This is a genomic window from Enterococcus sp. PF1-24 (assembly GCF_029893325.1).
GTDB lineage: Bacteria > Bacillota > Bacilli > Lactobacillales > Enterococcaceae > HY326.
In genome coordinates this window covers 1-42,098 of sequence record NZ_JARXWL010000026.1, presented here as the reverse complement: position 1 = coordinate 42,098, position 42,098 = coordinate 1, and the positions used below count along the sequence as shown (strand labels likewise).

General features: G+C 36.2%; 39 protein-coding genes. 11 read left to right on the top strand and 28 right to left on the bottom strand.

Annotated elements, in window-relative coordinates; genetic code table 11:
• Nucleotides 1-256 precede the first annotated feature (256 nt).
• The 6 genes from M2139_RS11240 to M2139_RS11215 all read right to left on the bottom strand — a co-directional run bounded on the left by M2139_RS11240 (nt 257) and on the right by M2139_RS11215 (nt 6,256).
• Complete coding sequence (locus M2139_RS11240; RefSeq protein WP_280738947.1) at nt 257-1,735, bottom strand: HAMP domain-containing histidine kinase; 1,479 nt, start codon at nt 1,733-1,735, stop codon at nt 257-259.
• Complete coding sequence (locus M2139_RS11235; RefSeq protein ID WP_280738946.1) at nt 1,732-2,418, bottom strand: response regulator transcription factor; 687 nt, start codon at nt 2,416-2,418, stop codon at nt 1,732-1,734. Before M2139_RS11235 ends, M2139_RS11240 begins: the two co-directional genes overlap by 4 nt.
• Before the next feature lie 112 nt (nt 2,419-2,530).
• A complete protein-coding gene (gene gndA, locus M2139_RS11230; RefSeq protein WP_280738944.1) occupies nt 2,531-3,955 on the bottom strand; it encodes an NADP-dependent phosphogluconate dehydrogenase in 1,425 nt (474 codons plus the stop codon).
• A gap of 261 nt (nt 3,956-4,216) precedes the next feature.
• Complete coding sequence (rpmF, locus tag M2139_RS11225) at nt 4,217-4,396, bottom strand: 50S ribosomal protein L32 (protein WP_280738943.1); 180 nt, start codon at nt 4,394-4,396, stop codon at nt 4,217-4,219.
• 65 nt (nt 4,397-4,461) lie between these two features.
• Nucleotides 4,462-5,019 (bottom strand): YceD family protein, encoded by a 558-nt coding sequence (locus M2139_RS11220; protein ID WP_280738941.1) that lies wholly within the window; start codon nt 5,017-5,019, stop codon nt 4,462-4,464.
• Between the two features lie 169 nt (nt 5,020-5,188).
• Entirely contained in the window at nt 5,189-6,256 is a 1,068-nt protein-coding gene (locus tag M2139_RS11215; protein WP_280738939.1) for a zinc-binding dehydrogenase, read from the bottom strand.
• 205 nt (nt 6,257-6,461) lie between these two features.
• Between M2139_RS11215 and M2139_RS11210 the strand changes: the two genes are divergently transcribed.
• Nucleotides 6,462-7,244: an ABC transporter ATP-binding protein gene (locus M2139_RS11210; RefSeq protein WP_280738938.1), complete on the top strand. Its 783-nt coding sequence runs from the start codon at nt 6,462-6,464 to the stop codon at nt 7,242-7,244.
• Between the two features lie 55 nt (nt 7,245-7,299).
• Here the strand turns inward: M2139_RS11210 and pyk are convergent, their stop codons facing one another.
• The 3 genes from pyk to dnaE form a co-directional block, all read right to left on the bottom strand.
• On the bottom strand, nt 7,300-9,066 hold the full coding sequence (gene pyk / locus M2139_RS11205) for a pyruvate kinase (protein WP_280738937.1): 1,767 nt from the start codon (nt 9,064-9,066) through the stop codon (nt 7,300-7,302).
• A gap of 62 nt (nt 9,067-9,128) precedes the next feature.
• Nucleotides 9,129-10,091 carry a 6-phosphofructokinase gene (gene pfkA / locus M2139_RS11200; protein WP_280738936.1) on the bottom strand — a complete coding sequence of 321 codons (963 nt, stop codon included), beginning with the start codon at nt 10,089-10,091 and terminating at the stop codon, nt 9,129-9,131.
• Between the two features lie 150 nt (nt 10,092-10,241).
• Entirely contained in the window at nt 10,242-13,577 is a 3,336-nt protein-coding gene (dnaE, locus tag M2139_RS11195; RefSeq protein WP_280738935.1) for a DNA polymerase III subunit alpha, read from the bottom strand.
• Nucleotides 13,578-13,766: 189 nt separating this feature from the next.
• Here dnaE and M2139_RS11190 point away from each other — a divergent pair, with 189 nt between their 5' ends.
• Nucleotides 13,767-13,961, top strand: coding sequence for a YjzD family protein (locus M2139_RS11190; RefSeq protein ID WP_280738934.1), 195 nt, complete (start codon nt 13,767-13,769; stop codon nt 13,959-13,961).
• 62 nt (nt 13,962-14,023) lie between these two features.
• Here the strand turns inward: M2139_RS11190 and M2139_RS11185 are convergent, their stop codons facing one another.
• From M2139_RS11185 to M2139_RS11175, 3 genes are all read right to left on the bottom strand, one after another.
• Nucleotides 14,024-15,232, bottom strand: coding sequence for a multidrug efflux MFS transporter (locus M2139_RS11185; RefSeq protein ID WP_280738933.1), 1,209 nt, complete (start codon nt 15,230-15,232; stop codon nt 14,024-14,026).
• Nucleotides 15,233-15,402: 170 nt separating this feature from the next.
• On the bottom strand, nt 15,403-16,839 hold the full coding sequence (locus M2139_RS11180; RefSeq protein WP_280738932.1) for an NCS2 family permease: 1,437 nt from the start codon (nt 16,837-16,839) through the stop codon (nt 15,403-15,405).
• 333 nt (nt 16,840-17,172) lie between these two features.
• The gene (locus tag M2139_RS11175) at nt 17,173-17,940 is read right to left on the bottom strand and encodes a MurR/RpiR family transcriptional regulator (RefSeq protein WP_280738931.1); all 768 of its coding nucleotides are present in this window, start codon (nt 17,938-17,940) and stop codon (nt 17,173-17,175) included.
• Between the two features lie 222 nt (nt 17,941-18,162).
• Here M2139_RS11175 and M2139_RS11170 point away from each other — a divergent pair, with 222 nt between their 5' ends.
• From M2139_RS11170 to M2139_RS11155, 4 genes are all read left to right on the top strand, one after another.
• Entirely contained in the window at nt 18,163-19,545 is a 1,383-nt protein-coding gene (locus tag M2139_RS11170) for a glycoside hydrolase family 1 protein (RefSeq protein WP_280738930.1), read from the top strand.
• Nucleotides 19,546-19,706: 161 nt separating this feature from the next.
• Entirely contained in the window at nt 19,707-21,014 is a 1,308-nt protein-coding gene (locus M2139_RS11165) for a PTS transporter subunit EIIC (protein WP_280738951.1), read from the top strand.
• Nucleotides 21,015-21,041: 27 nt separating this feature from the next.
• On the top strand, nt 21,042-21,278 hold the full coding sequence (locus M2139_RS11160; protein WP_280738929.1) for a hypothetical protein: 237 nt from the start codon (nt 21,042-21,044) through the stop codon (nt 21,276-21,278).
• Between the two features lie 227 nt (nt 21,279-21,505).
• Nucleotides 21,506-22,309 (top strand): Cof-type HAD-IIB family hydrolase, encoded by an 804-nt coding sequence (locus M2139_RS11155; protein WP_280738927.1) that lies wholly within the window; start codon nt 21,506-21,508, stop codon nt 22,307-22,309.
• Between the two features lie 58 nt (nt 22,310-22,367).
• Here the strand turns inward: M2139_RS11155 and M2139_RS11150 are convergent, their stop codons facing one another.
• From M2139_RS11150 to M2139_RS11130, 5 genes are all read right to left on the bottom strand, one after another.
• Entirely contained in the window at nt 22,368-22,964 is a 597-nt protein-coding gene (locus M2139_RS11150) for a DUF5052 family protein (RefSeq protein ID WP_280738926.1), read from the bottom strand.
• A 37-nt stretch (nt 22,965-23,001) separates the two neighbouring features.
• Nucleotides 23,002-23,739, bottom strand: coding sequence for a nucleotide disphospho-sugar-binding domain-containing protein (locus M2139_RS11145; protein ID WP_280738925.1), 738 nt, complete (start codon nt 23,737-23,739; stop codon nt 23,002-23,004).
• Between the two features lie 14 nt (nt 23,740-23,753).
• Complete coding sequence (locus M2139_RS11140) at nt 23,754-24,236, bottom strand: hypothetical protein (RefSeq protein ID WP_280738924.1); 483 nt, start codon at nt 24,234-24,236, stop codon at nt 23,754-23,756.
• Between the two features lie 172 nt (nt 24,237-24,408).
• Entirely contained in the window at nt 24,409-26,061 is a 1,653-nt protein-coding gene (locus M2139_RS11135; protein ID WP_280738923.1) for a peptide ABC transporter substrate-binding protein, read from the bottom strand.
• 50 nt (nt 26,062-26,111) lie between these two features.
• Entirely contained in the window at nt 26,112-26,429 is a 318-nt protein-coding gene (locus tag M2139_RS11130) for a cupin domain-containing protein (RefSeq protein ID WP_280738922.1), read from the bottom strand.
• A 288-nt stretch (nt 26,430-26,717) separates the two neighbouring features.
• Here M2139_RS11130 and M2139_RS11125 point away from each other — a divergent pair, with 288 nt between their 5' ends.
• The 3 genes from M2139_RS11125 to M2139_RS11115 all read left to right on the top strand — a co-directional run bounded on the left by M2139_RS11125 (nt 26,718) and on the right by M2139_RS11115 (nt 29,159).
• Nucleotides 26,718-28,016 (top strand): DUF1576 domain-containing protein, encoded by a 1,299-nt coding sequence (locus M2139_RS11125; protein WP_280738921.1) that lies wholly within the window; start codon nt 26,718-26,720, stop codon nt 28,014-28,016.
• A gap of 27 nt (nt 28,017-28,043) precedes the next feature.
• Entirely contained in the window at nt 28,044-28,382 is a 339-nt protein-coding gene (locus tag M2139_RS11120; protein ID WP_280738920.1) for a hypothetical protein, read from the top strand.
• Nucleotides 28,383-28,562: 180 nt separating this feature from the next.
• The gene (locus tag M2139_RS11115) at nt 28,563-29,159 is read left to right on the top strand and encodes a TVP38/TMEM64 family protein (protein WP_280738919.1); all 597 of its coding nucleotides are present in this window, start codon (nt 28,563-28,565) and stop codon (nt 29,157-29,159) included.
• A 67-nt stretch (nt 29,160-29,226) separates the two neighbouring features.
• On the opposite strand, the gene M2139_RS11110 is transcribed toward M2139_RS11115, so the two are convergent.
• Together M2139_RS11110 and M2139_RS11105 are read right to left on the bottom strand one after the other, a co-directional pair.
• The gene (locus M2139_RS11110; RefSeq protein WP_280738918.1) at nt 29,227-29,460 is read right to left on the bottom strand and encodes a hypothetical protein; all 234 of its coding nucleotides are present in this window, start codon (nt 29,458-29,460) and stop codon (nt 29,227-29,229) included.
• A 336-nt stretch (nt 29,461-29,796) separates the two neighbouring features.
• Nucleotides 29,797-31,143 (bottom strand): glucose-6-phosphate isomerase, encoded by a 1,347-nt coding sequence (locus M2139_RS11105; RefSeq protein ID WP_280738917.1) that lies wholly within the window; start codon nt 31,141-31,143, stop codon nt 29,797-29,799.
• A 234-nt stretch (nt 31,144-31,377) separates the two neighbouring features.
• On the opposite strand from M2139_RS11105, the gene M2139_RS11100 reads away from it, so the two are divergent.
• Nucleotides 31,378-32,625, top strand: coding sequence for an NAD(P)/FAD-dependent oxidoreductase (locus M2139_RS11100; protein WP_280738950.1), 1,248 nt, complete (start codon nt 31,378-31,380; stop codon nt 32,623-32,625).
• 206 nt (nt 32,626-32,831) lie between these two features.
• On the opposite strand, the gene ybaK is transcribed toward M2139_RS11100, so the two are convergent.
• Nucleotides 32,832-33,308 (bottom strand): Cys-tRNA(Pro) deacylase, encoded by a 477-nt coding sequence (gene ybaK, locus M2139_RS11095; protein WP_280738916.1) that lies wholly within the window; start codon nt 33,306-33,308, stop codon nt 32,832-32,834.
• A gap of 44 nt (nt 33,309-33,352) precedes the next feature.
• A complete protein-coding gene (locus M2139_RS11090; protein ID WP_280738915.1) occupies nt 33,353-34,525 on the bottom strand; it encodes a class I SAM-dependent rRNA methyltransferase in 1,173 nt (390 codons plus the stop codon).
• Between the two features lie 293 nt (nt 34,526-34,818).
• Here M2139_RS11090 and M2139_RS11085 point away from each other — a divergent pair, with 293 nt between their 5' ends.
• Nucleotides 34,819-36,990 (top strand): LTA synthase family protein, encoded by a 2,172-nt coding sequence (locus tag M2139_RS11085; protein ID WP_280738949.1) that lies wholly within the window; start codon nt 34,819-34,821, stop codon nt 36,988-36,990.
• Between the two features lie 134 nt (nt 36,991-37,124).
• On the opposite strand, the gene M2139_RS11080 is transcribed toward M2139_RS11085, so the two are convergent.
• The 7 genes from M2139_RS11080 to M2139_RS11050 all read right to left on the bottom strand — a co-directional run bounded on the left by M2139_RS11080 (nt 37,125) and on the right by M2139_RS11050 (nt 41,581).
• The gene (locus M2139_RS11080; protein WP_280738914.1) at nt 37,125-37,862 is read right to left on the bottom strand and encodes a class I SAM-dependent methyltransferase; all 738 of its coding nucleotides are present in this window, start codon (nt 37,860-37,862) and stop codon (nt 37,125-37,127) included.
• 1 nt (nt 37,863) lies between these two features.
• The gene (gene rsfS / locus M2139_RS11075) at nt 37,864-38,202 is read right to left on the bottom strand and encodes a ribosome silencing factor (RefSeq protein ID WP_280738948.1); all 339 of its coding nucleotides are present in this window, start codon (nt 38,200-38,202) and stop codon (nt 37,864-37,866) included.
• 154 nt (nt 38,203-38,356) lie between these two features.
• A complete protein-coding gene (yqeK, locus tag M2139_RS11070) occupies nt 38,357-38,938 on the bottom strand; it encodes a bis(5'-nucleosyl)-tetraphosphatase (symmetrical) YqeK (protein WP_280738913.1) in 582 nt (193 codons plus the stop codon).
• Nucleotides 38,931-39,572, bottom strand: coding sequence for a nicotinate-nucleotide adenylyltransferase (locus M2139_RS11065; protein WP_280738912.1), 642 nt, complete (start codon nt 39,570-39,572; stop codon nt 38,931-38,933). Before M2139_RS11065 ends, yqeK begins: the two co-directional genes overlap by 8 nt.
• Nucleotides 39,573-39,611: 39 nt before the next feature.
• Nucleotides 39,612-39,923, bottom strand: coding sequence for a ribosome assembly RNA-binding protein YhbY (gene yhbY, locus M2139_RS11060; protein WP_280738911.1), 312 nt, complete (start codon nt 39,921-39,923; stop codon nt 39,612-39,614).
• 24 nt (nt 39,924-39,947) lie between these two features.
• A complete protein-coding gene (gene yqeH / locus M2139_RS11055; protein WP_280738910.1) occupies nt 39,948-41,057 on the bottom strand; it encodes a ribosome biogenesis GTPase YqeH in 1,110 nt (369 codons plus the stop codon).
• Nucleotides 41,054-41,581, bottom strand: coding sequence for a YqeG family HAD IIIA-type phosphatase (locus tag M2139_RS11050; protein WP_280738909.1), 528 nt, complete (start codon nt 41,579-41,581; stop codon nt 41,054-41,056). The genes yqeH and M2139_RS11050 overlap by 4 nt, the downstream gene beginning before the upstream one ends.
• Between the last annotated feature and the right edge of the window lie 517 nt (nt 41,582-42,098).

The window sequence follows — 42,098 nt, the reverse complement described above, 5'->3', positions numbered from 1 at the left end:
GCGTCTCAAGCACAGGTAATAATATAACAAGTATAATGGGAGATTGCAAGTTGTTTTTGTGATTTTTCTGAAGTTTTTTTGATTGGTGAACTCTTTACTTATTGACTAGTAATAACGTTCGTAATTTATGGTTATTTTCTGTTAAAATCACTACAAATGTTTGATCATCTTTCGCAGTAAAATACCTATTCATTTCCTTATTAATAAAAGCAGCTAGTTTCAACTTAAAATGCAAATTGAAACTAGCTGCTTTATTTTATTCCGCAACAATTGGAATGAAGATTCTAAAAATCGTGCCTTGGCCTAAAGAACTTTCTACTGAAATTCGGCCTTTGTAATTTTCTACTAGTTGTTTAGCGATTGATAAGCCTAAACCGTTACCGCCTTTATTACGTGCCCGGGCTTTATCCACGCGATAAAATCGGTTGAAAACTTTTTGCACTTCTTCTTCGGCAATCCCTTCACCAAAATCTTGAATCGCAATTTCAAATTGATTATGAGATTTAGAAATTGAAATATGAACTTCTTTGCGTTTGGTTGAATATTTCACCGCATTATCTAAAATGATAATAATCAACTGTTCAAAATGGTTCCGGTAAATTTGCACTTGTTCTTCTTTAGGTAAATCATCATCAATCGTGAAAACAAATTCTGGATAGAGAATTTTAAAATTGTTAAAGACTTGATAAATGACTTCTTTACCGTTAGAAATTTCATTTTTGTACATAATCTCTGATTGTTCTGCTCTGGAAAGATCAAGCATTTCTTGAACAAGGCTTTTCATACGACTAATTTCTTGCAAACTAGCTAAAATTGATTCATCCAAAATTTCCGGATCGTCTTTCCCCCAGCGATTAAGCATATTTAGATGCCCTTCGATTACTGCCACTGGTGTTCGTAATTCGTGAGAGACGTCCTCAACGAAATGCTCTTGGCTTTCAATGTAAAGTCGCATCCGATCCAACATTTCATTAAAAATTTCTGCCAAATCAGCCAGTTCATCATTACTGCTGATTTTCGGCACATGAACGGTTGATTGCGGATTTTTGCGAATAACTTCCATAGTATCCCGTAAAACTTTTAATGGTTTCAAGAAGTAGCTGGATAAAATAAAACCTAAGCCGCTTGATAATACTAATGAAACAATTTCTAAAATAATCAAAGTTGATAGCAAACGATTGCGAATTTCGTAAAAATTATTCAGTTTATAAAAAACTTGGCCGTAACCTAATAATTCTTTAGTTTTACTGGAATATAAGGGCTTTGACATTAAAAAGCCAGCTTCATCATTAATCGTTGTTATCTCAGCAGCGGTTTCTTCTCGTGAAGATAAAGCTAAGTTTTGGTCTTCTGTTTTGAAAATCGTTTGACCGTAAACATCATAGACGTATAAACTTGATAAGCGCTGTCCTAATTCAGCAATCAGCGGATCAATTTCATAGAGATTTTCATTGTCGCCATAATCGTTAGCTTTAATCGGATCAGCAATTAAATAATTGACAATATTGCCCGCATCAAAGGCTTCTTCAGCCACCGCTAAACGCAACTCTGTATCCCGCATCATTTGTTGGGCGTTACTTTTTTCTCTAGCTACAATTAAATTGACGGTGCTCTTATAAGTAATCACAGCGAAAATGGTAAATACCACAAATATAAAGAAAGAACTCGCAAAGGCCCACTTCAGTGTTAAAGAAGGCCCTTTAAGTTCTCGTTGTTGCTTGACTTTTTTTCTCATGAACGCATCACGTAACCAGTTCCGCGAACCGTTTGAATGTAACTTTCTTCGCCAGGAACATCAATTTTGTTACGTAAATAACGCACGTAAACATCGACTACGTTGGTTTCCACTTCAATTTCATAGCCCCAAACTTTATTTAACAAGACATCTCTTGCTAAAACAGAATTGATGCTTTCCATTAAAGTTAAAAGTAATTCGTATTCCCGTTTGGTTAATTCAATCACTTCATCGCCGCGACGCACTACCCGGTTTTCTTTTTCAATTGTTAAATCACGGAAAGTCAGGGTTGTTTGCTTAGTGATATTTTTGTCGCCTTCAATATCAATTCGACGTAATAACGCCCGCAAACGTGCCAATAACTCTTCAATCGCAAAAGGTTTTACGATATAATCATCTGCGCCGTGATCTAAACCAGAAACGCGGTCAATTACTGAATCTCTCGCAGTCATCATAATAATTGGGGTATTTTTAGTTTGACGAATGCGTCGACAAACTTCTAAACCGTTCAATTCTGGCAACATTAAATCAAGTAAAATCGCATCCCATTCGCCATTCAAAGCCGCCTCTAAACCAGTTCGACCATTGTAATGAACATCTGTATGATAGCCTTCATGTTTTAATTCCAACTCAACAAACCGCGCTAAATTTTTTTCATCTTCAATGATTAGAATACTACTCATCTAAATTTCCTTTCTGTTCGTTTAACAAAAACATTTTATTTTTAACCCGAAACAAAACTGAAAAGCAATTAGCCAAAACTAACTCCTCTTCAGTTTGTCAGTAATCTAACCTTTATTTGTCTTCATTATACCAAGCATAATGATAAATGCCTTCTTTATCTGTTCTTTGATAAGTGTGGGCACCAAAATAATCTCTTTGGGCTTGGATAATATTAGCAGGTAAGCGTTCTGCTCGATAAGAATCGTAGTAAGCAATTGCTGAAGAGAAAGTTGGCACAGGTACGCCAGCTTGAACAGCCATCGCCACAACATCACGAACAGATTGCTGATATTTTTTAGTAATTTCAATGAAGTACTCATCTAACAACAAGTTTTCCAAATCATTATTTTTATCGTAAGCATCAGTAATTTTTTGTAAAAATTGAGCGCGAATAATACAGCCTGCTCGCCAAATTTTTGCAATTTCACCAAAAGGTAAATCCCATTGGTATTCTTTAGAAGCTGATCTCAATTGAGCAAAGCCTTGAGCATAACTCATGATTTTGCTAAAGTATAATGCTTCACGGATTTTTTCAACCATAGCAGCTTTGTCACCAGTAAAAGCAACGGCTTCAGGTTTTGGTAAAATTTTGCTAGCATTTACTCGTTCTTCTTTGTAAGCCGAAATGTAACGTGCGAAAACTGATTCGGTAATTAATGGTAGCGGCACACCTAAATCTAAGGCGCTTTGGCTAGTCCATTTACCTGTGCCTTTATTGCCCGCTGCATCTAAGATGACATCAACGATTGGTTGACCAGTGCCTTGATCATCTTTACGAGTTAAAATATCAGCGGTAATTTCCACTAAATAGCTATCTAATTCCCCTTGATTCCATTGGTTAAAGATTTCAGCCATTTCATCAACAGATAAACCTAAGATATTTTTCATTAAATCATATGATTCTGCAATTAATTGCATATCGCCATATTCAATACCGTTATGAACCATTTTTACATAGTGACCTGCACCATTTGGGCCAATGTAAGTAACACAAGGTGTTCCATCTTCTGTTTTAGCAGAAATTTCTTCTAAAATTGGTGCTACAAGTTCGTAAGCTTCTCTTTGTCCGCCAGGCATGATTGATGGGCCTTTTAGAGCGCCCTCTTCTCCACCAGAAACACCCGTACCGATAAAGTTAATGCCTGAGTTTGCTAACTCTTCATTACGACGAATAGTATCTTGGAAGAAAGTATTCCCGCCATCAATTAAAATATCGCCTTTATCTAAATGCGGCAACAAAGATTGAATGGTTGCATCAGTACCTGCACCTGCTTGAACCATTAGTAAAATACGGCGCGGTTTTTCAATTGATTGTACAAATTCTTCAATTGTATACGCTGCTTTAAAATTCCTATCAGGGTGTTCAGCAATTACTTCTTCCGTTTTCGCTGCAGTTCGATTATAAATTGCTACAGAGTAGCCACGGCTTTCAATGTTTAAAGCTAGGTTTTTACCCATTACGGCCATGCCGACGACTCCAATTTGCTGTTTTGTCATTTACTCTACATCCTCCTATTTACAACAGTCTGCCTTATTTAGAAATCATTAGTAAGGTTAGACCAGTGAGAGAAAACTCTCTAATCTCTCTCATTATATCCTAAGAATGTCAGAATGAAAACAAAATAGTCGCGGAAATCCACTGAATTACCGAAAAAATCCTCTCACACAAGAAAAAGCGTTTTCTTTCGATTCCATAGGAAAACCCCGAGTCTCCATGGTTAGACTCGGGGTTTTCAAACATTTTCTATAAAAATGTTTTTATGCTTCTTTAGCCATAACATCTTTGCCGTCGTAATGACCACAGCTTGGACAAACGTGGTGGCTTTTTTTCATTTCGCCACAGTTTGAACATTCATTCAAACCTTTGATAGTTAATTTGTAATGTGTGCGACGTTTTGCTTTTTTAGCTTTTGAAGTTCTTCTAGCTGGTACTGCCATTGTCAAATGCACCTCCTTGTAAAAACCTACATTATAAAAATGCGGATATATTCCAATCTTAGCTATTATTCTGAATCCTCTTCCGGAGAAAATAATTCGGATAATTTCGCAAGACGCGGATCAATCGTATCGGCTGCCTGTTCTTTTTGCTGATGATAATCTGCTTCAGATAAAACTTGCCAACCGCTCCCTTTCGGTAAATCAGTGGCGGTTTCTTCTTCGGCGGTGAAGATTTGCACCGGGATTGCTAATAAAATATTATCAGCTACCGAAATATCCAAATCAATCGTATCCGCTTCTAAAAGAATAATATCTTCTTCAGGAATTAAATCATTTCGTTGACGATACTGTTCCGTAGTCATAAAGACTTCATCGACAGTTAACTGCAACGGATATTCAACAGGTGTTAAAGAACGACTTGATGGTAAAGTTAATGTTGTTGAAATTGTGTAGTGAACAATATATTCACCTTTACTCACAGTTACTAAGCCATCAACGACAACAGGTTGAACGTCTAGAATAGTTGCATCACGATTCATTAGATTTTCTTTCAAATCAATTGTTTCAGCAAAAGTAAGGGGTTCTTCTTGAAACTTCCTTAACTCTAATAAAGACCATTTCATTTTTTCATCACCTCTAAGCAACAAAAGTTATTATACAGGGGGAAGAAATCTTTGTCAATGAAATTTTCTTGACAGCTTTCATAAAATTGCTAATAATCCCCTTACAAAAAACAAGTTTCTTCTATTTAATAAAGCTAAATTTTCATTTCTTTTTAACAAGCTATTTTTGTTATTCTTTATCCCAATCAATAAAAATGACTGGCTTGATTAAATCAGCCGGTTTTTCGTCCATCATTTTAAAGGCATCTTCAATCGCGGCAAAGCCATAAAAGCGATGCGTAACTAATTTGGTAGTATCAATCCGCCCATATTTAATCATGTTTAACATTCTTTCAATTCTGCGTGCTCCACCAGGACAGAAACCACCACGAATATCTTTATTTGCCAACCCCAAGCCCCATAAATAAGCCGGCATCGCCAAAGTTTCCGTCACATCAAAAAAATTGACATTGGAGATGACGCCACACTCCCGCGTCAATGCGATGGCTTGGGTGAAAGTTTCTTGATTGCCACCAGCAATAATTGTTTTATCAGCACCGCCACCAGTCATAGCGACAATTTGTTCAACAATATCCCCTTCTTTATAGCTTACGATATCGGTGGCACCATATTCTTTTGCGATTTTCACACAATTAGGCCGAGTACCTACGGCGATAATTCGGGCTGCCCCTTTTAATTTCGCCCCAGCGACAGCCATTAAGCCCACTGGCCCAATTCCGATGACAACTACAGTATCGCCAAATTCAACTTCCGCCAGTTCGATGCCATGAAAACCAGTTGACATCATATCCACCGTCATCAAGGCCGCTTCCATTGAAACGCCCTCTGGTAAAAGCACTAAGTTGGCATCCGCATTATTTACATGGAAAAACTCAGCCATAGTGCCGTCTTTTTGCGCTAAAAATTTGAAACTGCCCATTAACCCGCTGTCGTGAGCGTTAGAGCGAGGATTTTGCACGCCTTTTTCTTCCCAGTTAGGCGTTACACAAGGAACAACTACAATATCTCCCACTTTAAATTTGCTGACTAATGCGCCAACTTCCATCACTTCACCAATTGCTTCATGCCCTAGAATTGTATCGACTTTTTCACCTGAACCACCATGCAACGTGTGGGTGTCAGAAGAACAAGGCGCCAACGCTAGCGGTCGTAAAATTGCATCCATTGGTCCGGCTGTCGGTTTTACCTTTTCTAACCAGCTCGCTTCATTCACTGATTTCATTCCATAGCCTTTCATCAATAAAAACCTCCTAATATATTAATTTAAACTATAATTTAAAACGCTTACTTGCCAACTCAATCTTAGTTAAAGTTGCTGCAAAAGTCAAAAGTTTTAAAAATATTTCCCGCCATTTTCCCTGATGAAACTTTATAAAAATAGCAACGATTAAACTTGCAACTTATGCTAAAATGAAAATAAAAACTGAAGGAAGTTATTTGTTATGAAAATTTTATCTTTTGAAGGTGTTTCGCTCCAACGCGAGCAGAAAACGTTATTGAAAAATATCAATTGGGAGATTGAAGCAAATGAACACTGGGGAATTTTAGGTTTAAACGGTGCGGGAAAAACTTTATTACTACAATTAATTACTGGGAGTTATTGGCCTTCTGCCGGCCGTTTAGAAGTGTTGGGAGAAGTTTTTGGTAGAACTTCCATTCCTGAATTACAAAAGCGCATCGGTTGGGTCAGCACCGCTTTGCAATATCGGATTCGTCCTTCTGAACTATCCGAAATGATTGTTTTATCAGGGAAATTTGCCAGCATCGGCATTTATCAAAAATATACGCCACAGGAATTGGCACAAGCCAAAGAATTATTGGTGAATTTTCAAGCTGAAGATTTAATTGGCAAACCTTATCAGTTGCTTTCACAAGGGGAACGGCAAATCGTTTTAATCGCACGGGCTTTAATGGCCAAGCCAGAAATGTTGATTTTAGATGAACCTTGTAACGGTTTAGATTTATTTGCTAGAGAACAGCTATTAACTACCATTGAAAAATTAGCCAAAGATAAAAATGCTCCGACTTTACTTTTCGTCACCCATCATACAGAAGAATTGCTACCGATTTTTGATAAATTATTAATGATTAAAGACGGCAGCGTTTTTGCCCAAGGAAATCGAGCAGAACTTTTTACAAAAGAAAAATTGGCGGCTTTTTACGAAAAGCCAATTACTTTTTACCCGATTAATCAACAACGTTTAATGGTTTTACCAGCTGAATAACCGCAAAAAAAGGCTTGCTCCAATTGAGCAAGCCTTTCACTTTTAAAGATAGTGTTTAGATGGCTGTTGTTTCACCACGGTATACAATACCACGACGAGGGTCAACAGTTAATAATTCACCATTTTCAATTGTTGTTCTAGCAGATTTAGCGCCCACAACAACTGGTAAGTTTTTCGCAATGCCGACAACCGCAGCATGAGAAGTTAAACCACCATCTTCAACGATTAAAGCAGCAGCTTTTTCGATTGCTGGCATATATTCTTTATCAGTTGTAGGTACAACTAAAATCATGCCGTCTTTCGCGTTAGCAATTGCTTCTTCAGCGCTGTTAGCTACAACTGCATGACCGACAACCGCTTTTTCACCAACACCTTGAGCTTCTAATAATTTAGAACCTACCATTTGAATTTTCATTACGTTAGTTGTACCGCGTTCACCAACTGGTACACCGGCAGTGATTAAAATCAAGTCGCCTTCTTTAGCGAAACCTAATTCAACTGCTTTTTGTGTTGCTAATTCAAACATTTCATCAGTTGTTGTTGGTTTTTCAGCAACCGTTGGGAAAACACCCCAGTTTAACATCAAACCACGTTTTGTACGATCGTCAAAAGTTACGGCTAAAATATCAGCATCTGGACGATATTTTGAAATCATTTTAGCTGTGTAGCCTGATTCAGTCGCAGCAACGATTGTTTTAACACCTAAGTTTTTAGCAGCCCGGGCTACAGATAAACCAATTGTTTCAGTTACGTCAGCTTTGTTGAATTGATTGATTTGGTAAGTGCCCATTTCAGACAATGCTTCTTCAGCTTCCATATCAATACGAGCCATTGTAGCTACAGATGCTACTGGGTAATCACCATTTGCTGATTCCCCTGATAACATTGTTGCATCAGTTCCGTCAAATACGGCATTGGCAACGTCAGAAGCTTCCGCACGTGTTGGACGAGGATTTTTTTGCATAGATTCTAACATTTGTGTTGCAGTAATTACGCTCTTACCAGCTAAATTACATTTTTTGATAATACGTTTTTGTGCTAATGGTACTAATTCAGCAGGGATTTCTACCCCCATGTCACCACGAGCCACCATGATACCGTCAGAAACTTTGATAATTTCATCAATGTTTTCGATACCTTCTTGTGATTCAATTTTAGAAATAATTTGAACGTGAGTCATTTCTGTTTCTTCTAAGATTTCACGGATTTCTAAAACGTCTTGCGCTTTACGAACAAAGCTGGCAGCAATAAAGTCAATATCATTTGCTAAACCAAAACGAATATCATCAGCATCTTTTTCAGTAATACCAGGTAAGCTAATAGAAACGCCTGGTGCGTTAACACCTTTACGAGAGCCTAAAACACCAGCATTTTGAACTTCAGTTACTAATTCGCGAGTCGCTGCATCTTTTTCAATGATTTTCATATCGATTAAGCCATCATCGAATAACACATGACCACCGATTTTTACATCATCATATAAACCTGGGTAAGTTACCCCAATTTTTTCTTGACTACCAACATGGTTTTCATCCATTGAAATACGTACGATATCACCGATTGAAAATTCGATTTTACCAGATTCAGTACCTTGAACAGTTGTCCGGATTTCAGCACCTTTAGTATCTAGTAAGATAGCAACACCTTTACCAGTTTGTCTTTCTGCTTCACGAACCATATTCATACGGCCTAATTGTTCTTCGTGATCTCCATGAGAGAAGTTAAAACGGAAAACATTGGCACCAGATTCAATTAACTGGGCAATAATTTCGACTGAATTACTTGCTGGACCTAACGTACTGACGATTTTAGTTTTTTTCATTACAAATAAACGCTCCTATTCAAATTTTGTCTATTCTTAGCTATAAAGCTTAACTAACGAGATTAAAAAGATAATGATTGATTTAATTCATGTAGAGATAAATCAGGTTTATGGCGATTGTTTTCAAGCGTAGCAACAATATCTGCTGCGACAACTTTATTTTCTAACATGCCGATACATAAGCCGCCTTTACCTTCCATTAATAATTCAACAGCATAGCTACCGAATTTGCTGGCTAAAACGCGGTCGCGAGCAGTTGGTGAACCACCACGAACAACGTGTCCTAAAATAGATACGCGGGTATGGAAATCACCATATTTAGATAATTCTTCAGCGAATTCATTACCACCCATCACACCTTCAGCTAAAACGATTAGGCAATGTTTTTTGCCACGTTCACGGCCGTTTTGGATGCGTTTAGCAACTTCAGCCATATCAAAAGTGTGTTCTGGAATAATAATTTCATCTGCACCACCGGCAACACCAGACCATAAAGCGATATCACCAGCATCGCGACCCATTACTTCAATGACAAAAGTCCGTACATGAGAAGTTGCAGTATCACGAATTCTATCTAATGACTCTAAAACAGTATTAATCGCTGTATCAAAACCAATTGTAAAATCAGTTCCAGGAATATCATTATCAATTGTTCCGGGAACGCCGATTGCTGGATATCCACGTTTAGTTAACGCCATTGCGCCATGGTAAGAACCATCGCCACCAATTACGACTAACCCTTCGATTCCAAATTTTTTCAGTTGTTCAATCCCTTTTAATTGCCCTTCTTCTGTGGCAAATTCAGGGTAACGAGCAGAATAAAGGAACGTTCCACCACGTTGAATTTTATCGCCGACATCAGCAACATCTAAGCGATGAATATCGCCAGCCACTAAACCTGCATAACCATAATTAATTCCGTATACTTCTATTCCTTCATGAATCGCTTTGCGTACTACCGCACGAATCGCAGCATTCATCCCTGGAGCGTCGCCGCCACTTGTTAAAATACCAATCCGTTTCATTATTATTTTCACCTCATTAATATACTTACCTGAAATTCAGGATTTTTCACTTAAAATTTACCATGAGTCCTATTTTACCACCATTGCCAAAAAAAGTCTTGGTCAGAATGCCCAAAAATGAAAATATCATAGAAATAATTCTTGAAAACATCATTTTTTTTCAAAGACGACGTTTTCATCTCCTAAAATTTGTTTTAATTGCTGTTGCAACTGCTGACTATCGGTTACCCAATACTCCTCAGCCAATTGAACCTTGCGGCGATCTTTTTCAAATAAAACAATAATCGGAATAGGTCCAGGAGAATCTTTCATGATTTGTAAAATATTTTGTAAAACTTCCGGTTGCTCTTGCTCAGTTACCACCTTTAAATAGCAAATTTGATCGGTTAACTGGGATTCCAACAAACTAGCGTCAGCAACTTGTTCGGCTAACAGCTGCAATTCCTGATTATAATTGCTTTCTTCAATTTTACCTTCAACATAGCAAACACTATTTAACTGAATCGAGCCACGAACTTGTCGATATAATTTAGGGAATATCGTCACGGAAATTTCACCACTGCTATCAGAACCTTTTAAAAAGGCCATCTGTTCGCCTTTTTTCGTACGAATTTCGCGAATGTCTTTAATATATAGCAGTAACTTAGTTTTTTCCCCTTTTAAAAGATCTGCTACGGTTGCCACTTGTTTGGTGCGGCGCAGTTTAGGATAACTTTCGCTAGGATGCCCTGATAAATAAACCCCTAAATACTGTTCTTCCAGTGCCAAACGTTCCTCTAAAGCATAATCAGCCATCTCTTCACTTTTTAAAGTCATAATATCCAGCAAATCCATACTGCCACCACTGTATAAGACATTTTGAATTTTGCCATCTAAATCCAGCATTAACTGGCGACGATTAGGCGTTAACTCATCAAAAACACCAATCGCAATTAATGGTTCAATATTTTCCCTTTTCAACCAACGATTGTGAATACGAATCAGAAATTGATCAAAAGAACGATAAGGCCCTTCTGCTTGGCGTTCATCAATAATTTCTTTAATGAAATCACGGCGAATGCCTTTTAATGAACTGAAACCAAACAGCAATTGATCTTTGCCAACAATTTTAAAACTATAACTACTGCGATTAATTGCTGGCGGTAGAATGGTGATTTTATTTTTGCGTGCTTCGCTGACATATTCTTTAATTTTCGTAGGATTATGCCGTACCGAATGTAAAACCGCCGTATAAAATGGCGCTGGGAAATGCACTTTCAAATAGGCCATTTGAAAACCGACAAAAGAATAAGCGAAAGCGTGGGAACGGTTGAAACCATAGTTCGCAAAGCGGTCAATATAGTCGTAAACCTCATTGGCACGCTTTTCAGAGTGACCATTAGTTAAAGCCCCCGCTACAAACAGCTTACGTTGTTCATCTAACACTGACTTTTTCTTTTTACTCATAGCTCTTCGTAAAATATCGGCTTGCCCATAACTAAAGCCCGCCATCTGCGAAGCCACTTGCATAACTTGCTCTTGATAAACAATTACTCCATATGTATTGGCTAAAATTCCTTGTAAACTATCATCAGGATAACGAATCGCTTCTAAGCCTTTTTTTCTACGAATAAAAGTATCAATATTTTGCATCGGACCCGGACGATAAAGGGCGTTCACGGCCGCAATATCTTCAATATTATTTGGCTCTAAGCGCCGTAAAACATTACGAATCCCAGCTGATTCAAATTGAAAGACACCACTGGTTTCTCCTCGCTGGAAAAGTTGTAAGGTCGCTGGATCATCTAGCGGAATTTTTTTGAAATCAAAGCTTTGTTGATAGACTTTTTTTATGCCTTGTAGCGTATTATCAATAATTGATAAATTACGCAAACCTAAAAAGTCCATTTTTAACAAGCCGACAGCTTCCACGTCGTTCATGGTAAACTGCGTTAATAAAATATCATCAGAGCCCGCTTGCAAAGGAATAAAATTCAACAAATCCTGATCGCTAATCACTACCCCAGCGGCATGAGTGGAAACATGTCGGGGCAAACCTTCCAATTGTAAAGCCGTTTGAAACAATAAGCGATATTTTTCCGATTGCTCCGTTAGCTGTTTTAATTGATTAGATTCAGTAACCGCTTCGGCTAAGGTAATCTTCAAACGATTAGGAATCGCTTTAGACCAGAGGTTTGCTTCACTTTGTGAGAGTCCGAAAACTCGCGCAACATCTCGTAAAACCATTTTGGCTGCCATTGTACCAAAAGTTGCGATTTGCGCCATATGGTATTTACCATATTTCTCTTGCACATATTTTAAAATGACCTCCCGCTTGTTATCAGGAATGTCGATATCAATATCGGGCATTGTATAACGTTCTGGATTTAAAAAACGTTCAAATAACAAACCATACTGCAAAGGGTCCACGTCAGTAATTGATAAAACGTAAGCCACTAAAGAACCGGCAGCTGAGCCTCGCCCCGCCCCAGTGACAATTTGATTTTGGTGAGCGTAATCTAACACATCCCAAACAATCAGAAAATAATCGTCAAAGCCCATTTTATGAATAATTTCCAATTCATAATTCAAGCGTTGTTGATATTCTTCTGTTAGATTTTCAACCCGTTGTGGCAAACAGCTTTGGCACAGACGTTGTAAATATGCTCCTGAGCTTTCTTCTGTTGGCACAGGATAATGAGGTAACAACTGTTGATTTAAAGGCAGTTCAAATTGACAATTAGCCACTAGCGCTTCTGCATTTTTTAAAGCCGTGACTTGCTGTTGCTTAAATAAATCTGCAATAATTGCTTCATTACGCAAATAATTTTCTCCACGAAGTTCTCCCAGACTATTTAAATCTTCTTCGAAAACTGTGCCATCTTGAATATGACGTAATACCCGCAAGCTGAAATCTTCTTCCGCCTCTAAATAACTAACATTTTGCAAAGCTAAAAGGGGCAGCTGATTTTCTTGTAAAAAATGCAACCAAGGAGCCGCGCTTTTTTCAAAATGAGATAGACTCAAACCGATAAAAAAGGAATTTTCTTCAAATAAAGCTGCTAACGTGCGATATTCAGCTAAAACTTCCGCTGCGTCAGTCGTTGCAAATCTATGCTGCAATTGATTTTCTTCAGGTAAAACGCCATATAAATGGTTCAGTTGATTTGCTTGTTCCAATAAAAACAACGGCTCTTTGTGAGTCATATTATAGGAAGACAACTGAATTAAATTGCGGTAGCCGATTTCATCTTTGGCATATAATAAAATAGTAAGCGGTTCGGCAAAATCTTCAACTTGATAATCAAGCTGTAAGCCAATGACTGGTTGGATTTGATTTTTTTTGCAAGCCTGATAAAATTCTAAAACACCAGAAAGGACATTTCGGTCAGTAATCCCCAGACTCTGATAACCTCGCGTTTTAGCCGTTTCAACAAATTGCGGAATCCGCAAGGTACTTTGCAAAAGGGTATAATTAGTAGTTGTATATAATTGCGGAAATGCCATTTTGCTTCCTTTCTAGCTACAAGAGCATTAATTTTTATAATATCTATAATACTGAAATTTATTTTTTTAAAATTTTATGAAAACTTTTTGTAAATCTTTTTCATTTTTTGCTGATTTGTGCTAAACTAAGTTAGAAAAATGATAGTAAGCAAGCTATTGGCTTTACTATTGGAAAAGAGGTGTAGACTAATGCGTTATCTTACAACAATCTTTTGGGCCTTATTGTTAGGACAAATCGTTGGCTATTTAGGCGGTGCTTTAACTTCCAGTACTTACACCCCTGCTACGACAGCTGTTGTTTCTTTAATTTTAGGCATCGTCGTGATTTTAATTGGCGAAGTCGCTAAACCTAGTTCGAAAAAAACTTCATCTAAGCACCTTTAAATATAAAGCAAAATGACTTTTCTTTCAATGAAAAGCAGTTAAATTAAAGAGACTGAGGAAAATTAATTTCCGACAGTCTCTTTTTTTCTTAATAATCCTCTAAAATTGAAGAGTGATAATAATATATTGCAAAGCACACAGCCACTAGTTACTAAAAAGACAGCAGGATAACCCATTTGATGAGCGACTGTCGAACCGACTAAAGGCCCTAAAACTTGCCCAAAATTACTAAACATTTGATTATAGCTATAAATCCGACTAACTCCCTCAGTTGGCGTCAACTGACCAATTAAATTATTAATAGACGGCATCAGCGCGCCAGTTGAAAAACCTAAAAGAAAACGCAAAACGCCTAATTGAAAAGGTGTTTTTACAAAAGTCATCGGCAAATAACAGAAAAACGCCATCACTAAACCCGCTAAAAGAATCTTATGACTCCCAAAACGATCCCCTAATTCCCCTAACAAAGGGGAAGAAAAAACAGCCGAAATCCCTGCCACCGAAACAATCAGACCACTGACAAATAAAATATTATTAGTCGCTCCTTGCAAACTACGAATATATAAAGTTAAAATCGGGCTGATACTGGTAATGCCTAGTTGTAAAATTAAAGTAGTTACAAATAAACCGATTAAAACGGGTAGCTGTTCAATTTTGCCAAAAAGTTCTTTAACCGAAAGTAATTCATGCTTTTCAACCGGTTGAAAATCTTCTTTCACCAAAACAATCGTTAAAATTGTGGTAATAAATAAAACCACCCCAGTAATAATAAAAACATTCTCTATACCAAAAGTTTCTGCTAAAGCGCCACCTAATAAAGGTCCGATTAAAGAACCCGCCAGCGAACCGGTTGATAAAGTTCCTAAGGCCCAACCGCTTTTTTCCCTTGGTGCTTGCGAAGCAATCATCGCAGTCGCATTAGGGATATAGCCAGAGAGAATCCCTGTGAAAAAGCGCATAATCAACAGCCAATAAACATTAGGGACAAAAGCTAACGAGCCCATCGTAATCGTCATCCCCGCAGCTGCTCGGATCATCATCATTTTACGACCTTTGCGATCAGCTAAACTCCCCCAAACTGGTGAAATAAGTGCCGCCGCTAAAGCCGTAACCGAAATCGCCAAACCTGAAAATAATTCCACCTGCTCCTTAGGGGTTCCCAATTGTTCAATATAAACAGGAATAAAAGGCATCACCAAACTAAAACTACTTCCTGTAAAAAAACAGCCTACCCACGAAATCCATAAATTCTTACGCCAATTTACCTTCAAAATTTTTTCAGCCCTTTCCAGACTACACTTCACCTTTTTCCTAATCCCTTTTTATTTCATTATTAATAGTTTAAAACGTTTAAGGGATGCTGACAAGATTTTTTCATAAAAAAATAAAAAACTTCTCCATCAATAGCTTCAGCCAGTGATAGAGAAGTTAACTATTTTTATTATAAAATCGCTAAAATGACAAAGTTTAAAATAAACAGACCGTCAACCACCCAAAGAATCGGTGAAATTTCCTTCGCTTTACCTTTAGCAATTTTGACAATCGCAAAGAAGATAAAACCGGCTGCAATTCCGTATGAAATGCTATAACACAAGCCCATAAAGATTGAAGCAAAGAAAGCTGGAATCGCTTCTTCTAAATCCGCCCAGTCAATGTCTTTGAAAGAAGCCATCATCATCACGCCGACCATCACTAAAACAGGCGCTGTTGCTTGGTTAGGAACAATTGCAATTAGTGGTGAAAACAAACTACTTAAAGCAAATAAACCTGCTACAACCACAGAAGTTAACCCTGTTCGACCACCAGCACCAATTCCGGCTGCTGATTCAACATACGTTGTCGTGTTAGAAGTTCCGAAAATCGCCCCTACAGAAGTTGCGATAGCATCCGCAAACAAAGCTTTATCCATTTTTGTTGAAAAACCTTTGCTGTTATCCAAAGCATCTTCATCTTCTTTAGAGAAAATACCTGTACGACGACCTGTGCCGATGAAAGTTCCGATTGTATCAAAAGTATCTGATAAACTAAATGCAATAATCGTCATTAATACTTGTGGGATTTTAGAAGAATCACTAAATAAAGAAACCATCCCTTCAGGCCCAAAAGCTGCACCAAAAGTTGTACCTAATTCTTTAAATGAGCTACCAATTGAATTATCCACCCAATTAATCGCGCTTAAATCAACTACACCCATTAAAATCCCAATCACAGTTGTGCCGATAATAGAAATTAAAATCCCACCACGAACATTTAAAACAACTAAGGTTGCTGTTAAAGCCATGCCGATTACCGCCAATAAAATCGGTGCATTGTCAAAGTTAGCTAACGCCGGCACAATGCCGCCATTCATATTAACACTAACAATTTCTTCACCAACAATTGTTGAACTGGTAATTGCTGAAGAATCTGCACTAAAAGCTAATAAACCTGCATTTTTCAAACCAACATAAGCCACGAAAATCCCAATTCCGCCACCAATTGCATGTTGTAAACTATCAGGAATCGCATGAATAATTATTTTACGAATTTTTGTAACAGTAATTAAAATATTAATCATGCCACAAATGAAAACCATCGCTAAAGCTTGTTGCCAAGTGTAACCTAAACCAAATACAACTGTAAAGGTAAAGAAAGCATTTAAGCCCATCCCTGGTGCTAAGGCATAAGGAACATTAGCAAATAGCCCCATCACTAAAGTACCGATAACAGAAGCAATAATAGTTGCTAAGAAGACTGCCTGAAATGGCATACCTGCTTGTGATAAAATGCTAGGGTTTACAAATAAAATATAACTCATTGCAAAAAATGTCGTTAACCCTGCCATAAATTCTGTTGAAACTGTTGTGTTGTTCTCTTTCAAATGAAAGAACTTCTCCATGATGCTTTTTTCCTCCTCATACACCATTTCCCTGAAACTTTAGCTAGTGAAAATGGTCTCCTTTTGTCTAATCACAGGCTTTTAAGCCATTTTTTAATAAAGTGAAAATAAAAGAATAAATGCAATTAGTTATTTTCCACCTCACAAACATAAATTATAAGAAAAGAACAGACAAAACACAACCATTAAACAAACAAAAACTATATTTAATTAGTCAATGTTCGTGTTTTTTTGATAGGTATTTCTCACCTTACAAAAATAGGCAGAAATACATTTGTCTAAAAATGCATTTCTGCCCATTCGGCCATTATTTATTTTTTTGCTTTGTACTCATTAAATATTTCTTCTTAACCGCAAACGTTTGGCTATTTTTTCAATCAGAAAAAGAGCTGGTAGTTGTGACGTAAGTTCAATAGTTTTATCGTGGTTATCACTTGTTTTGTAAATTGTTTCACGGTTAATCGTATAAGGAATATTTAAATCCGACATCCGACTAATAGTGGAACTATCACTGTTAGTAATTGAAATGATTGAACATTTTTTAGTGTTTAAACGCTTAATATAATGAATAATTTCTTTGGTTTCACCAGTTACTGATAATGCAATCACACAAGTGTTGGCAAGCACATCGTCAGGAAACCATTCAATTGGATAGTTAGAAGGATCTTCAATGCGCAACGCTGTTTGTGATAAATTAGTAAAATAAAGTGTTCCATAACCTGCAATCATCTCAGATGACCCAGACCCTAAAAATAAGACCAAGCCTTTATCAGTTAAAATATCTACTGCTTTTTCAATTTTATCCCTTAAAAAAGGTTCGTTGATTCGTTCAAGAAAATGAATGTATTGCGTTTCATCAACATCAGCAACTTGCGCTTTTTGAAGAGAATCTGCATATAATTGCAATTTTACTTTAAATTCAGAAAAGCCATTACATTCAAATTTATGACAGAAGCGTTGGATACTAGCGGTGCTAGTATGAGTTCCTTCCGCCAAATCTCTAATGCGCATAAAAGAAACTGTCTTTAAATTATTCGCAACATAATGATAAATTTCATACTCTAGTGGATTTAATTCAGGAATATAATCTAAAAAAAGCATAGCGAGCCTCCCCAGTCACAAGCTGTGACAATTTTGTCAAAAATATCAATCTAACGACACAATTAACAACCTCTTGTAAGCGTATAACATTGTGAAATTGATGATGCTATACTCCATTATAGAGGGCGGCTGATAAATCTGCAACACTATTACTATTTTGTCAGTCGAGTGATACCTGTAGTAAAAAAGAAGACTATAAAATGAAAGAAAAGGAGGAAATATATGAACATTCAATTTCCAAAAGATTTCTTCTGGGGAGCAGCTAGTAGCGCAACACAAGCCGAAGGAAGACAAAAAAATGATGGCAAAGGAGAAAATATCTGGGATTATTCATCAAAAGAATATAACTTTCGTTTTTTTGACGGTGTTACAACAGAAAACACGTCATATTTTTATCAAGATTACCAAGAAGATATTCAACGAATGAAGGCCATCGGTTTTAATTCTTTTCGAACCTCAATCTCTTGGTCAAGGCTTTTTCCAAACGGAACTGGAGAAATTAATCAAAAAGGGGTAGATTTTTACAGCAATATGATTAATGAACTACTCTCACAAGGGATAGAACCATTTATCAACCTTTATCATTTTGATATGCCTATGAAACTTCAAGAAATCGGTGGTTTTGAAAATCGCGAAGTTATTCAAGCCTATGTTCATTATGCTAAAACTTGCTTTGAACTGTTTGGTGATCGCGTAAAACATTGGTTTACTTTCAACGAACCGATGATTCCCGCAGAAGCTGGCTATCTCCATGATCGCCACTATCCCTATGTAGTGGATTTTAAAAGAGCTGCAACAGTCCTTCATCACATTGTCTTAGCTCATTGTGAAGCCGTGGCTGTTTATCGAAAAATGAACCTTTCAGGGAAAATAGGCATTATTATGGATGTCATTCCCGTTTATCCACGCAGCCAAAATCCAGCTGACCTTTACGCAGCAGAAATGGCCGATCTTTTTTATACTAAAAGCATCAATGATGCCATCTTAAAAGGTAGCTATCCAACCAAATTAAAAGAAGTTTTAAAAAAATATGAACAACTTCCTGAAATAAAAGAAGGCGATACTGCACTTATTGCGGCGACTAAAATTGATCTTTTAGGTATCAATTACTACCGACCAAGAAGAGTTAAAGCAAAAGAGTGTGCGCCAAATCTCGAAGGTGTCTTTTCACCTGAATGGTTCTTTGATAACTATGAAATGCCTGGTCGAAGAATGAATACCTCTCGCGGAATTGAAATTTATCCAAAAGGGATTTATGATATTGCCAAAAAAATTCAGACAGAATACAACAACATTGATTGGTTCGTTTCTGAAAACGGCATTGGCATTCAAGATGAAGAACGTTTTATCAAAGACGGTGTGGTTCAAGACGACTACCGCATTGATTTCTTAAAAGAACATCTAAGCTATTTAAATATGGCTATGGTTGAAGGAGCAAATTGTTTAGGTTATCATATGTGGACTTTTGTAGATTGTTGGTCATGGAGTAACGCTTATAAAAATCGTTATGGATTCTACCGCTTAGATGTTGATACCGGAGAAAAAACTCGTAAAAAATCTGGTACTTGGTTTAAAAAATTAACGCAACAAAATGGCTTTGATTAAGCAACAAAATTTTCACTGCTGAATATCAGTCCTCTAGCTTAAACTCATTAAAAAATACCTCATTAAAATAAGCTATATTGATTTCGTGATAAAAACGTAATAACTTGTACCAAATTCAGCTAACTATTCTTAACAATAAACAAAAGGAGTTGTTTTCAATGATAAAAGTATTTGATAATTTGGCTATAAAATTATTACCAATCGCTAATGCGATTGGCAATCAACGACATCTTCAAGCAATCAGAAATGGTTTAATTTCAATTTTACCTTTAACAATTGTGGGTTCGTTCTTTACTATCTTGTTAAATTTACCAATTGACGGCTATTCAGAAATGATCGCCCCCTATATTCAAGCTTTAGATGTACCCTTTCGCTTCACAGTTGGCTTAATGTCTTTATATGCTTCTTTTACAATTGGCGCATTTTTAGGAAATGGTTATAAACTGGATAAAATCACTAGTGGATTTTTATCAATGTTAGCTACTTTATTGATGGTTGTGCCGATCAACTTGCAAGAAGGCGTTGATACTTTTGGCAATACTGTAGCAGCTGGCCGCTATATTCCAATTACACCATTAGGCTCACAAGGACTTTTTGGCGCAATTGTTGCAGCACTTATTTCTGTTGAAATTTATCGCTTTACTAAAGAAAAAAATCTTCAAATTAAAATGCCTGCTGGGGTTCCACCTGTTGTTGGCGAATCCTTTGCAGCACTGCTACCTACACTAATTGTTATTATGTTATTCTGGATTCCCAGACATTTCTTCAATTTTAATTTAAATGAATTATTGAGTTTAGCAATTTCACCATTGAAAGGATTCCTAACTGGTAATAATTTATTTGGAGGAATTATCACGCAATTTATGATTTGTTTATTCTGGGCTTTAGGGATTCATGGGCATGCTGTGTTGGGTCCAGTAATTCGTCCGTTTTGGGATCAAGCAATCATTGAAAATGCTGAACTATTCCAAAATGGTATGAGTGCTTTTGACTTACCAAATCTCTTTACCGAACAATTTTATCAATGGTATGCGCAAATGGGCGGTACCGGAGCAACTTTAGCGTTAGTTGTTTTATTCCTATTTTCACGTTCAAAATATTTAAAACAATTAGGTCGCTTATCCATTCTTCCAGGTATTTTTAATATTAATGAACCAATTATTTTTGGTGCACCAATTGTCATGAACCCTATATTAGCGATTCCATTTATTTTAGTACCAATCGTTAATACCATTATTATTTATATCGTAACAATTCTTGGTTGGATGCCGAGAATGATGGTTAAACCACCGTTTTCTATTCCGGCGCCACTTGGTGCATTGATTACTTCTAATTGGAATTGGTTCGCTTGTGTCATGGTCTTCGTCTGCTTTGCTGTTTCCTTATTAATTTATTATCCATTCTTTAAAGCTTTTGAAAAAATGCAAATTGAACAAGAATTACAAGATGAAACAGCTGAAGCTAACTAAACAATTGATTGAAATGAGGGATTTTTTATGACTTATGTGCTGTGTGGCTGCGTAATTTTCTTGACTCATTTTATTATTCAGCGTTATTGGCAAAAATTTAACTTATCTTTTGTAAAATTATTAGCGCTGACCCTCTTACTTTTACTTGTAACAGTAGTTGTTAGCACTTTAATCGGCTCCCTTCTGCCGATGATTCTTGCAACTTTAATAACAACAGTTGTTCTACAAAATGCGTATTTACAAAGAAGCATCAAGTTAAAATAAATTTTTGCATTATCATGATAAATAGGAAGTTTGAGAAGCTTTTAATTCTCAAACTTCTTATTTTTATTAAAGCAGCTACTTTAAATTTCTGTGATTTTGATAAATTAAAAACTTTGTAATCTCTCAAAAATATGCTATTCTACTTGCGAGTCATTTTGAAATAAGTTTTATAGATGGCATGCTATCTATAAAGTTTATACATTAATATGCAATAGGGGGATATTTACTTGAAAAAATTAATCGCAATTGACTTAGATGGAACAACTTTAAATAATGAATCAAAACTTACAATGAAAACAAAAGAAACTTTACATAAAGCCATAGCTGCTGGACATCATGTGGTGATTGCTACTGGCCGCCCTTATCGCATGAGCGTTAACTATTATGATGAATTAAAGTTAACCACACCTATGATTAACTTTAATGGCGCTTTAGTTCATGTACCTCATCAAAAATGGTCCGCTGAAAAAGAACATCAAATTCAGCGGGAAATTGCTTTTGATATTTTAGAGCAAAAAGAAACCTTACAGTTTGACCTGTTAGCAGCTGAAAATAAAACCAGCTTATATTTAAATGAATTATCAGCTTATGACTCTAAACTATTTTCTTACGCTCAAGACGAACAAAATCTTTTATCCCGCAAAACGATGAAAGTTGACCCTACTTCTTTATTATTGAAGCTAAAAGATCAAAATACTGAACCAATTGAGAATATTTTGACAAAAAAATATGGAAAAGATATCAATATTAGCACTTGGGGTGGTCAAACACCTATTTTAGAAATCGTTGCTAAGGGGATTCAAAAAGCGCAGGGGATTGCTCATATTTCAGAACAGCTAGGCATTAAACGCCAAAATGTTATTGCTTTTGGCGATGAACACAATGATTTGGAAATGTTGCAAGAAGCTGGTTGGGGCGTGGCGATGGCTAACGGCACAGAGCGAGCAAAAGCGGCTGCTAATGATGTTACCAATTTAACAAATCACCAAGATGGTTTAGCAGATTATTTAGAAAAATACTTATCTTTATAAACAAAAAAACGGGACTAACCTAAAAAACACATCGCTTTTTAGGTTAGTCCCTAATCATTTATTCTAATAACGCTAAATCGTAAATCGTGTAATCACAGCGATAAACAAATAAGTATTCCCCATCAATTAAAATCCCCGTACTTTTCGGTACATCCGTTTCATATAAAGAAACTTTATCACCAGCATAAGTTGCTAATGGCGTACCATTTTGGCTACGGATTAAAATCACTTTTTTCTTACCAGTAAAAGAATTTTTCAAATCATTTACCATTGAATTAACAAAAGGAATCCCGCGATCTAAATTTGTAACATCAACTTTTTGACTATATTCTTCAAAAACATTTTCTAAGCCTTTTTCAGCAATGATTAGTGAAGAACCGACGTGGTGCATTTCATGAGAGCCAATCGTCACTTGAATAACGGAAGAATCTTTTGATTCTTCATTAGTATCAAAGGTTTCATCCCGTTCAATCATCACTGATTTGCCTTCAATGCGATCAATTAATTGACTTTCTTCATCGTAAGTTTGAATCACCATATCTAAACCTTTAAAACTTTGTTCAAATCCTGAAAAAAACATGCGAACATTTTGACAACCGCTTAAAAATACAACTGAAATTAGTAAGGTTAAGCCTAATTGCATTTTCTTTTTCATATTTTCCACTCCCTCTGCTTTTTTAGATTATTATATCTTATTTTAAATAAGTAGCTACTATAATTTTCGCTGCCTTCTTGGCACCGTTTAAACTAGCCATTTCCACTTCCAGTTCCGTCGCTTTTTCTTTCACCGTTGCTTCAGAAATTTTCTCAATAGCCTCAGTTAAGCTTGTATCGTTAACTTTATTAGGTGCTAAACTAACGGCGTTACCAAAAGTTTCACAAAAGCGGACATTAATTTCTTGTTCATATTGTAGCCCGATACCGATAAATGGTTTGCCGGCAGCACAGGCAGTCTGGACGGTTCCTTCCCCACCATGAATTACGGAAAAATCAACTTGTTGTGAAACCGCCAAAGCTGGCAGCCAATCAACTAAATAAATATTTTCAGGCCAAGCCCGCAGATCATCTTTAAAATAAACAGCCAAAGGCGCAATCACAATAAAATCAGTTTTAGCAAAATAATTTAGTAATTTAATCGCTAATTTTTTATTGCCAGAACTGCCTAAAGCTAAATAAACGACTTGTTTACCTGCTGCTTTCGCTTCAGTAATCACCTTTTGAATTTCCGTTGGGATTTCTTTTTTCAAATTGGCAAAAATTGGCCCCGCAACTTGATAGTTTGCAGGAAATTGATAATTTCTCGTAAAAACCGGTAGCGTGGTGCTTAAGTTTAAATCGCCATCAAATAAATCAATCGTGTAGGCTGGCAAGGTAAGGTTATGCTTGACTGCAACTTTTTTAAAACTTTTGGGTAGCCATTTTGTTTGCAATGTTAACCGTTTAACTATTTGCCATAAAGCTTTTTAGGTAAATAAGCTTTATTTAAAATCGTTGGTAAGCTTTGCCAGTCACTATTTTCCAAATGGGGTCGGGATAAAGCAATCGGTTTAACGTAAACTAAAGGAATTTGAGCAATGCGGGCGGATAAAAAGACCGTAATATTAGTACCTGTAACAATCATCGCTGGTTGCTGCTCTTGAAAAAAAGCCAGCTCACTGGCAACTCGTTCTGCAACTAGCTCTTCCGTAAATGGATTTTTCAAGCTTTTCAATTGATCAAAACGCATAATGGCGGTTTCTATTTCGCTAGTTAAGGTTGGTTGCAGCAAATAAACCGGAAAACCTTCTACTTCAATTAAGTCCAGATATGTTTTTGAGTAGCAAAAAAACACACATTCAAAATCAGCCCTTAACTCTTTAGCAACTTCAATCATTCTGGTCGTTTCCGCCAAATTAAAAGTTGCCGGTGCAAAAACAATTTTTGGCATATTTATTTTCCTTTCATTTCTAACAAAAATCTTCATTAAATAATTATAACACTATCTTAACAGCTCAACCAACTAAGCGAATGGGACCTTAGGCTGATTATATCGTGAAAAGCGCAGCTGCTTGCCATAAAAAAAGAGAGATAATAAAATTATCTCTCTCACAATTTTTATTCTATTCTTGCCACTCTAAATTCTTCAAAGTTAAAGGGGCGCCAAAAGTATGGAAATTAACACCTTTCAACTCAGGATTTTGCAAGACCGTTTGTTGATTTTGACTTAAAATAAGCATCCCGGCAGTATCTTCAATGCCGACTTTTTCAGCATCAAGTAATGCTTGCCAGCGTTTCTCTGGTTCAAGAGCATAATCTTTAGCTGCTTGATCTAACAAAGCATCATAAGCTGGATTGTTGTAATTACGGTTATTGCCAGAATACAACATTTTCAAAGTCGAAATTGGATCTTGATAATCTGGCGTCCAATAAATTAAAAAGGCATCATAATCACTTTCAGCACTAATATTTAAAGCAGTTTGCGTCGGTAAAGAGCGAATCGTCACTGTTAACCCGTCAAAGCGATTTTGCCATTCTCCTTGGATGCTTTCCCCCAATTTTTTATATTGATCGGCATCAGTGGTCATTAATTCAATTTCAATTTTCTCCCCTAATTCTTTTTTAGCTGCTTCCCAGTATTTTAAGGCTTCTGTTTCATTAAAAACAGCTAAATCACCGGCTTCAGAACGGAAATCTTCTTCAGTGACAGGATTTTTAACGAAACCTTCAGTAATTGCCCCATATAAAGGCACTGAACCGTCAGCAACCACATTACGAATTAAAGTTTCTTTATCAATCCCGAGAGCCAAAGCTTTCCGCAAGTTTTCGTTCGCTAGTGGTGTATCTGCCCCAGCTCGTTTTTGATTAAAACGAATATAGTTCATGGTTGCAGTTGGGTAAGATTTAAAATCCGCATGATTCATATTCATTTCTGCTAAAGTTCCACTTAAATACGCTAAATCCAGCGAATCATCTTCATATAAATTTAAAGCAGTCGAACCTTCTTTTATGGTTTCATAATGAACCGCATCAACTTTAACATTATCGGCATCCCAATAATCAGGATTTTTCTTTAAATCCCAAGTGATTTCTGACTGCGACCAATTTTCTACGATGAAAGGACCATTATAGACGACTGTTTCTGAAGTAGTTCCATATTTTTCTCCAAATTCTTCAACAGCTTTTTCGTTTTGTGGTAAAAAAGTTGAAAATGCCATTAAAGAAGTAAAATAGGGTTTAGCTTCAGTTAATTCCACTTCTAAAGTATAGTCATCTAAAGCTTTAACTCCTAATTCCGATACAGGCTTTTCCCCGGCTGCTACTTCAACGCCGTTTTTAATATTCTCTTGCACTAAAAAGCTATAAACATAAGCATTTTCAGGGTCAGTTACTCTTTTCCAAGCATATTCAAAATCTTTAGCTGTCACTGTATCGCCATTTGACCATTGCATATTTTCTCTTAATTTAATCGTATAAATTAAACCATCTTCAGAAATTTCTGGTAAGTCTTTAGCAGCCGCCGGAATAAGTTCATCATTTTCATCCAATGTATATAACCCTTCAAAAGCGGCGGTGTGGGTAATCGCATCAGGAAAATCCAACATCCCGGCTGTATCCAGCGTGGTTAATTCACTTAACGACATCAGCTGAACCGTTTTGGATTTTTCGGCTGTTGTATCTTTGGTTTTTTCATTTGCTTGTTGGTCGCTACCACAACCAGCGAAGCAACTAAGCGCAATACTCGCGACTGCTAGCTTCTTGATTATTTTCTTCATATTTTTTCAGCTCCTACTTTTTTAGTAAATAACAACTTTCCCCTTCATTTTTAACGTTCGACTAAAAACCAGACGACCGTTGCTGGTTCGCTACCATCGTTATAATTAATATGGCCTTCTCCCGCTTCAATTAATTGTGCATCACCTGGTTGGCCAACTAAATCTGAACCATCTTCTAAAATTGTATGGGCTTCTCCGGCAACTACATAAGAATATTCATCTTGCTGATGACGGGCATAGCCAGATTCTGGTTTCTTTTCTCCAGGCATTAAAGTAATTACTCCCATTTGTACGCGGGGATTTTTTTGATTGCTGGCATCAAAAAATGTTTCAAATAATTTTGCTGAATCCTTTGATTTAATCTCCATAACTTACGCCTTCTTTCTACGCTATTTAAATGTGCTTATTTATATATACCCACTATCCTACCAAAAAATACCGCAACAATCTACAGAATTTTCAGATTTTTATAATCGTTTTATAATTTTTCGCTAACAAAAAAACAATGAAAGTACAATTTATCTTGAAAAAGCCCTTATATTTCATTTGACCTTTGAACCGTTTTCACGTTATATTTAAAAGGAACTAAGATTACTATTTTAAAGTCTTTCTGCCAAAGCAATAATGTCAAAAAAATTATTTAAAGGAGTCCTGCTATGTCGCAAGCAAATACCGTCATTTTAATTCACCCTGAAAAAAAAGTTGTTTCCCAAAAACAAAAGTATTTATTTTTACTCTCTTTTAGCTTAGCTTTAATTTTTACTGGGTTATTTGCCTCGCCCTTATCAGAAACTTGGGCTGGCATGCAACGCATTCTCTTATCACCTAGTCATTTAATTACTGATTATATTCAATTAGGCAATTTAGGCAGTGCCTTTTTAAACAGTGGTCTCTTAACTTTATTCAGTGTCTTAATGGCCCGCCTTAATAAAATTCAAGTGACAGGCCCGATGGTGGCGGCGTTTTTAACCGTGGCTGGTTTTTCATTTTTCGGGAAAAATTTTTACAACTCAATTCCGATTGTGATTGGCGTTTATTGTTACTCACGAATTATGAAAAAACCTTTTGCACAATATATTTTTATTAGTTTGCTTGGCGGTGCTTTATCGCCAGTTGTTAGCTACATAACCTTTGGCATGAATTTATCTTACATAACTGGTATTTCGATTGGCTGTAGTACTGGTATTTTAATTGGTATATTATTACCACCTTTAGCAACACACTTTTTAACTTTACATCAAGGTTTTACTTTATCAAACATCGGTTTTACTTCAGGAATCGTGGCAATGGTTTTAACCAGTGTTTTGCGTTTATTTAATTACGAAATTATCAATCAAACAATTATTTCTGAAGATTATCATCTTTTCTTAGGGATTTTTCTATTTTGTTTATTCATGGCAATGCTGATTTGGGGTTTTATTTTAAATCATGGACAATTACGGGGCTTAAAACAAATTTATCAAACTTCTGGTAAATTAGTCACCGATTTTATTGCCATTGCTGAAATGGGACCGACCTTAATTAATATGGCACTCATGGGGCTTTTGCTATCAAGCTATGTCTTATTAATTAAAGGCAGTTTCAATGGTCCGGTAGTGGGTGCGATTTTATCGGTGGTGGGCTTTAGTGCATTTGGTAATCATTTAAAAAATAGTTTACCGGTTTTATTGGGGGTCACTTTAATCGTTCAATTTACCCCGCTCCACGATTTATCACAAGTTACCGCGATTACAACGGCGATTTTCGGAATAAGTTTAGCGCCAATTAGCGGATATTATGGTATGATTTATGGAGTCTTAGCAGGAATTTTCCATATGGCGCTAGTCACCAATGTTGGTTTACTTCACGGCGGCTTAAATTTATACAATAACGGCTTTGCCAGTGGCTTTGTAGCAGCCTTTATGGTTCCCCTGCTAGATAATTTTACTCATATAAAAAAGAAAAAAAATAAATGACTATCTATTTAAGAAAGGAATAATGGGATGTTAGAGAAGCAACAAGCAAAAAAAATTGTGGATGAACTCCTGAATTATTTTTTGTATCATGAAATTAGTGAAATAAAAATTGCCCTTGATTTTGCACCAGAAGGCCTTTATATTGAAATTCAAGGAAAAACGCCACAGCAACCTGATGATTTACAGGATTTCGTCGTTGGCTTAAATGCTCCGCGAGATATTAATATGGAAGAATACTGCGAACATTTAATCGGTAGTGACCATCACGACATTGAAGATTATCACTTATTAGGGGTTTTAATTGATGATTCAGAAATTCTGTATGACGCACCTATTTTCGATGTAAAAATTTTTCGTAAAAAATAAAAAATCAACCAATAACTGCTTAAAATGGGATTTTTCACAAATTTTATTAAGAAAGACTAAGGATTTTATATCAGCCTAAAGTCTAATTTTCTTTTAGAACAAAATCATTTATAATTTTAATTGATAAGAAGTAAGTAAAAAATGATTACTTCAAATTTAGTTATAAGGAGTTGATTTCAGGTGAATGCTGCTACATCAAGAAGAATAATTAACGCTATTTCAATTATTGGTTTAGGCTTTTCAGTTGCCATGACCATTTATTTTATAAACCTTGGTGTCTTTAAGGATTTAAGTATCTTACAAGATATGGTAGGCACCTCTAAAATTCTCGGTCCCCTACTTTTTATCTTTCTACAAATTTTACAAGTAGTGATTCCCATTATTCCTGGTGGGATTAGTACCGCCGCCGGTGTTTTAATTTTCGGGCCATTTTGGGGCTTTATTTACAATTATGTCGGGATTTGTATTGGTTCAATTATCATTTTTCTATTGGGAAAAAGGTATGGTCGGCCTTTCATTTTATCTTTAATTAGTGAAAAAACTTTTAATAAATACATAGGTTGGTTAGATGATCAAAAGCGCTTTGACAAGCTGTTTACTTTAGCGATTTTCTTTCCCTTTGCACCAGATGATGCCCTTTGCCTAATTGCCGGCTTATCACAAATTTCTCTCAAGAAATTTTCAGTGATTATTCTTTTAGCTAAACCCGCTTCTATTTTCCTATATAGCATGGCTTTAGTTTATGGTGGTTCCTTCATGGCAGGCTTATTCGGTTAAATTACTCAATTACAAAAGCACTTAACCACTTCTTTGATGAAGGATTAAGTGCTTTTTGTATTCATTCTTATAAAGACACTACTTGTTCTTTTGTCAGCGCGTTGCTTTCTCTTAAAACCTCTGAATATTTCACTAATACTTTAAAATGGCAAGCCATTAAATGTTTTTCTTCCGTTTTATGATACTTATCAACTTTTAACATCACTGTATTTGTATAGACTCTCTCGATTGTCCCCACGACTAAGTGATTGAAACCAATCGCCTGACAAACGTATTCTTTACCAATCTCTACTTCTCTCAACACCTTTTTCTCCTTCGCCACTTTTTTAACTTTCACGATTAACTTTGTTATCTTTAATCATTTGAACGCTAATATAATAACAAAAATATTCAAAATGTTGAAACACACCTGTAATTTTATTTATCAACAGAACTAATTTATTTCCAATAAAAGGCAATCATTTTAAATCAGAAAAATAAGTTGCTGCCACACTGTTAAAATCAAGTTTTTTATATTCAAATACCACAAATATTTTGTCTGAAAATGAGAATGGTAAGTTTTCTATTTGTGATAAGCATATTAAACCGATAAAAAGGACACTTAAATTAATAAGTGTCCTTTTTATAAAACATTGTTTTACAACCGTTCGTTCAATTCTTTCGCTAAATCTTCAAAGCCAGGTTTGCCTAATAAAGCAAACATATTGCGTTTGTAAGCTTCTACCCCTGGTTGGTCAAATGGATTTACGCCATTTAAGTAGCCAGAAATACCACAAGCGATTTCGAAGAAATACATTAAGTAACCTAATGTATAAGCATCCATTGCTGGAATTTTAACTAATAAGTTTGGTACATCGCCATCTGTATGAGCTAGTAAAGTACCTTCAAAAGCTTTAGTGTTTACAAAATCAACTTCTTTTCCTTGCAAGTAGCCTAAACCATCAAGGTCAGCTTCTTCTACAGGGATTTGAATGTTTTTGCGAGCTTTTTCTACTTTGACAACTGTTTCAAAGATGTTGCGGCGACCTTCTTGAATATATTGACCTAATGAATGTAAGTCTGTTGAGAAGTTAGCACTTGAAGGATAAATACCTTTTTGGTCTTTCCCTTCTGATTCGCCGAATAATTGTTTCCACCATTCAGAGAAATATTGCATACCTGGTTCATAGTTGATTAATAATTCAGTTGTTTTGCCTTTACGGTATAAAATATTACGCATTGCTGCATATTGATAAGCTTCGTTTTCAGCAAGATTATCGTTAGCGTAAGCCAACCGAGCAGCAGCTGCCCCTTCCATCATGGCATCAATATCGCCACCGCTGACTGCGATTGGTAATAAACCACAAGCCGTTAAAACAGTGAAACGTCCACCAACATCATCAGGAATCACAAAAGTTTCCCAACCTTCAGCGTCAGCTTCAACTTTAACCGCGCCACGCGCTTTATCAGTTGTAGCATAAATTCGTTTGTTAGCTGCTTCTTTACCATATTTTTTGATTAATAAATCTTTGAAAATACGGAAAGCAATCGCTGGTTCAGTTGTTGTACCAGATTTTGAAATCACGTTAACTGAAAAGTCACGATCACCAATTACTTCAATTAAATCATTTAAATAAGTTGAGCTGATTGAATTACCGGCAAAGAAAACTTGTGGTGTTTTACGATTTTCTTTTGGTAAAACATTATAAAAAGTGTGTTGCAAAAATTCGATAGCTGCTCTGGCACCTAAATAAGAGCCACCAATCCCAATAACAACTAAAACTTCAGAGTCAGATTGGATTTTTTCTGCGGCTTTTTTAATGCGGGCAAATTCTTCCTTATCGTAATCAACTGGTAGATCAACCCAGCCAGTAAAGTCACTACCTGCACCAGTTTTTTCTCGTAAATCTTTATGAGCTGCTGAAACTGCACTTTGTAGATAGCCCATTTCATGGTCATTCACAAAATTTGAAACCTTTGAAAAATCAAATTGAATGTGTGCCATTTTCTTCCTCCTTCATTTTAGAAACTATTTCATCATTTCTTCAAAAAAACAGTTCCTTGTGAATTTTTTCACTGTACTTCTATACTTTACGTTTTTTTGCTATTTTTTTCAAGTAATTCCTTTTGAAAAAATCAGGATTTCCAAATGATTTTTTTACTAAGAAATGCTTTCCCTAATCAAAATATGCTAAACTACTAACTATAGACACTTTTTGACGGAGGAACTCTTTTGCAAATTAAAAATAATTATGATGTAATTGTCGTTGGTGCGGGCACCGCTGGCTTAATGGCGGCTATTGCCGCAGCGGAATATGGCAGTCAAGTTTTATTAATCGAAAAAAATCGGCGAGCTGGTAAAAAATTACTTTTAACTGGTGGTGGCCGCTGTAATGTCACCAATAATCGCCCGACAGAAGAAGTAATTGCCCATATTCATGGCAACGGTAAATTTTTATATAGTGCTTTTTCTCAATGGGATAATTTTGACATTATGGCTTTCTTTGAAGAACGCGGGGTAGCTTTAAAAGAAGAAGATCATGGGCGCGTTTTTCCGGTGACGAATCAATCTAAAACAATTGTGGAAGCCTTACTTAATTACTTAAAAGAATTAGGAGTAACTTGCATTTTTCAAACAAAAGTTGAAAAAATCTGTCATGAGCAGCAGCAAATCAGTGGTGTCAAAACCGATAAAGGCGATTTTTTAGCTCCAGCAGTGATTTTGGCAACTGGCGGGCGGGCTTATACTTCTACCGGTTCTACAGGTGACGGTTATAAATTAGCAAAAAAATTCGGTCATACTTTAACGCCGCTTTATCCGGTGGAATCGCCTTTAATCTCTAACGAAAAATTTATTACTGGCAAAGTTTTACAAGGACTAGCCTTATCAGACATAAAACTGACCGTTTGGAATGATGCTGGCAAAGCTGTCGCTAGTCAAGATCTTGATTTATTATTTACCCATTTTGGCTTATCTGGCCCAGCTGCCTTACGCTGCTCTGGCTTTATTAATCAACTGTTAGAAAAACAAAAGGAAGTCAAAGTCACAGTAGATTGCTTCCCACAAAAAACTTTGCCAGAACTTTTAGCTACGATTATACCTTTATTAGACTCAAAGAAAACCACAAAAAACGCCTTACAAGGTTGGCTTCCCGAACGATTGTTAGCTTATTTTTTAACAAAATTAAACATCAGTGATTTACCTGCTAAACAATTAACCACTCAGCAAATCACGGCCTTCCTTGAATTATGTAAAGCTTTCCCAGTGATGATTAACAAAACTTTCCCGATAGAAAAATCTTTTGTGACTGGTGGAGGGATTCAGTTAAAAGAAGTCAATCCTAAAACAATGGCAAGTAAAATTGTTAATGGCTTATACTTTGCTGGAGAATTACTAGACATTCACGGTTTTACTGGCGGCTATAACATCACTGCTGCCTTTGTCAGTGGCCATACCGCCGGCATCCACGCCGCCATGAGCTATTGAAAAGCGGAGCGGACTCGTTCAACGCTCGAGTAAAATGCAGAATCAAATTATAGTGGCGTTTTATGCCACGAATTTTATTCTCATTTTATCGAAGAGAGTTAGTTCGCGCAGCTAGACAACTTGAAAAGCGGAATAACTTGCTCTGCATCCGAAAAAATACAAAAAACAGCTAAAACCCAGTAAGTCTTGGTTTTAGCTGTTTTTGTCTATTCCTTTACAATTAAATCAGCAAACTTTCCTTTGACTAAGCTAGCTAATTCTTGTGGAGCAACTTCCATTTGCAAACCACGTTTGCCAGCGGAAACAACGATTGTTGGTAAATTAGCAGCAGCTTCTTCAAAATAAGTTGGCAACAATTTTTTCATACCTACCGGTGAGCAACCACCGCGGATATAGCCCGTGGTTTCTTCTAACTCTTTCAAAGGCAACATTTCTACTTTTTTATTACCACTCGCTTTGGCTAATTTTTTTAAATCCACTTCATGATTAATTGGAATCACCGCCACAAGGGGACCGGTTTTATTGCCCACGGCTACTAACGTTTTAAAAATTTCATCAGGGTTTTTGCCCGCAGGAATCGCAAGTTGGGCTTCTGCCCACTGATATTCATGTTCTTGATAAACAATCTTTTTTTGCTCTAACAAACGTAGGGCGTTGGTTTTTTGTGCTTTTTTCTTCGCCAACTAACTTCACTCCTCGTAAAATTATTTTTATCGAGAATTTCTACTTATTTTTTGATTTTATAAAACAAGACTTTCAAATAATTGCCTTCTGAAAAACTTGCTAAGGTTTGAAAATCAACTGGCAAGCGGAAAACTTGTTCTTTTTGATAATTCACACCAGCTGCTTCAAAAGCAGCTTCCACTAACCCTTGAAAACGTTCCAACGATAAATTAGCAGCGTTAGTAGACGCGATAATCCGGCCATTCTCTTTTAAAATGGATAAAGCATCCGTCACTAACTCCCCGTAATTTTTGGCAACCGAGAAAGTTTTCTTTTTATTGCGGGCGAAACTTGGTGGATCTAAAATAATTAAATCATAACTCAAATTTTTGCGTTTGGCGTATTTATAGTACTCAAAGACGTCCATTACAATAATCTTTTGGTTCTCTAAAGACAGCTGATTCACCGCAAATTGCTCTTCGGTCTTTTGGCGACTGCGTTTAGCTAAATCGACACTAGTTGTACTAGCAGCGCCACCCATAGCTGCTGCTACAGAAAATGCTCCGGTATAGCTGAATAAATTCAAGACCTCTTGGCCTACAGCTAAGCCTTCCACTAATTGATTGCGGACTTCTTTTTGATCCAGAAAAATTCCCGTCATTAAGCCTTCATTTAAATAAACTGCATAATTCACCGCATTTTCTTTAACAATTAAAGGTTCATTCGGTTGCGTGCCGTAGAGCCATTGACTTTCAGGCAACTGGCTTTTATAGCGAATTTTTTCACTGGCACCTAAAACTTCTGGATAAACAGCTTGAAAAGCAGCGACAATTTCGGCTTTTTTCTGCAAAATCACTTCATTATACCAAGAAAAAACTGCATAGTTATCATACCAATCAATCGTTAAACCACCTAAACCGTCCCCTTCGCCGTTAAATAAACGAAAAGCTGTGGTCTCTTGATTATTGAAGAAAGCTTGACGGCGGGCTTTAGCTTTATTAAAAAGTCCTTCAAAAAAAGCTTGATTTAGCTGTTCTTCCTGTAAACTAACTAACCAACCAATGCCTTTATTTTGCTGACCTAAATAACCTTGCCCCACAAAGTTGCCTCTTTCATCTGAAAAAGTCACCCAAGCTTGCGGAAAATCAGCATCTTTTAGTAAATCTTCTTTTTGTAATAAAGGCATACCTTTTCTTAATTTCTTTGTCGCCAGTGTCTTTAATTTGACTAAATCCATTTATAAGCTCCTCAAAGTGTTTTTTCTATAAGCTAGTATACCAAAAAAAGCCCAATTAGTTAAAGAATGATTAAACAAATGTAAGATTTTCATGTTTTCATTGACACTATTTTCAAGCCTTAGTAAAATAGGAACAGTTAGAAATTTTAGAAGCAAATAATTACAAAATTGTCTCGACATCTTTTTGTAATAAAAAGACATTTTACGCTTAGCAACAAAACTTCCAGCAGATTTAAAAATGCTGTTAAATATCATTCTAGGTTTTACGAAAGGAATCTTAATCATTGAAAAAGATAAAATCATTTTTTGAAAAAAATAATCTAAAAAAAGTCGTTAATACACGTTTAGGATTTTTTGCTTTATTGATTGTTTTACTTTGGCTGAAAAACGTCTTAGCTTACACAATTGAATTTAATTTAGGAATAGATCGTTCTATTGAATATTTCATTTTGTGGATTAATCCGATAGCAACGACGATTCTCCTGCTATCTATTGCTTTATATGTACGGCGCAAGCGCAATGCTTATATTGCTTTAATGGTGATTTACGGTTTACTGACACTCCTGCTATTCTCTAATATCGTTTATTATCGAGAATTTACTGACTTTATTACTATTAACACCATGTTAGGTGCTGGGAAAGTTTCAACTGGCCTTGGGGAAAGTGCTTTACGCCTGTTCCGACCTTACGATTTCATTTACTGGATTGATATGATTGCGATCATCTTTGCTTTAGCAACGAAAAGAATTAAGATGCAAGAAAAACCTGTTCGTGCCCGTTTTTCACTAGCAATTTCAACTTTATCCGTTTTGATTTTCTTTGGTAATTTATCTTTAGCAGAAACTGTCCGTCCGGGACTTTTATCAAGAACCTTTTCTCGTGACTATTTAGTTAAATATTTAGGGGTTAATGCTTTTACTGTTTATGATGGCGTTGTAACTTATCAAACCAACCAAGTCCGCGCTGAAGCTAGTGAAAATGATTTGGAAGCTGTGTTAGATTATGTAGATGGTCATTATGCGGAACCTAATGAAAAACTTTACGGTTTAGCCGAAGGACGTAACGTCATTTATATTCACTTAGAAAGCTTGCAACAATTTGTGATTGACTATCAATTAGAAGATGAAAATGGGCAACTTCATGAAGTTACACCATTTTTAAATAGTTTATATCATGATAATAGCACTTTTAGTTTTGATAATTTCTTCCACCAAGTTTCTGGCGGAAAAACTAGTGATGCTGAAACATTAATGGATAACTCACTATTTGGTTTAAATCAAGGTTCGCTATTTTCACAAATGGGTGATAAAAACACCTTCCAAGCTGCACCAAATATTTTAGCGCAAACACAAGGTTACACAAGTGCCGTTTTCCACGGTAATAAAGGTTCTTTCTGGAATCGTAACGAAACGTATAAACGTTTTGGCTATGACTATTTCTTTGATGCTTCTTATTATGATGTTACTGAAGAAAATAGTTTCCAATATGGTTTGCATGATAAACCATTCTTTGAACAATCCGTGCAATACTTAGAACATTTGCAACAACCTTTTTACTCAAAATTTATCGCTGTCAGCAATCACTATCCTTACTCTGAATTAAAAGGTGATGAAGCTGGTTTCCCAATGGCTAACACTGATGATGAAACCATCAACGGCTATTTCGCAACAGCCAACTATTTAGATGCTTCAATCGAAGAATTCTTTAATTACTTAAAAGCATCTGGTTTATATGAAAATTCAGTCATTGTTCTTTACGGTGATCACTATGGTATCTCTAATTCACGTAATAAAGATTTAGCTGAGCTAGTGGGTAAATCAAAAGCGACTTGGACTGATTTCGATAACGCTCAAATGCAAAGAGTCCCTTACATGATTCACGTTCCAGGAACGACTGAAGGCTATGAAAATCATACTTATGGTGGCGAAGTTGACGCTTTACCAACCCTATTACATTTATTAGGTGTTGATACAACTAATTACGTTTTACTAGGTCAAGATTTATTCTCTGCTAATAATGAACAATTAGTAGCTTTCAGAAATGGTAATTTTGTAACACCAAATTATACTTATCTTGGTGGTACAATTTACGATAATCATACTGGTTTTGCTGTTAACACACCATCTGAAGCTTTATCAGCACAAATTGAAGAATCTTTATTGAAAGTTGAAACTCAACTAAGAACTTCTGATAGTATTAACAATGGTGATTTATTGCGTTTTAATGTTGAAAGTGGTTTAGCTCCGATTAATCCAAGTGACTACAGCTACTTACGACAAGTTAATCAAATCACTGCTATCGAAGATGCCCTTGGTGATAAATCAACCAGCCTCTTCTCAGTAAATGGTAATAAATCAACAGTTGATTTATTTGAAACAAAATCTTATTTAGATAATAACCCAGTTGCTGAAGTACCTGAAGAAGAAACAACGACAACTTCAACTGAAGAAGCTGCTACTGAATAAACAAAATTAAATCCCAATCTCTTTTGTGAGATTGGGATTTTTAATTTAAAAAGCTATCCTGCGGTCAAGCAAATCTCCGTAGCTAGATTAAAAAAGCAGCGAAATCAAAAAGATTTCGCTGCTTAAAATTTCATTTATTTTTTACAAACAAAGAACCATCTGGTACTTGTTTCTCTAGGTGCTTCATCAGTAAAGTCTGCATAAACTTTAAAATCACTAAAGCCGGTATTCTCTAACATCATTAAATAATTCTCTAACGTGTAAGTACGCTCTTGATGCAGTTCATCTTTACGAAGAAACTGTTCTTCATTATGATCATCTTGAACAAAAAAAGTTAAAAAATGTTCAATGCTGTATTCTTTTTCTCCAGGATAGCTATCCCACAAAAAAGCGAACTCTTCTGTTTGGTAATGATAACTATAATCCGGGAAAACCTTAGTCATTTGGTAAATTGAATGGACATCAAAAATAAACACACCGTCTTCAGTTAACGCTTGATAAGCTTCATCAAAAACTTGCTGCACTTCTTGGCGACTGCTCATGTAGCAAAGAGAATCAGAATAACAAGTAATCGCTTGATATTGACCGATTTCTGATAAATCCAACATATCCCCTTGGACAAATTGAATTTCTACCTCTTCTTCAGCACTTCGCTGAGAAGCCATCATCAACATCTCTTCTGATAGATCTAGCGCCGTCACTTGATAATTAGCTTTCGCTAATTCCACAGCTAAAGCACCTGTCCCACAAGCTAACTCTAAAACTTCTGTTGTTTCTTTAGGTAGATGGCGTTCCGTAAAGGCTAGCCATTTTTGATAAAGAGTATCGTCCATTACCTCATCATAGATAAAGGCAAAAGTTTCGTAAGCCATTTTAGCTCACCCAATCAGTTAAACGTACTAATGGTGCATCTGACCATAGTTTTTCTAAATTGTAGAAACTGCGTTCTGCACTTTGGAAGACATGGACGATTACTTCTCCTAGGTCAATTAAAACCCATTTGCCGCCATCTTTTCCTTCAACTCGTTTAACTTCAACATCTTGTTCTTCTTCTTTATCCATTACTTCTTCAATAATTGCATTGATTTGACGCTCACTGTTCGCTGAGCAAATCATAAAATAATCGGCTAATAAAGAAATGCCTTGTACATCTAAGGCTAAAATATCTTCTGCATGTTTAGAATCTGCTGCTCTAACAGCAATCTCTAAAATTTCTTGACTCGTCTTAATAATTGTTTCCTCCATTTATCACCCTTAGCAAGTTAGCTTGTTGCTGAACTTGTTAGGCGTTTAGTTTAACTTCTATAGCTATTATAAAACATTTTTGTTAAATTTTCTCTTACTAAAGCATTTTTATTACTATTTATTAAAGATTAACTACCCATCGGTTATAAGTTTCAAGTGTTTTCGGATAAATTAATTTTTTACTGCTGATAAGATAAAGCAAAACTTGTTGCGTTTCAAAAGCCACCGCTTGATCTAAATCAACTTGAGCGATTTCACGGGCTTGTTCAACTATGGGAAAATCACGACCAGCTTCAATGTAATCTGCTACATAAATAATTTTATCTAATAGGCTCATTTCAGCGGCACCGGTAGTATGCAAACGAATCGCCTGCAAAATCTCTTGATTGTTAATCGCCAATTCTTGCTGAACAAAATCTGCCCCAACTAAACCGTGCCAAATATAATTACCATAATTTAACAGCTCTTGAGGGTAGTTACCTTTATTTATTTGCTGGATAAACTCTTGATCTGAGCGCTCTTTGGCATAGTCATGAGTAAGAGCAGCAATACTAGCTTTTTCTACCGATGCGCCATATTTTTCAGCTAACTGAACAGCGGCTTTTTCTACTCCTAAAACATGCTTAAAGCGTTTTTCGCTCATGGCTTGTTGGATTTTCGGTAAAAGCTGACTGCGATAATCACTTTCAGCTACACTAGTCATTTAAATACAGCCCCTTTGCTTGAATATATTGGGCAACTTTATCTGGTAGTAAATATTTAACTGATGCCCCTTGCTGAACTCGCTGACGAATCAAAGTTGAACTGATATCAAAAGTAGGGACATCCACCCAAATAATTGGATAAGAGGACTCACGAGGATAATTTTCTCGAGCAACCCCGACAAATTGCACCAAGTTCAGTAGTTCATCAATGCGATACCATTTAGGCAAATAAGCCACCATATCACCACCAATAATAAAGAAATAGTCCGTTTCAGGATTTTTTTCTTTTAACAGCTGAATCGTATCAAAAGTATAACTAACACCTTTACGCATTAATTCAATCGTTTCAATACCTAAAAAAGGATTATCTTCAGTTGCTAAACGTAACATTTCTAAGCGATGTTTAGCATCAATCGTCTTTTTAGCGTCAACGTGAGGTGGTTGATAAGAAGGCAGCAACTGAACTTGTTGCAAACCTAACGTATGACCGACCTCTTCAGCAATTAACAAATGAGCACAATGAACCGGGTTAAAACTACCGCCAAATAAGCCAACTTGCTTGCGCGTTTTTAGCGCTGGTTGCTCCTTCACCATAGTTTGTGTGCGATTCATTTTTTGATGGTTACAAAACATTTGATTCACTCTCCAATAGCAATGATCCCAACACTTAAATTAAATCCCTCTAACTTCTTGCGATAACTTTTGATATTTTTCCTTACTAGATGGTTTATATAAAACAATCACGCGACCAATGACTTGCACCACATGGCAACGAATCGCTGCCGCGATTACTTCGGCTGCTTCATCAGCAATTTCATCGGTATTTTGTAATAAGCTTACTTTGATTAACTCACGTTTTTCAAGTGCTTCGCCAATTTGTAATAACATCGCCTCGTTTAAGCCACCTTTACCAATTTGAAAAATCGGTTGTAAATGATGAGCTTGGCTTCTTAAAAAGCGTTTTTGTTTTCCTCTTAATTCCATAATAACCTGCTTTCTTGACTTTTATTAAATTAATGCTTTGCGGGTAATCACATCGACACCTTTTGGCGCCCAACCAGCGATAACTGCTGGATTTTTAATAGTAATCCAACCTAAACCGGCAAAGACAATATCGGTCTTTTCTTTAACTGAAAATTCAAAACGCACTAACTCAGGAAAATCAGCACATTCTTCTGGTCTTGGTGGCTGTAATAAACCGCCACGATGTTTTGCATAAAACTCATCAGCTTTAACTAATTTCGTACGATGAATTTCAACATCATTGGCTACATAAGCCACAAAGGATTGGCGTTCTCCTTGAATAAAATCAAAGCGCGCTAAGCCACCTAAAAATAGCGTTTGTTCAGGATTTAACTGATAAACTTTCGGCTTAATTTCTTTATGTGGGGCGATGATTTTCAAATCTTTTTTCCCTAAGTAATGAGCCATTTGTTGACGATGAATAATCCCTGGTGTGTCAATTAAGAAATGACCGTCATCTAAAGGAATTTCAATTTTGTCTAAAGTAGTCCCTGGGAAGCGAGAAGTAGTAATTAACTCCTGCACGCCAGCTGTTTGCTTGATGATTTGGTTGATTAAAGTGGATTTACCAACATTAGTAACCCCAACAATATAAACATCGCGACCTTCCCGATATTTTTCAATCATCGCTAATAAATCGCTCATTTCTCCAGCTTTACGGGCACTAGTCAGTAAAACTTCTTGTGGTCGCAAGCCAGCTTCAAAAGCTCGCTCTTTTAACCACTGCGTCAATTTACCTTTTTTCAAAGATTTCGGTAAGACATCCATTTTATTGCCAACTAAAAGCAGTGGATTATCACCAATAAAACGATGCAAGCCAGGAATTAGTGAGCCGTTAAAATCAAAAATATCAATTACATTGACGATTAAAGCATCTTTTTGACCTAATTCATTTAGTAATTGTAAGAAATCATTATCCGTTAAGCTAACATCTTGAATCTCATTATAATGTCTTAAACGGAAACAGCGTTGGCAATAGACTTCATCATTCTCTAAGCCTTTTTCTAAAGCATTTTTTGGTGTGTAGCCTAATTCATTCACTGCTTCTGTTTGAATTTGGACACCACAGCCGATACAACGGATTTCCTCTGTCATTTTAATTCTCCTTGCCAAATCATTTCAGGGTCTTTTTTCTTTAAATGCTTCATGATTTTTTTCTCTAAAAAACGATTGACTTTAGTGTTCCAAGCATCAGAATTAACGATCGGTTTCACCAAAACATTGCGGATACCAGCACCATTAGCGCCACGAATATCCGTCATAATTTGATCCCCAACTAAAATAATCTCAGATGCTTTCAAATCTAATTTTTTTTGTGCCCGCTTAATACCGACACTTAATGGTTTTAAAGCGCGAGCTTCAAAATCCAAATCAAAATTAGCTAAAGCTTTGCTTACTCGTTCATGATTATTGTTAGAAACCACAATCACTGGGATTTTCGCTTCTTTCATAATTGCTAACCACTGACGTAATTCTTCGGTACCATCAGGATTATTCCAAGCAATCAAGGTGTTATCCAAATCCGTTAAAACAGCTTTAATCCCTTGTGCTTGTAGTTGTTCAGGGGTGATTTGATAAATTGCCTCAATCATCCAAGTTGGTTTAAATTTAAAAAACATAAGTACTCCTTTATTGTAAAAAACAATCTTTATAAAAAATGTTTTCATTCCATAAAAAATAGAGCAGTAACCTGACTCCTCAAGGGATTATTATAACGTAAATTACTAAAAAAAGCCATTAATATCTAAAAAGCGTAGTGGCTTGCTCTGCACTCAAGCAAAGTGCATAAAGAAATTTTAACGGTGTTTTTTACCGTGAATTTTTTTATCACTTTGTCGACTGGTGCAAAGCCACTTAGCTGGATTATCTAAAAAGCGTAGGGCGTTCGTCCTGTAACCGAGCAAAGTGCAAAAATAAATTATAGCGATGTTTTCTATCGCGAATTTCTTTTTCACTTCGCCGAGTGTTGCAAACGCCTGTAGCTAGATTACAAAAAAGTAGTCAGACAATTTCAGTTGTCTGACTACTTTTTTTAAATTATGGCTCTATAATATCTGGTGTTGGTGACAAAAAAAGTCACTAGCACCTATTTTTTTGTTTCAAAAATAGACAAGACATCTCGAAATCCTTTAGAAT

Bases quoted from the DNA above. Each gene is read 5' to 3' on its own strand.
- M2139_RS11235 (WP_280738946.1), bottom strand. From the start codon at position 2,418: ATGAGTAGTATTCTAATCATTGAAGATGAAAAAAATTTAGCGCGGTTT.
- M2139_RS11190 (WP_280738934.1), top strand. From the start codon at position 13,767: ATGCGTTATCTTACAACAATCTTTTGGGCCTTATTGTTAGGACAAATC.
- M2139_RS11175 (WP_280738931.1), bottom strand. From the start codon at position 17,940: ATGCTTTTTTTAGATTATATTCCTGAATTAAATCCACTAGAGTATGAA.
- M2139_RS11120 (WP_280738920.1), top strand. From the start codon at position 28,044: ATGTTAGAGAAGCAACAAGCAAAAAAAATTGTGGATGAACTCCTGAAT.
- M2139_RS11180 (WP_280738932.1), bottom strand. From the start codon at position 16,839: ATGGAGAAGTTCTTTCATTTGAAAGAGAACAACACAACAGTTTCAACA.
- M2139_RS11140 (WP_280738924.1), bottom strand. From the start codon at position 24,236: ATGCCAAAAATTGTTTTTGCACCGGCAACTTTTAATTTGGCGGAAACG.
- M2139_RS11240 (WP_280738947.1), bottom strand. From the start codon at position 1,735: ATGAGAAAAAAAGTCAAGCAACAACGAGAACTTAAAGGGCCTTCTTTA.
- M2139_RS11090 (WP_280738915.1), bottom strand. From the start codon at position 34,525: ATGGATTTAGTCAAATTAAAGACACTGGCGACAAAGAAATTAAGAAAA.
- pyk (WP_280738937.1), bottom strand. From the start codon at position 9,066: ATGAAAAAAACTAAAATCGTCAGTACGTTAGGTCCAGCAAGTAATTCA.
- M2139_RS11080 (WP_280738914.1), bottom strand. From the start codon at position 37,862: ATGGCTTACGAAACTTTTGCCTTTATCTATGATGAGGTAATGGACGAT.
- rpmF (WP_280738943.1), bottom strand. From the start codon at position 4,396: ATGGCAGTACCAGCTAGAAGAACTTCAAAAGCTAAAAAAGCAAAACGT.
- M2139_RS11105 (WP_280738917.1), bottom strand. From the start codon at position 31,143: ATGGCACACATTCAATTTGATTTTTCAAAGGTTTCAAATTTTGTGAAT.
- M2139_RS11150 (WP_280738926.1), bottom strand. From the start codon at position 22,964: ATGAAAAAGAAAATGCAATTAGGCTTAACCTTACTAATTTCAGTTGTA.
- M2139_RS11210 (WP_280738938.1), top strand. From the start codon at position 6,462: ATGAAAATTTTATCTTTTGAAGGTGTTTCGCTCCAACGCGAGCAGAAA.
- M2139_RS11215 (WP_280738939.1), bottom strand. From the start codon at position 6,256: ATGAAAGGCTATGGAATGAAATCAGTGAATGAAGCGAGCTGGTTAGAA.
- gndA (WP_280738944.1), bottom strand. From the start codon at position 3,955: ATGACAAAACAGCAAATTGGAGTCGTCGGCATGGCCGTAATGGGTAAA.
- M2139_RS11135 (WP_280738923.1), bottom strand. From the start codon at position 26,061: ATGAAGAAAATAATCAAGAAGCTAGCAGTCGCGAGTATTGCGCTTAGT.
- pfkA (WP_280738936.1), bottom strand. From the start codon at position 10,091: ATGAAACGGATTGGTATTTTAACAAGTGGCGGCGACGCTCCAGGGATG.
- dnaE (WP_280738935.1), bottom strand. From the start codon at position 13,577: ATGGCATTTCCGCAATTATATACAACTACTAATTATACCCTTTTGCAA.
- M2139_RS11220 (WP_280738941.1), bottom strand. From the start codon at position 5,019: ATGAAATGGTCTTTATTAGAGTTAAGGAAGTTTCAAGAAGAACCCCTT.
- M2139_RS11160 (WP_280738929.1), top strand. From the start codon at position 21,042: ATGACTTATGTGCTGTGTGGCTGCGTAATTTTCTTGACTCATTTTATT.
- M2139_RS11050 (WP_280738909.1), bottom strand. From the start codon at position 41,581: ATGTTTTTTAAATTTAAACCAACTTGGATGATTGAGGCAATTTATCAA.
- yhbY (WP_280738911.1), bottom strand. From the start codon at position 39,923: ATGGAATTAAGAGGAAAACAAAAACGCTTTTTAAGAAGCCAAGCTCAT.
- yqeH (WP_280738910.1), bottom strand. From the start codon at position 41,057: ATGACAGAGGAAATCCGTTGTATCGGCTGTGGTGTCCAAATTCAAACA.
- yqeK (WP_280738913.1), bottom strand. From the start codon at position 38,938: ATGACTAGTGTAGCTGAAAGTGATTATCGCAGTCAGCTTTTACCGAAA.
- M2139_RS11170 (WP_280738930.1), top strand. From the start codon at position 18,163: ATGAACATTCAATTTCCAAAAGATTTCTTCTGGGGAGCAGCTAGTAGC.
- M2139_RS11125 (WP_280738921.1), top strand. From the start codon at position 26,718: ATGTCGCAAGCAAATACCGTCATTTTAATTCACCCTGAAAAAAAAGTT.
- M2139_RS11065 (WP_280738912.1), bottom strand. From the start codon at position 39,572: ATGTTTTGTAACCATCAAAAAATGAATCGCACACAAACTATGGTGAAG.
- M2139_RS11130 (WP_280738922.1), bottom strand. From the start codon at position 26,429: ATGGAGATTAAATCAAAGGATTCAGCAAAATTATTTGAAACATTTTTT.